Raw genomic sequence first — 57,671 nt, forward strand, 5'->3', positions numbered from 1 at the left:
ATTATAAGTCATTGTTTTAATGGGATTGGCATGACAAATGGATTATTCGATGAAACAAATCTGTAAGTCATACCTTTTTTTTAATATTTTTGATTGATTTGTAATTACTATCCATTCAAAATTACATCTCTATGTACGAATTCATTTCAGGGAAGATTACCAAGGCCACCCCGGCCTACGTTGTCATCGAGAACAACGGAATGGGTTATCTCATTAATATATCTCTTTATACTTATGAGGCTGTAAAAGACAAAAAAGAAACATTGTTGTACATTCATGAAAATATACGTGAAGATGCATATCTATTGTATGGCTTTTCGGATATCCGAGAGCGAGAGATATTTCAAATGTTGATATCAGTATCAGGCATAGGGGCCAATACGGCGCGAATGATGCTTTCATCCATGTCGCCCGAAGAATTACAATTAGCCATTTCGACTGAAAATGTAAATCAAATAAAAAGTATTAAAGGAATTGGACAAAAAACTGCGCAACGAGTTATCGTTGAATTGAAAGATAAAATAGGAAAAGTTGCCGAAGAACAAAAAATAGCACTACTCCGAGACAATACAAATGCAGAAGAAGCGTTATCTGCTTTAGTGATGCTGGGGTTTGCAAAAGCTCCTTCACAAAAGGTGGTGGATAAAATATTAAAGGAAAACCCCGACAGTAAAGTTGAAGATATCATTAAATTAGCGCTCAAGATGCTGTAATTTAAACCATTGAAGCGCAATCTTATTGAATGCATAATACATTTTCCAAATATTTTTTTATCCTATTTTTATTTGTTTCGGTCGGCGCTTCTTTTAATGTGTTCTCGACCGAATCCCTGGCATTTATTGCACTTCCTCAAGCCCCTGACTCTCTGGCACAACCCTCTTTAAGGCCTGTTTTTTATCCTGCTTTGCTTGACTCCCTGGAAGAATCAGAACAAACAATTATTCCTCAACCCGAAAATCTCTATTATCGCGCTGAATATGACCCGACCACAGGGATGGTCATCCTTTATAAAATGGTTGGAAATTTTCCTGTTCGACTTCCCTACACCATGTCTCTCGAAGAATATCGGCAAAAAGAGCTTAGACAATCCATGCTCAATTTCTGGTCGAAACAAAGGCAGGATCTATTAAACGCCGGTGAGGAAAAAAATTCAGGAATCCGAATAGCTGCCGGTCAGGCCATGGAAAACATTTTGGGAAGTGAAATTATCAATATTCGTCCTCAGGGAATTGCCGAACTGCAAGTGGGAGTTAATCATACCAGAATTGAAAATCCCACACTCCAGGAACAGATGCGAAGTACCACCACCTTCGATTTTCAGGAAAAAATACAGATGAACATCACCGGCAACGTGGGTGACAAACTTAAAATGGGTATTAACTATAACACCGATGCCACTTTCGACTTCGAAAATCAGATAAATTTAGAGTATACAGGAGATGAAGATGATATTCTAAAAAAAATTGAAGCCGGAAACGTCTCGTTACCTCTCCCCGGTACATTGATAACAGGAAGTCAAAATCTGTTTGGACTAAAGACCGAAATGCAGTTCGGCCGGTTAACCGTTACCACCATTCTTTCTCAACAAAAAGGAACCACCTCTACTTTAAATATTGAGGGGGGTGCCGAACAACAAGAGTTTGAAGTAAGTGCCACCGAATATGATAAAAACCGTCACTTTTTTCTTTCGCATCAGTTCAGGGAACGATTTAATGATGCAATGAAAAATCTACCCATCATCAATTCTCCTTTTTATATTACCAAAATTGAAGTATGGGTTACCAACAAAACCGGCAATTATGACAATTCGCGCAACATAATAGCTTTTGCCGATTTAGGCGAAAGCACCGAATACATGGCTAATCCTGGCCTTTGGACAGGCCAGTACGGAGCCATAGCCTCCAACGAGGCCAATAACCTGTACGCTCAAATGAATACAACTTATTCGGCCATTCGTGACATAAACCAGGTCACCTCAACATTATCAGGTCTAGAAAGTCAAGGTTTCAGAGGAGCCCGTGAATACGAAAAAGTAGAAAATGCCAGGTTGTTAAATGAATCGGAATATACACTTCACCCCAAGCTGGGCTATATATCACTCAACAGCCCTTTAAATGAAGACGAGGTTTTGGCTGTAGCATATGAATATACCTACAACGGACAAGTTTACAAAGTAGGGGAATTTAGCACCAGTGGGATAGAAGCCCCCCAATCGCTGTTTGTGAAGCTCCTTAAAGGCACACTCCTTTCGCCCAGTGTGAAAACATGGGACTTAATGATGAAAAACATATATGCCATTGGTGCTTATCAAGTTAGTCAGGATGATTTTGTCATGGACGTAGTCTATTTTGACGACTCCCAAGGGTCATATATCAACTATTTTCCGGAAGGCCCCACACCAGAAGAAGGAGGTATCAACGGGGAACTTCTAATCAGTGTGATGGGCCTTGACCGTCTCGACAGTAATCAAGAGCCTAATCCTGACGGAATTTTTGATTTTGTACCGGACTATACCGTTTTAGCCGATCAAGGGCGAATTGTATTTCCGGTTATAGAGCCTTTTGGAAAAAATCTTGAAGAAAAACTGCAAGGAAACAGTGAGCTAATAGAAAAATATGTTTTCAATGCACTTTACGATTCATCACTTACCAGTGCATCTCAAATAGCCGAAAGTAATAAATATTATCTTCGGGGCAGTTACAAATCCTCTGCAAGCAGTGAAATTTCACTAAACGCTTTTAACATTCCCGAAGGTTCTGTTGTAGTTACCGCCGGCGGTATACGCCTGACAGAAAACCAGGATTATATTGTCGACTACACAACGGGGCAGATTCAGATAATCAATGAAGGCCTTCTCGAATCAGGCACCCCCATTCAGGTTTCACTGGAGAGCCAGGATTTATTTAACCTACAAACCAAAACATTACTGGGCACGCACCTTAATTATCAGTTCAACAACGACTTCAACATTGGTGCCACATTAATGCATTTAAGGGAAAGACCCCTTACACAAAAAGTAAATTACGGTGATGAACCCATTGCCAATACCATCTGGGGTTTAAATGCCGCTTATTATACCGAATCAAATACATTAACCTCCTGGATTGATAAGCTCCCTCTGGTTGAAACAACTACACCGTCGTCCATCTCTTTTGAAGGGGAATTTGCACAGCTTTTACCCGGACACCCCGATGTTATTGAAGAAGAGGGAACATCATATATCGATGATTTTGAAGGCAGCGAAACAGCTATCGACATAAAAAACTGGACGGCATGGACATTTGCCAGTACTCCACAGGGACAGCCCGACCTATTCCCGGAAGCTTCTCTAATCAACGACCTGTCTTATGGTTTCAATCGTGCTAAACTGGCCTGGTATGTCATCGACCCGCTCTTTTTGCGAAACAACAGTCTTACCCCTTCGCATCTGAAACAGAATCCCGACCAACAATCCAACCACTTTGTTCGCGAAGTTTATGAACAAGAAATATTCCCCTATCGTGAAAGTGCCTACGGCGAACCCACAAATATTTCGGTGTTAAACTTAGCATATTATCCTGATGAACGTGGCCCCTACAACTTTGACACCAACCTCACGCCTGACGGCAAACTCAATAATCCTGAACAACGTTGGGGAGGTATTATGCGTGAATTACCCACCAATGATTTCGAAGCCTCTAACATCGAATATATCGAATTCTGGGTCATGGATCCCTTTGTCTATGATCAAAGTCCGGACAGAGGTGGCGACCTTTACATAAACCTGGGCAATATTTCGGAAGACATTTTACGAGATTCCCGAAAGTTTTTTGAACAAGGACTGCCCGGTTTAGATGATGCCACTGAAGTAGACAGTACGCAATGGGGATATATTCCGACCATTCAAAGCCTGGTTGACGCCTTCAGCAACGATCCACAAACCCGATACCAGCAAGATGCAGGGCTCGACGGCATGAAGTCGGAACATGAACGCTACTTTTTCCGCAAAAATCCACATCCGTTTCTTAATCTTATTGACAACCTTTACAATTCGGGAGGACTCACGGAAGAAGCTTACCAAAAAATTTTGGAAGATCCGGCGGCCGATGATTATCACTACTATCGTGGCAGTGATTACGACAGAGAGGAAACCGGCATCCTTGACCGATATAAAAATTTCAACAATCCCGAAGGCAATTCAATCCCTTCCGAGTATTCGGAAGAAAGTTATAGCACAGCCGCCACCACCCTCCCCGATGGCGAGGATATCAACGGCGACAACACGCTTAGCGAAACCGAAAGCTATTACCAATACCGTATTAGTCTCCGCCCCGAAGATATGGAAGTAGGAAAAAACTTCATTACCGATGAAATTGAATCAACCGTCGAATTAAAAAATGGACAACAAAGTTCCGTTAAATGGTATCAATTTAAGATACCTGTCAGCAGCCCCGATACAACCATCGGTGAACTTACCGACTTTAGTTCGATCCGGTTCATGCGTCTTTTCCTGAAAAATTTTTCCGATACAGTTATCTTACGCTTTGCAACTTTAGACCTTGTTCGATCCGAATGGCGTAAATATACCGATGAGTTGTATGACGTCGACGATATGGTGAATCCCTTACCCCAAACCCAATTTGAGGTGGCTACCGTTAACATCGAGGAAAATGGAACCAGAGAGCCGGTCAATTACGTGCTGCCACCGGGCATAGACCGGGTAATAGATCCAAGCAACCCCCAAATTCGGCAACTTAACGAACAATCTTTGGTTCTTAAAACCATCGATTTGGGAGGTGGGGATGCCAGAGCCGTCTATAAAACCCTCAATATGGACATTCGCCAATACGGGCGGCTAAAAATGGAAATTCATGCCGAAGAAATTTCCGGATATCCGCTCGAAGATGGAGAATTTGTTGCATTTATTCGTTTAGGTTCCGATTTTAAAAATAATTATTATGAATATGAAGTACCTTTGAAACTTACGCCGCCTGGAACTTATAGCAACAATTCTACCACCGACCGTTATATTGTTTGGCCCGAAGACAACCAAATAAATATCCCTATCGAATTGTTTCAAACCATCAAACTGGAACGCAATGAAGCACTTAACAATGATGATGAAGAAGCCTCGTTGACCGATAAATTTGTAAGAACCGATCCGGATAAAACCACCAATAAAATCAGTATTAAAGGAAATCCCAATTTGGCCAACGTAAAATCATTGATGATTGGCATTCGGAACAATACCATAAACAGTAAAAGCGTAGAAGTATGGTTTAACGAATTACGGTTAACCGATTTCGATGAAGAAGGCGGATGGGCAGCCAATGCCCGCTTAAATGTTAAACTGGCCGATATAGGTAATATTTCTGTGGCAGGCGAGGTAAGTACTTCCGGATTCGGGTCCATAGACCAAAGTGTAACCGAACGAAGCCAGGAGGATTATTACCAATACGATTTTGCCACTTCTTTGGAACTGGGCAAACTGCTCGGACCAGAATCCCGCCTGTCGGCACCCGCCTATTTTAGCTTTAGCAAACAAGTAGCAACCCCTGAATATTATCCGCTCGACCCTGACATTTCCATGGACTTAGCCCTGGCCAATGCCGATTCCGCTGAAGAGCGGGACTCAATTCAACAAATTTCAGAAGATTATACCACACGAAAAAGCTTGAATTTTACTAATGTCCGGCTTAAACCAAAAAATAACGAACCCAAATTATATGATATTTCTAACTTTAGTGTTACCTACGCTTACAATGAAACCCAACATCATGACGTAGACACCGAGTATGAAATCGATAAAAACTACAAAGGTGTTTTAGCCTACAACTATACCGGTCAACCTAAATTAATTGAACCTTTTAAGAAAATTAAGGGAAAATCCCTTCAGCTTTTACGCGATTTTAATTTTTACCTGCTTCCTTCCCAGCTTAGCTATCGATGGGAAATAAATCGCGACTACAATGAATCACAACTACGTAATTTAAATAATCCCGATTACAAGATTCCCGTTTCAGTGAGCAAAAATTTTTGGTGGAACCGTTACTTTGAAATGACTTACAATCTTAGCAAATCGTTAAAATTAAACTTCAACACCTCTACAAATGCACGGATAGATGAACCGGATGGCCCCGTAAATAAAGACCTTTATAAAGATGAATATGAGTTATGGAAAGACTCGGTGATGGATAACATATTGTCGTTTGGACGTACAACCAATTACCAACACAACATCAATGCCAGCTATCAGCTACCCATTAATAAATTTCCCTTACTCGACTGGACCTCGGGCAACATCAATTACGGTGCCCGATTCAACTGGATTCAGGGCCCGGTTACTGACCAATCATTCCAGTGGGGTAATACTATCACAAATTCAAATACTATTCAGGCCAATGGCCAGTTTAACTTTTCTGGTCTCTACAACAAAGTTGGCTACCTAAGAAACCTTTCCCGTTCTAACCAACGTGCTAGTGGAAAACAGCAACTACGTTATACCAGTCATAGTCTTAACATAAAAAAAGACACCCCTTTTCAGATACAACACCGACTAAATACCAGAAATGTTAAAGTACGTATCTTCGACAATAATGGTCGGCCCATCCAAGGTCAAACAAAAATTATTGACGCTAATACCATAACCTTTACTGCCCCCGTCGATGTTCCTAATGCCCGCACTTTAATCACCGGCGAAAAAGAAGTTTCTAACTCTACCGTAAAACTAATTACCGACAACCTGCTAAAAATAGGCACAGGGCTTAAAAATCTTACCATCTCTTATTCTGCCAACAATGGAAGCTCACTACCTGGATTCCTGCCCGAAACAGACTTCCTAGGCACAACCGTTGTTTCAGGCAAAAGAGCTCCGGGCATCCCCTTTATCCTGGGCCTCCAGGACCGCGATTTTGCCATGAAGGCTGTTGAAAACAAGTGGGTCACTACCGACACTACCCTTAACAGTCCTTACGTTATGACCCATTCCAACGGTCTCAATATCCGAGCAACCATTGAACCTTTTGATGGCTTACGAATCGACCTGAGTGCCTCTCGTAATTTTTCAAAAAATTTGAGCGAATACTACCTTTTTAACGGAGATCAATTTAAAGGTGTATACAACACAATGGAATATGGTAGTTTTTCTATGACTTTTAACACATTAGCTACTGCATTTCAAAAAATTAAACGGTCGGGGAACTACGATTCTAAAGCTTACAATGACTTTCTTGAAAATCGGGAAATAATAGCCCGGCGACTTGGTACAGAGAGGCTGGGAACTATATATCCTTCCACCGGTGATTACGAAAACTCACCAATAGCCGGATTGCCCTATAAACCTGAAGGCTATCCCGATTTAGGCTACACAGTAGAATCAGGGGTAGACGGCTATAATCTCACCTCCAGGGAAGTAATGATTCCCGCATTCCTTGCCGCTTATTCCGGGAAAAGTGCCCATAATATCTTTACCGAAACCTTTCCTTCTCTTTCGCATCTAAAACCCAACTGGAAAATTAATTTTTCAGGATTATCCAAAATCAAATTCCTTAAAAAGTATATTAAATCATTTGACATCAGCCATGCCTATACATCTACCTACACCATAGGAAGTTACCAGACAAACCTCGACTGGGAAGATAACGGAGACGGCATCAGTTTTGTGAGAGACGCTCAGGACAATTTTATTGCTCGTTATTTAATAAGTGGAGTAACCATTTCCGAACAATTTTCACCATTTATCCAATTCAATATTACCTGGGGCGGCAATTTTAGTTCTCGGGCTTCATATAACAAAAGCAGAATTTTGAACCTTAGCCTGAACAACAACCAACTTATTGAAAATTACAGCAACGAATGGGTTGTGGGTCTGGGCTATCGTTTCGACAAGATGGATATGATTCTGGGAAATTCCAACAATCAGAAAAAAATATCTTCCGACCTCAACCTCAGTGCAGATATTTCGATAAGAGAAAGTTTCTCTATCATTAGAAAAATACAGGAACTTTCTAATCAAATGACCGCCGGACAAAAAATAACTACCCTGGAAATAACAGCCGATTATGTACTAAGTGATCGTTTTAATATTCAGCTGTTTTACGACCGACAAATCAACAACCCTTATATTTCCTCTTCTTATCCTACCTATAATACAAATGTGGGAGTTAGTTTTAGATTTTCGTTAGCTCAATGATATAATTAATCTATAAACTTTGATTTAAATTATTCCCAAATTTTACCTAATTTTGACTTGAATCCAATTAAAACACAAAACTATGAACATACCGGAAAACCTAAAGTTCACCAAAGATCATGAATGGGTAAAAGTGGATGGAGATGTAGCTATTGTTGGCATTACCGATTTTGCTCAGAACGAATTGGGTGACATCGTATTTGTCGAAATTGAAACCGAAGACGAAGACCTTGAAAAAGAAGATGTTTTTGGAACTATTGAAGCAGTCAAAACCGTATCGGACCTTTACATGCCGGTTTCTGGCAAAATAATCGAGGTCAATGAAGAACTTGAAAGCAAACCCGAGCTTGTAAACAATGATCCTTACAACGAGGGATGGATGATTAAAATCAAAATGTCTAAACCCGAACAACTCAATGATTTGCTAACGGCAGCACAATACCAGGAACTCATTAGTTAATGGTTTGAAAAACATTTTTTTAACACATAAAGGGGATTCATTCCAATAATGGATTCCCCTTTTTTATTTTCAACACTATCATATCCTATGCTCTTTTTCAGCCGCCCATAACATCCCCTCGCCTGCAGCATAATATTTTCAAACATAATCATCCGATCTTTTCCATTTAAAATCTGACAATATTCAGCACTTCAAGTTGAACCTTCTCGCCCGATAAAGTAAGTGCCTGACACCCGGACGGGTGCCTGGCCGACACCCGAATGGGTGCTTGATCGACACCCGGACGGGTGCTTGGCTGACACCCGAACGGGTGTTTGATCGACACCCGGGCGGGTGTATGGCTGACACCCGTTCGGGTGTCAGCCAAATATCTGGTAATAAACAGCATAAAAACATTATAAACTATCAGATATTTATTCTAAGAAAGTAAAAGTCAAAAGTCGGAAGTAGCCTTTTTGCCGTAATGACAAAGAAGTAATATCAAACCGATAACAAGTGAATAAATGGAGGCTCTCATTTCAAACATCATGATCATTGGCAGAGAAGGGAATATCACGGAACACAAAAAACCGTGCTATTGGGAACTTAATTCACCTCCAATAGCACGGTTCGTATTTTATAAATATTTTATTCTATTTATTGGTCGCCACGCAAGGACGAACAGACTTCTGACTCACAAAAGCCTATCACATCACAAAGTTCTGGAAACTTCAACCTCTTCGAAGGCTTCAATTACATCGCCCACTTTGATATCGTTAAAGTTTTTAATATTCAACCCGCATTCGTATCCTGCAGCAACCTCTTTTACATCATCCTTAAATCGTTTCAGGGATCCCAGTTCACCGGTATAAATCACGATACCATCCCGAATAATTCGGACTTTAGAGCTACGTTTAATCTTCCCTTCTTTAACCATACAACCGGCAACAGTACCCACCTTTGATATTTTAAAGGTTTCACGGATCTCAAGGGTAGCAATGATCTGCTCTTTAATTTCGGGTGATAACATACCCTCCATGGCCGACTTAATTTCTTCAATGGCATCATAAATGATAGAGTAGAGCCGGATATCGATCTCTTCTTTTTCGGCTAAACGACGAGCAGCAAGAGATGGCCGTACCTGGAAACCAATTACAATGGCATTGGATGCTGCAGCCAACATAATATCAGACTCGGATATTTGCCCTACGGCCTTGTGGATAACATTAACCTGAATTTCTTCGGTAGAAAGCTTAATTAAAGAGTCGGCCAACGCTTCGATAGAACCATCCACATCACCCTTAACCACCAGATTAAGTTCCTGGAAGTTACCAATGGCGATACGTCGGCCAATTTCATCGAGCGTAATATGTTTTTGAGTTCTGAGCCCTTGTTCTCGTTGTAATTGCGAGCGTTTGGTAGCAAGCTCTTTTGCTTCCCGCTCGTTTTTCATTACATGGAATTTTTCACCGGCTTGTGGTGCACCATTTAATCCCAATACCAACACGGGTTGAGAAGGGCCCGCTTCATTAATGGTTTGGTTCCGCTCGTTGAACATTGCCTTAACGTGACCATAATATTGTCCGGAAAGGATCAGGTCACCGGTTTTGAGCGTTCCCGACTGCACCAGCAATGTGGCCACATATCCACGCCCGCGGTCGAGGCTCGATTCAATAACCGATCCAACAGCCGGTTTATTGGGATTGGCTTTCAGCTCCAACAGATCTGCTTCCAATAGAACTTTTTCCAGAAGCAGGTCAACGTTAAGACCCGTTTTAGCACTAATATCCTGCGATTGATATTTACCACCCCATTCTTCTACCAAATAATTCATCTTGGCCAGTTCCTCCTTCACTCGGTCAGGATTGGCGTTAGGCTTATCAATTTTATTTATGGCAAAAACAATGGGGACACCAGCAGCAGAAGCATGGTTAATGGCTTCCACCGTTTGGGGCATCACATTATCATCGGCCGCTACAATAATAATGGCAATATCTGTCACCTGCGCTCCACGAGCCCGCATAGCGGTAAAGGCTTCGTGACCCGGCGTATCAAGAAATGTAATTTCCCGACCATTATCCAGCTTCACATTATAAGCTCCGATGTGCTGGGTAATACCTCCTGCCTCACCGGCTATTACATTGGTATTTCTAATATGGTCAAGCAAGGATGTTTTACCGTGGTCAACGTGTCCCATTACGGTAATAATGGGTGGACGAGGTTTCAAATCTTCCGGTTTGTCTTCCTCCTCTTCAATGGCCTCTATAGCTTCAACACTGATAAATTCAACTTTATAGCCATATTCTTCAGCCACCAGAGTAATGGTTTCCGCATCCAGGCGTTGGTTAATGGAAACAAACAAACCAAGACTCATACAAGTGGCAATAACCTGGTTGACCTGAACGTCCATCAAATTGGCGAGCTCATTGGCTGTAAGGAATTCGGTAACTTTTAGCACCTTGCTTTCTTGTGACATACGCTCCTGAGCCTCATGCTCTTTCTGGGCAGCGGCATCACGTTTGTCACGACGATGTCGGGCAGCTTTAGATTTCCCTTTAGAGGTAAGGCGTGCCAATGTTTCTTTAATTTGCTTTTGCACATCTTCCTCGCTGACTTCAGGTCTTGCCGGACGTTTTTTGGCCTTAACCTTTTTCCGTTTTTCTTTTTTCTCTTGAGTTTTTCCAGCGGAATGGGGTTGCTGAGCCTGTTGTTTCTCATCTATATTGACCCGTACTTTTTCTTTACGGATGCGCTTGCGTTTTTTCTTTTTCTTTTTGTGATCTTCTTTACTATCACTGCTCCGGGAGTCTACCGGCAATTCGATTTTTCCAACGACAGTAGGTCCGGTAAGTTTTTTTACCTTGGTAGGAACAAAACTCTCGTTTTCTTCCTCCTGACTCTTAGAATCGGTTGAAGTGCTTTCAACTTTCTTGGTATTATCACTATCCGATTGAGCAGTATGTGATATTTCTGCTGTTTCCGGTTTAGTTGGTTTATTTTCCCCTTCTTTAGTTTCAGCAGCAACTACCTCTTGATTTCTTGGTTCTTTTTCTTTCATTGATTGAGCTTCCAGCTTTTCCCCTTCGGTTTTCTCAGACAAATCAGATGGTTGTTCTTTTGGGGGCTGGACAGTTTCAGACTCTCTTGATTCAAGCTCAGTTACAGGAGTCTCTTTTTTATCTTTATCCTGACTTATCTCAGATAAAGACTCTTTCTTTAACTCCTTTCCTTTAGCTTCATTGCTTTCAACTGCTTCATCAGAATGTTGCGCCTCTTCGGATTTCAATTCTGTTTTAGCTTCAACGTTAAGGGAATCCTCTGATTGTTTTTCTTCTTTTACATCAGCCTCTTCTTTAACAACTTCATCAGCCACAACAGCCTCTTGACCAACCGATTTTTCTTCGGTATTACTCATTACGGCCGCTTGAGATGGTGATGCTGTATCATCAGTTTGCGTCTCTTTTTTAACTTCTTTATCTTCAGTTTTTTCTTTTTTATCCAAATTTATTTTGCCTACAACCTTAACACTTAATTTAGGTTTAGGAGAAATTTCGGGGGCAGTTGGTTTTTCCTCTTCTTCGATTGGTTTAACCTTGGGTTTAACTTCTAAATCGTCAACCACATCCTGCTCACTATCATCTTCTTTTTGATGATCTTCTTTCAAATCGTCAATAGAAACTGAAACTTTTTTGCTTTTATGTTTACGCTCAACTAATTTCTGTGATTCAATTTTCACAGAAAGGTCGGAACGATACTCCTTTTTCAGGAGATCGTACATCTCTTCCGACACCTTGGTATTCGGGTTTGATTCAATCTCGAATCCTTTTTTATGCAGGAATTCAACGATGGTGCTAATCCCCACATTACATTCTTTTGCTATTTTACTAAGTCTTTTTCCAACTGCCATATAAAGGACTTTCGGTTTTTTCTGATAAAAAGATAAAAAATCTTTGACCAACAAAGATAAAGGAATTATTCAAATTCAGCCTTCAGAATATTGATTACGTCACGAATGGTTTCCTCTTCCAGGTCGGTCCGTTTGGTAAGGTCTTCAACCGTAAGGTCGAGGACTGATTTAGCCGTGTCACAACCAATAGCCTTCAACTCATCAATAATCCAGCCTTCAATTTCATCAGAAAATTCTTCGAGCGAAACATCTTCTTCATCTTCATCATCGGTTTCGCGATAGACATCAATCTCATACCCTGTCAGCTGGCTCGCCAGACGGATGTTTAGTCCGCCTTTTCCAATTGCCAGAGATACTTCTTCGGGTTTCAGATAGACATCGGCCCGCTTCTCATCTTCAAAAATTTTTATGCTGGAAACTTTGGCAGGATTAAGGGCACGTTGAATAAACAACTGGGTATTGGTAGTATAGTTAATAACATCAATATTTTCATTGTGTAACTCACGTACAATACCATGAATTCGTGATCCTTTCATTCCCACACAGGCACCTACCGGGTCGATGCGGTCGTCGTAAGACTCAACGGCCACCTTGGCACGCTCGCCCGGTGCCCTGACAATTTTCTTGATGGTAATGAGGCCATCGTAAATTTCAGGCACTTCAAATTCAAACAAACGCTCTAAAAATACCGGTGAGGTTCGTGATAAAATAATCAGAGGGTTGTTATTGCGCATCTCCACTTTAATGACGACGGCACGAACCGTTTCTCCTTTATGGAAAAAATCGCCCGGGATTTGTTCGGAGCGTGGCAAAATCAGTTCGTTACCTTCATCGTCGAGTATGAGCATTTCCCGTTTCCAGATTTGATATACTTCACCGGTAACGATTTGCCCGATACGTTCAGAATATTTTTGATATAATTGGTCTTTTTCCAATTCCAAAATTTGTCCGGCCAAATTTTGACGCAACGACAAGATAGCCCTCCTGCCAAATTTATGAAAATCCACCTCATCAACCACTTCCTCTCCCACTTCATAATCGGGATCAAATTTTCTGGCTTCACTTAATGCAATCTGAGTGTTTGGATCTTTTACTTCGCCATCCGGGACCACTTCTCTATTCCTCCAAATCTCGAAGTCTCCTTTATCAACGTTTACGATGACATCAAAATTCTTGTCACTGCCAAAAATTTTGACCAGAACACTTCGGAACGAATCTTCCAGAACACGGACCATGGTTGCCCTGTCAATGTTCTTTAATTCTTTAAATTCCGAAAAAGTGTCTATCAAATTAATATTTTCCATCGCTAAAATTAATATATTTTGTTATGGCCATCGGTTAACCTATAAAGATATTGCTCGAATTTAAAACCGATGCTTAATGAAACAATGTTTATTACACCACTCTAACAAACACTCATTCTTGTTCTCAAGAGGTAATGTCAATTACAATATTACTATATTCTATCTAATTCAGACAACTATAAATTTTTAACTCTTCTGCAAATTCAAATTTATAGTTTTAGCAATTCAATTACACGTTTAACCTGGTCAAAGTTAAACTCATAACTAAATTTTTGTAACTCTTTTTTCTTTTTTCCTTCGATTTTCACCTTTTTTTCTTCTTCAATAACGAAGGTATCCTCCCTAACTTCTTTAAGAAGACCTGTAAACCTTTCTCCTTCAGAGGTTAACACCTCCACCGGACGGTTCACACACTTAATAAATTGCTCTTTTACTTTGAAAGGATGCCCAATACCCGGCGAAGAAACCTCCAGCGCAAAATCCTCTACTTCCCGATCCAGGTTATTTTCTATAAATCGGGAAAGCTCACCACAATAAGAGATGGATACTCCATCGTGGCTGTCGACAAGAACTTCTATTCTATTGTCCGGTTTTACTGTAACATCCACAATAAAAGCTCCGTCTTCTTTTATCTTGGGTCCAATAATATCAATTATTTGTTCTTTGGTTATCATGTACAACCTTTTAATAAAATAGGGGACTTCTGTCCCCTACCTGCTTTCAGCGTAAAAACCGGTACAAAGATAAGGAATGGAAAGGAATTTTGCAAAAACCTTTTGGCCTTAAAATCAAACGATTTTGATAATTTCATCAGGCAGGGTTTGCTTCATTGTCACTGAATCGCTTTCTTTGTAACACTAAATCAACGAGGTGAGGTGAACGATCTACAGCAATACAAGCAACGGAAAATTGTGAATGATCCGGTTCATGGATTCATCAGCATTCCCGACAATATTCTTTTCGCATTAATTGAGCACCCGTATCTGCAACGGTTAAGGCGCATCAAGCAATTAGGTCTGACCTCGCTGGTATATCCCGGTGCGGTTCATACCCGGTTTCAGCACACATTAGGCGCTTTTCACTTGATGGGATTGGCCATCTCCGTATTGAAAAACAAAGGGCATCATATCAGTCCGGAAGAATCTCTGGCCGCTCATGCTGCCATATTAATGCATGATATAGGGCACGGACCCTTTTCGCACGCTTTGGAACAAACCCTTATCGAAAGCCTTACGCATGAAGACCTTTCGCTTCTGTTGATGGATCGCCTGAATCGCCACTTTGATGGCCAATTAACCCATGCTATAGATATCTTTAAAGGCCAAACCGACAAATTGTTTTTACACCAATTGGTTTCCAGTCAGCTCGACATGGACAGACTGGATTACTTAAAACGAGACAGCTTCTTCTCCGGCGTCTCGGAAGGTGTTATTGGGTCGGACCGCATAATAAAGATGCTGGAAATAAAAGATAACGAACTGGTAATCGAAGTTAAAGGGATATACTCAATAGAAAAATTTTTGGTAGCGCGAAGATTGATGTATTGGCAGGTCTACCTTCACAAAACAGCTCTTGTTGCCGAAAAAATGCTTATCAATACCCTAAAAAGGGCAAAATATCTTTCACTTAACAAAATAGACGTGCCGGCACCTCCTTTTTTAAAAACATTTCTTACCCATCGCTTTTGTAGTCACGACTTTCTTTCCAACCCACAAATATTGGATGATTTTACGATGCTTGACGACAACGATATTTGGAGTGCTTTAAAACTTTGGTGCGTGCACAAAGATAAAATTCTTTCCTACTTATCATCTGCCTTGTTAAATCGCCAATTGCTCCGCATAGAACTTTCTGACACTCCATTTGATGAAGAACGAATTCAACAATTAAAAAAGGAAAAAAGATTATTTAATAATATGAGTGATGAAGAGATGAATTATTTCGTCTTCACCGACCATATTTCTAACAGCACTTATAATGTAGGCCATGAAAACATTAAAATATTGTACAAAGACGGAACCACAAAAGATATATCCTACGCATCTGATATGCTAGACCATAGAGCGTTAGCTAAAACAGTCAATAAATATCTGCTTTGTTATCCCAAATGATTGTTTTTTAAATACGCTAAAAAGAGACTCAAATTCACATACACAGTAGGATATATTTATTTTTATTAGTTTTGTCCCAAATTTTTCAACATGGAATTTACCGCAAAACAAATTGCCAGCCTGATACAAGGTGAAGTAGAGGGCAATGAAAACCAAATTATAAGAGATGTTTCAAAGATAGAAGAAGGGAAGCCGGAAACATTAACGTTTCTATCTAACCCCAAATATGAACATCATCTATATACCACCGAAGCATCTGTAGTAATTGTTAATAAGAGCTTTGTCCCCAAAGAGAAGGTGAAAGCCACTTTAATAAAAGTAGAGGATGCCTATCGCGCGTTGGCGACTCTGCTACAATATTATGAAAGCTCGCTGCCGAAAAAGACAGGCATTGAACAACCCAGTTTCATACATGAAACGGCTCAATTAGGCGATTTTGTGTACGTGGGTGCCTTTGCCTATATAAGCGAAAAAGCAAAAATTGGGAAAGGAGCTCAAATATGGCCTGGGGCATTTATTGGAGAAGGTGTCAAGATAGGCGAAGGAACCATCATTTATTCAGGTGTAAAAATTTATAAACAATGTGTTGTCGGTAAAAGTTGTATCATACATGCTGGCGCAGTTGTTGGATCCGATGGTTTTGGGTTTGCGCCGGATCCCGATGGCAATTACCAAAAAATTCCTCAGGTGGGCAATGTGGTAATTGAAGACAATGTGGAGATTGGCGCCAATACAACCATTGACCGAGCCACGATGGGCTCAACCATACTTCACGAGGGTGCCAAAATCGACAACCTTGTACAAATAGCCCATAATGTTGAAATAGGTAGCAATACCGTTATTGCGGCTCAAACGGGAATAGCAGGCAGTACTAAAATCGGGGAAAATTGTATGTTTGGAGGTCAAACCGGCATATCCGGACATATTCGTATTGCCGATGGTACTAAATTGGCCGCACAAACCGGAGTAGCAAGTGCCATTAAACAACCCGGAACAGCATGGATGGGTTCTCCGGCAATAAATTATTTGAATTTTAACAAATCATATGTCATATTCAAAAAATTACCGGAACTGTATAAACAATTGCAAGAGTTACAAAATAAAGTAGATAAAAAGTAGGAACCCAAATCAGAAAAATCATTGTGATTTCAGCTGATTTGGCCTAATATTTAATTGTCATGGTGGAAAAACAAAAAACGATTCGTGAAGCTATTTCGTTACAAGGAACAGGTTTGCATACCGGCGCAAAAGTAACCTTAACAATGAAGCCAGCCCCTGCAAACACGGGCTTTTATTTTAAACGCATCGACCTTGAAGGCCAACCCGAGATAAAAGCATTGGCCGACAATGTTGTATTTACCGAGCGAGGTACTGTATTGGAGGAGAACGATGCCAGTGTAAGCACCGTAGAGCATTGTTTGGCGGCTCTTCGAGGAATGGGTATTGACAATTGTTTGCTTGAAGTTAATGGCCCGGAATTGCCTATATTGGACGGCAGTGCACGTTTTTATGTAGATGCCATTAAAAAGGCCGGTATCGAAGAACAAAATGAAGAGCGGCAATATTTTGTGGTAAAAGAAAAAATGGTAGTGAAAGATCCGGAAACCGGAAGCTCTATAATGGCTATCCCGGAAGATGGTCAATCATATCAAACTCTTATTGCCTTTGATAATTCTGTGGTACTGGCCAATCAATTTGCCCAAATTGAAAGTCTGGATGAATTTGAAAAAGAAATCAGTCACTGCCGTACCTTTGTTTTTCTGCACGAGTTGGAACCATTGCTTAAAAACAATCTTATAAAGGGCGGTGACCTGGACAACGCCATTATTCTTATTGACAAAAAAGTCGAGCAAAAAGAACTGGACCGACTAGCCAAGCTCTTTAATAAACCGTCGGTAGAAGTAAAACCTATTGGTATCCTTAACAATTTGGAACTTCACTTTCCTAACGAACCGGCACGGCATAAACTATTAGACGTTATTGGCGATTTAACTTTGGCAGGAATGCCAATAAAAGGACGCATCATTGCCCATAAACCAGGGCATAAAATAAATGCACAATTTGCCAAAGCCATAAGAAAAGAGATACGTCGCCGACAATTAAAAACCGATGCTCCTTTTTATGATCCCAATGCCGAACCGGTATATGACATCAATGCCATAAAGGGCTTTTTACCACACCGTCCACCATTCCTTTTGGTCGACAAAATTATTGACCTGAAAGAAAAGACCATTGTCGGGGTTAAAAACGTCACCATGAATGAACCCTTCTTTGTGGGTCATTTCCCTGACGAGCCCGTTATGCCCGGGGTTTTACAGGTAGAAGCAATGGCTCAGATTGGGGGGATACTGGTTCTTAGCCAAGTTGACGATCCAAAACTTTACAGCACCTATTTTCTAAAACTTGACAATATCAAATTCCGGAAAAAAGTAACCCCCGGTGATACGGTCATATTTAAACTGGAACTCCTAACAGAAATCAGACGAGGTGTAGCTAACATGAAAGGAACCGCATTTGTTGGAAACACCATTGTCTCCGAAGGGGAGTTCATGGCTCAAATCACCAAAAACAAACAATAATTTTATTTAAAACACTGTTGGTTCTCTCGAAAAATAAATAAGGGGGAACCAACTATTGCATGAAGAAGACTATATGAAACAGCCATTAGCATATATCCATCCTGAAGCGAAAATAGCTCCCAATGTAGTTATTGAACCATTTGTTACCATAGATAAAAACGTAGAAATAGGCGAAGGTACTCGGATAGGGTCAAATGTGACCATTCTGGAGGGTGCGAGAATAGGAAAAAATTGTAACATTTTCCCAGGGGCAGTTATTTCGGCCATACCACAGGACTTGAAATTCAAAGGCGAAGAAACACTAGCCATAATAGGCGATAACACCACAATTCGTGAGTTTGTTACCGTTAATAGAGGAACCAAATCTAAGGGTCAAACCGTTGTTGGCAGTAACTGCTTACTGATGGCTTATGTTCATGTTGCTCACGACTGTATCATAGGCGACCACGTAATATTGGTAAATAACGTTCAGGTAGCAGGAGAAGTAAAGATTGATGATTGGGCAATTGTTGGTGGAATGTCGGCCATTCACCAATTCGTACATATTGGTTGTCATACGATGATTGCCGGCGGAAGTTTAGTTAGTAAAGACGTTCCTCCCTATGTCAAAGCCGGACGAGAACCTATTTCCTATGCAGGCGTCAACTCTATAGGACTGAGGCGCAGAAGCTTCACCAATGAACAAATTAGGGATATTCAGGATATTTACCGCTTTATGTTCCAGAAGGGCCTCAACAACAGCCAGGCCATCGAACGCATTGAAGCAGAACTCCCTGCCTCTAACGAACGTGATGAAATTATTTTATTCGTAAAAAATTCCCAGCGAGGAATAATAAAAGGATATTATAATTCGGAAAATAAAGAATAATAACGGTAAGACTTAAAAGCTGGAAAGGGTGGCTGCGGATTATTCGCCACCTTCCAGTTCGCTTAAATTTACTTTCTTAAGCGGATTGGCAGAAATTTCCCCATGTAACTTTCTTCTTTTAAAGATATCGATAGCCAAATAAACCGCTTGGCGAAATGATTCGGGATCTGCCTTATTTTCTCCAGCAATTTCATAGGCAGTGCCATGATCAGGGGAAGTTCTGACGATAGGCAATCCGGCAGTATAATTAACACCTTCCGAAAAACCAATACTTTTAAAAGGGGCCAATCCTTGATCATGATACATTGCCAGAACAGCATCAAATTTATCCACCTGGCCCGATCCAAACAAACCATCGGCCGGATATGGCCCTAATGCCATGATACCCTCATTTCGGGCCGCTTCAATAGCTGGAATAATAATGTTGTTCTCCTCATCCCCTATCAATCCGTTATCACCGGCATGTGGATTTAATCCTAAAACGGCAATTCGTGGCTTTCGTATGGTAAAATCAATACGCAAGGAATGATCCAAAACCCGGATTTTTTCCAATATCTTCTCAGTGGTTATAGATGCAGCTACCTCTTTTAGGGGGATATGCCCGGTCACCACACCCACTTTTAATTTAGAACTAACCATAAGCATTATATGAGAAGAGGCATTGAACTGTTCGGCAAGGAATTCGGTATGTCCCGGAAAAGCAAATTGTTCCGACTGAATAACATGCTTGTTTATGGGTGCCGTTACCAATACGTCAACTGCACCTCTTTTTAAATCCTCAACAGCCCTTTTTAAAGCATCAAAGGCAGCTTTCCCGCTGGTTTCGGTGGCCTTCCCCAATTCTACACGGACATTATCATCTAAACAGTTAACAATGTTAACCCTTTTGGGAATAGCGTCTTCACCCGAATGGACATTATTTAAACTAAAATTGGAAATATTCAAAGCTTTACGATGATAAGCAGCCACTTTGGAAGACCCGTAAATTACCGGTGTGAAAAGGTCTAATGTCTTAGTATCGGCCAAAGTTTTAAATATCACTTCATACCCTATACCATTAATATCTCCTTGTGTAATGGCTACTTTAACTCTCTTTTCATTACTCATTGTCAAAAAATTTTTCGTCGTCAAACACAACTGTAGTACCTAAAAGATTCATTTTTGGCCTGAATAGTGTCGAAAATATTCCCGCGTCATCACTTTTTTTAATTCGCGATGAAGGATTAATTCCGTCAAAAGGTTATTATAGGGAACTTCAGGCATTTGTTGTTCATACTTATCGATATCATTCATGTTGACATCGATACGATATAATAAATTAAATAACTTTTCCTGATGATTAGCCAGTAGATTTGTGATATGCTCTAACATTTGGGCAAACAAATGATCATAGAAATCATTTACCTCCCCTGAAAAACTGATATTGAGATCAAACTCAGCAAAATCTTTTATTATTTGATCAATAGTTTTCCGAATAAGCTCTTCCCGGCCAGTAGCCTTAACAATATCTTCTTTCGAAAAAGCAGGTAACATTTATTGTTCCTCCTTTTTCGGTTCTTCTTTTTCATCCAGAAAACGGAACGAATAAAGTATGGATTCCAGTTGCCAAACCAGGTTACGTTTTTCTGGTTTTTCCGGGGCATACACATAACCTTCGGTAACCACCACGCGCCCGTTTTCGGGGTCAATATGAGCGAAGCTTACAAACGGCCCACCCATAATATCACCTTCGACACGCCATAATCCGCGAATCTCAACGATTTGATGGTCATTATGTTCAAATCGCTTATAGGTAACCGGAACCCTATCTTCGGTAGTCATATAGGATCCTTCCGAAGGCCCGGGAACATTTACTCGCAGAACAGAGTCCCGCTTATTTAACAAATAAGGTTCGGTGATGCTTTCAAAGCCGGTATATTCAAACGAATAAACAAAGAGTCCCTGACTGGTCAACGGGGTCTCATTAGACATCCACATAAAATTTTTGCCGGGCTTATTCTCATTGAAATTAACCGGTACAATCATAAAGGCATCCCATACATTCTTAAACTTTTCAGTGAGCGTACGATTAATGTATTTTCTGTAATAGTTCTGGTTGCGGTCTCTTTCAGCCTTAACAAAAAAACCGGCAAGTTTAATTTCCTCAGCGTTCACTATAGAATCGAGTTGCCAGCCGTCTTGGGCATATATCTCAGCCATAGCATGCTGCTTCCCCCATCGGTCTTTATAATACTTAATGTCAGGTTTCTGACCATTTTTAATATAAACAAGGATTAAATTTCTGAATGGTTTCAACCGTTCACTGAAGGCCCTGTGGGGAATCACCGAAACATCGAAGAGCGGCTCATGCTGCGGCAGTCCCAACATCGACTGCTGCATCACAGAAATTAGCGTTTTTCCTCCCACACTTTCTTTCACCGAATCATTCATAACAATCAACATCTCACCCTGGCTACCAGAAAGGTTAGGCTTATAAATGCCTCCCTTATCTTTACAAGCAGAAAAAAACAACACCAGAACAGTTATAAGGGCAAAAAATATACGTTTTGAAGCCATATTATGATTACTATTAAATTCAAAATTAGATTGATGTTAATCTTTTAGAAGGGTGAAGTTACAAAAAAAATTAAAGATGGTAGTTGGTTCGACTCCGTTAAGTGTTTATTATACTCATTCCATATTTTAAACACTTATTGCTGCGCCAATTCATGAAAAAAGAATTCTTCCTCCGCTTTATCTTTTGGTTCCCAAACAATTAATTTTTGTCCGGCATAAAGCCGTTTGTCTTTAAGGTCATTCCAGCGCATTAAATCTTCAATTCTACACTCATATGCCATTGCAATGCTATGAAAAAATTCTCCCTTTTGCACAATATGAGTAATCTTTCGCCGACCGGTAGTATCTCCACAGGCTTCCACTTTTTTTGGTGCAGGGGCCTCCTCACTCAAAAACTTTGAGCGCTGTTGATAAAAAATTTCAAGTTGATCTTCGGGCAATACTATTGAAACTGCTTCACCTGTATCCGACACCGGAATATAATCAAGTTTATAAACAGGGTTCAAAAGCCGAAGAACATCAATAGAAATACCTGTTAATCGAGATATTTGCTCAAAAGAAATGCCTCCCTTTACATTGCACGTTGCCAACTCATCATAATGAAACGTTTCGGGCAATGGCTTTATATCATATGAATGATAGTAATTCATCACATAGTTAACAGCCATAAAAGCAGGGACATAACCCCTGGCCTGTACCGGCAAAAATGGTCGCAGTTTCCAATAATCTTTTTCTCCCCCCGCTTGTTTTATGGCTTCTTTGACAGCCCCTATTCCCACGTTATAGGCAGAGATAGCCAACAACCAATCATTGAAATTGCTATATAAATATTTCAGGTAACGGCAGGCGGCGTCAGTAGATTTGACGGGATCGGCTCTTTCGTCAATATAGGAAGTAACTTTTAAATCAAACATTCTGGAAGCCTGATACAAGAACTGCCATAATCCATAAGCACCGGACGATGATTTGGCCTGAGGTTGTAAAGCCGATTCCACAACAGCCAGATATTTCAGTTCTAATGGAAGGCCGTACTTGTCTAGATACTCTTCGAAAAGAGGAAAATAAAGTTTTGAACGTGACAGAATGCCAGCTAAATGCTCAGGACGTTTTACAGTATACACATCAATATATGCCTGCACATACTGGTTATATTCTAACGGAATGGGTGTTTGTAAATTTAGCTTTTCAATTCTTGATTCAATCAAATAAGCCGGTACACTGTTTCGATTAGCATATCCTCCCGAAAGAATAAAAAACAATATAACCAGCAACAAAACGCAACGCTTTATCTGTAAGCATTTGAACATATATCCCGTCAAATTGGTTTTGCCTAAACCATAAATTGTTATTAGACAAAAAATTCCTGAAATCCATTCTTTTAAGACTCGCTTTCACCTTAGAAGTTTTTCCCAGTCAAAAAAGTGCAAGCTCGAACCTAACTGCTAATCCAAATAACTCAGGATTTCTCTTTATCGCTATTTTCCTCTTTTTTGTTTTCTTCCTTTGAGTCATTTAAAGCCTCGTTTCGTGCTTTTTTAAACTCTCTCATTCCCTGCCCCAGGCCTTTCATGAGTTCGGGAATTTTTCGTCCGCCAAACAACAATAAAATGGCCAAAATAATTACTATCCATTCCCAACCTCCCGGAATAGCTAAAAATAACACTGAAAGTTCCATATTTTTCTCCTTTAAATTATCTGAAATCAACAATTAAGGGCACCACCAATCAAGCTAATTTAGTACCCTGTTACAAATGTATTAATTTAATTGTTAAAAACAGGACGATTTCGGGTGATATTCAAATTTAGGCCAATCATTGACTAAGCCACCTAAACAGGTCATTCCCGTTGGCATACAACAACAATGCAATTAAAAAAATCATTCCCGCCAGTTGTGCATACTCCATGAATTTTTCGCTGGGTTTTCGGCCTGTAAAAATCTCAAAGAGCAGAAACAACACATGTCCCCCATCCAAAGCCGGAATAGGCAAAATATTCATAAATGCCAAAATAAGCGAGAGAAAAGCAGTTGTTGTCCAAAAGCTTAACCAATCCCAGCTGGCCGGAAACAGATTACCAATGGTTCCGAACCCACCTACCTGACGCATTCCTTCCTTGGTAAATACCAGCCTAAATTGTTTTACGTAACCGATTAACAAATTGACTCCTTTCTTGATTCCGGCAGGAAAAGCTTCAAAAAAACCAAATTTGCGATCCTTCACCTCCAAATAATTGTTTGGCGAGCGGGCAATTATTCCTATTTTACCTGACTGATTTACACGTACAGGTAAGGTTATGAAATCTGAACCGCGGTAGAAAGAGATGGTAGTGGTGTCACCTTTATATTTATTGAGCTCCTCTACAAACTCATAGAAAAAGGGCACTTCTATTCCTCCAACGGCAACCAAGCTATCACCCTTTTGAATTCCGGCTTCGGCTGCCGGCATTCCCTTCGCCACAGAATCAACCACAAAAGGGATCCGGTATCGGGCAAATTGTTTTACCCTTTCTGACAGCAAACGCTGGCTAAAATCGGCCGGTACCTTTAACTGAAATATGGAATCCCCTCTTTTAACCGTTAAGTATTGCGGATCTTCCAAAAACAGGTGATGCGTTAAATCAGAAATGGTAGTCACTTTAAAACTATCGACAGCCAAAACAAAATCTCCATCCTGAAGGCCTATCTCATGCCCTAAAGCGTGATAGGAATAACCGTATTTTGAACCTTCGAGCGGAATGTAGGATTCGCCCCATTTAAAAAGGATCATCCAAAAGATGAACAGGGCCAGAATAAAATTCACCAGAACTCCGCCTATCATTATAAAAAGGCGTTGCCAGGCTGGCTTGGCTCTAAATTCCCAGGGCTGTGGCGGGCTTTTTAGTTGTTCTTTATCCATCGATTCGTCTATCATCCCGGATATTTTCACATAACCTCCCAACGGAAGCCATCCCATGCCATATTCTGTTTCGCCCTTCTTAAACTTAAACAACGAAAAACCGGGATTAAAAAAAAGATAAAATTTCTCGACACGTGTTTTAAACAGGCGCGCAAAAAGAAAATGGCCAAATTCGTGCAGAATAACTAAGATAGAAAGACTTAAAATCAGTTGTAACGCTTTAATCAAAAACTCCATACTTTTTCAATTGAGGTTTAAAGCTATCCGGCTTTAGAGTGATTTAAAATGAATGCTAACTTAAGACACCTCAGCCAGATAATTTTTATGGATCCAACATAACAATTTATGCAAACATATCTGATAAATTTCTTTTAACAAAGTTTTAAGTTAAAAGACACATCTTTTCAGCAAAAACACGTAATTATAAAGAAATGCAACAAATATATTGATTTTCTTTATTTTCCGACCATTTCGGCCGCTAACACGCGTGCTTCTTTATCCGACTCCAGATAATCCGTAAAATCGGGGTTCTCTACAAAAGAGGCTTTAAACATAGTTTGTTCAATAATATGGGACATTTGGACGAAGCCAATTTTAGATTTCAAAAAAGCATCTACAGCAACTTCATTGGCGGCATTCACAATACAGGGCATATTTCCACCCTTGTGCATTGCTTCAAATGCCAGAGCCAAATTGCGAAACACTTTCACATCAGCTTTTTCAAAAGTTAAAGAGGGATATTCCGAAAAATTAAATCGAGGCCAATTATTTTCCAGCCGTTCGGGATAGCTCAATGCGTATTGGATAGGAAGTCTCATGTCCGGCAACCCCAATTGGGCTTTAATGGATCCGTCACAGAACATCACCAATGAATGGACGATAGATTGAGGATGAACCACAATCTCTATTTGTTCGGGTTGAATATCAAACAACCACTTGGCTTCTATGGCTTCAAAACCCTTATTCATTAACGTAGCGGAATCGATGGTGATTTTATCGCCCATTTTCCAGTTGGGATGATTCAGCGCCTGGCAACGTGTTACCTTCCTGAGAAATTCCACATCTTTTCCCCGGAAAGGCCCACCTGATGCTGTAAGAATCACTTTGTCAACAAATTGAGTTTTTTCACCGGCAAGACATTGGAAAATGGCAGAATGTTCCGAATCGATAGGCAGTACAGATACATTCTTTTTTCGCGCAAGTTCCATAATAAGATCTCCGGCTACCACCAGCGTTTCTTTGTTAGCCAAAGCAATAGTCTTTCCGGCTTCAATAGCTTTCATGGTGGGCAATAACCCAGAAAAGCCTACCAGGGCAACCACTACAACATCTATCTCCTTTATCGTCACAACCTGAGCCAGAGCCTCCTCACCACAACAAACCTGAATATTATATTTTTGCAATTGTTCTTTAACCCATTTGTACTTACTGTGATCACCAATAACAACAACCTGGGGTTTATATTTTCTTGCTTGCTCAACCAACAGGGCTGCATTTTTTCTTGCAGTTAAAACTACTACTTGATAAAGATCTGAATGTTGCTCTATTACCTGGAGTGTTTGTGTCCCTATGGAACCGGTAGAACCAAGAAGAGCTATACGTCGTTTCATCAGTATATATAAATTTTATCTAAGTTATTGGTCGAATGGAACTCACATGATTTAAAGTAATACATGTACTTTTATTGGTCATGCCTGCTCCATCATAATAATATTATTCTATTTGCCTAATTGTTTTCTATGACTGATCTTATTCCACTTTCTCGCCTGAAAGGAAAAACCATTTTTACTGCCATCGAGAAATTCACTTAAATCTCCATCTCCCTTTTGCCGGGGCACTTCAAAACTTGTTCCGGCTGTGCAAATCATTATTGGTCATGGTTGTTGGTTATCACAAAAATAAAAGCAGGAAAGAAATGCATCCGCATCACCTCGGTTACCCATAGTGCTGTAACAAGCATGGCAAACCACTTAAAAAGAGATGTATTCTTTCGGATCCAGAGGGATACCGTTATGCCACAATTCAAAATGGAGATGCGGACCAGTGGTTAACTCACCGGAATTCCCTACATGAGCAATGGCTTCACCGGCCTTTACATGATCACCTGTAGACTTTAGCAATCGCTCATTGTGCTTATACATGGAAATAAAATTATTGGCATGTTGAATTTGGATCACATAGCCTGTCTCTACCGTCCATCCCGAAAAAATGACCACCCCATCCATTACAGCAGAAACTCTTGCCCCTGGACCAGCAACAATATCAACACCAAAATGTCTTTGGGGATTTCCAAATTCATTAACTACCATGCCTTTTAATGGCGGGAAAAAGAAAGTATTCTCCAATAAAGGATTCAAAACCTGTTCGGTACTTTGAGGCGGAGTAAATTTTTCTTCTCGTTCCACTAACGCTCTGAACATTGAGTCCTCCTCCGAGCGCGTGAAATCTATTGATCTCCACCCGGAGGTATCATCAGAAAGATTTTCCCCAATAGCATCAGAATTTTCTGTGGCGACAGTATCTTCCGGGTTTTCGTTTGGCACTTCACCGTTTATGATCATCTTCATATTCTCGATAAACTTATTTCGCTTTTCAATTTCCATAATAAGCGAATCCACTCTTTCTGAATTTCTAACAATTAATAGCCGTTGAGTGGGATCCGGATAACCCGGGATATATTCTTTCAATCCGGTAAAAGCGATAAGAAATATAACCAAAACCACCAATAAAATTACCGAAAACCCTATAATGGTAAAAACATTCAACCGAGACAGCCTTATTACCAAAACCTCTTCATAAGTTTGTTCATTAAATACAGCTAATTTGTATTTACTTCTTAATTTTTGTACAAATGCTTTTCTTTTGTTAACCCCCATAGTTCCCTAAAATAATTTGCGTATGAATAAACCATAATCTATTTTCACCTCCTAATTATTATTAATCAAATTTTCCAGCCGAACCACACATCACTCTTTCACATTCATGTAAAGCAAGAATAGAAATTTTTCACACGCATTTTTGATTTTCTTTGTCATACAAAATTAAGCAATAATATGAATGTACCGAAACAAAAAAACAATCCATTAGGAAATTCAAATGACAGAGTCTTACAACCAATAAAATTTATTATCAATTTTTAACACAAAAACCCCTTGCAATAGGCACAAAACCTATTATATTTGCACTCGCAAACGAGAAAGAGAAACAAGAAGTTCAAAGATATATTGCGGGGTGGAGCAGTTGGTAGCTCGTTGGGCTCATAACCCAAAGGTCGTCAGTTCGAGTCTGGCCCCCGCTACAAAGCCGTAAAATTAAATTTTACGGCTTTTTTGTTTTTTATGGTTATGCCCATTTCATCCGCATAAAATTTACTTACTTCACTGATATATTGATTCTTAAAAGTAGTCAATAGTGGTTAGTCGTTAGTCACTAATCCATTAACACTAATGACTACTGACTTCTTCTGCCTTCTGCCTGTGCACTTCTGCCTTTGTCTTTTATACATGTTCTGGTTGTGGCAAGCCCTATTAACCAAACCGGTTTGGATTGAGTCCCAATCTATCAATAAACAGATAGTCAATATTAAACAGCTATTCGTCAAAAGATTTTGGAATAAAAGAGTTAAAAGATTTTATTTGGATATAAGTTTATAAACCAATGAATTTATCCAAATTATTTTGTACATCATCAATAAGGTATAAGCCCAAATGCATAAAAGATCCTTCGATTTTTTTTGGAAGCAACTATGCCTCTGAATTCATTCAATCGCTTCAGGCAGCAATCCCCCTTAATAGTTTCATTAAACCCATAGAAACCCTTGCTCTTAAAATTTCAAGAATTTGCCATGCCGATTACGTTCTGATTACACAATACACCAACGATAATAAATTTAAAGTAGCAGCCTGTACCCAATTTAATCAGGTTATTAACAAAAAGGAGGTTACACCTTTCACCATTCCATTTTTACCCAAATTAATTGAAAACCCCATAACCTTTAGTCAAAACAGCAATGAGTTACTATCTTTAATAGAAATTACAGACCACCATGACCATATGGTTACCGGAATGCTAATTAAAGACACACCCAGTACCATTCTGGGTGCCATATTTATCCTCTCAAAGAAAAATCAATCGAAACTACTAATAACCAACACCTTAAAATACTTCTCTTTTTACGTAACATCTGAATTGCGACACTTAATAAGTAAAGAAAACCTTGAGGAAAAAAACAGAGAACTTTTAAAAACAGAAGAAGAACTTAAACAAAAGAACAGATTATTGGATAACCTCAATAAGAATCTATCCAAAGCCAAACAAATTGTTGACGAAAGTAGTCGTTTGAAATCTGCCTTTTTAGCTAATTTAAGTCACGAAATACGGACCCCCATGAATGTTATTATGGGATTTACGGAATTGCTAAATGCCGAGGATATGTCGGCCAACCAACGCCGCCAATATATTGACATTATTCAGCAAAACGGAACACGACTTTTGCAGATTATGGATTCACTTATCGACATATCCCGTTTTCAGGCAAAAAAAATCGGAAAAGAACTACAGGCATTTTCCCTTAATCAGATGATGAAATTGCTGCATAAAAGCTATCTTTCAGAAATCAACATTTCGGGCAAGCCTTTAAACCTGGAACTTTCTTTACCTGCACCCGACGGAGAAGATTTTGTTTATCTTGACAAGGAAGCCACATTTAAAATACTGAACCATTTATTGGACAATGCTGTAAAGTTTACCGCATCAGGCTTTGTAAAATTTGGATATGAAATAGGTGAAAAGCAGATCACCTTTTTTGTAGAGGATAGTGGTATTGGCATTCCGGAGGGTAAAGAAAAAGAAATTTTTGATCTATTTAGACAGGGTGATTTACGGTTAAGTCGTCAATATGGCGGTACAGGACTGGGCTTAGCTATTGCTAAACGATATGTCAATGCCATGGGAGGACAAATTTGGTGTAGTAATCGTAACGATGGTAATCAGGGAGCTGTTTTCAAGTTTACACTACCTTCCAAATCCCTTCCTACTTATGAATTTTTATCGAATACTACTTCCGACAAAAACACAGGAGATTTAAAGCAAACATTGATCTCAAACACCTGGAAACCAAAAAATCGTTAGTAATTGTATCACTCATTTGGCTTTATGGCCAACACATCCAAAACCTAAAAAGCAGCCATTAGCAAACCAATATCCTTTGAAGGCAGGTTAAAGCGTTCTCCCAAGGTATGATTGGTTAAAATGCCTTTATAAAGATAGAGTCCATGGCTAACCCCTAAATCCTGTTTAATAAGCTGACTAACACCACCTGACATAGCCAGCCGCAAAAGAACCGGCGCAAAGATATTGCTTAAAGCGATGGATGCGGTACGTGCTACGCGCGATGCTATGTTATGCACCCGGTAATGAATCACTCCATGCTGAATAGTAACGGCCGACCCATGAGACTTGGAACTACACCCGGCATCGAAACAGCCCCCATTCCCCATACTCAAATCAACGATTATCGAACCCGGCTTCATACCGGCAATTTGTTCTTCAGAAATAAAAAATCGGCTCTGAGGATCAAAATATCTTAAACTACTAATAACCGCATCGGCAGACTTGAGTGCCTTACTAAGCACTTGGGGATGTAACACCGAAGTAAAAAGTCTCTGACCCACATTTCTTTCCAATTCACGCAAATTGCGATATGAATTATCAAAAACCTTTACCTGACATCCCAATCCCAATGCAGCTCTTACTGCAAACTCGCCGGCAGTTCCGGCACCAATAACCACAACTTCGGCAGGTGAAATGCCGGTGATTCCGCCTAACAAAACCCCTTTGCCATTTTTCTCTTTACTCAAATATTCGGAGGCTATCATTATGGCAGTATATCCTTCAATTTCACTCATACTACGGATAACAGGATAACAGTTGGATTCATCTTTAAGAAATTCATAGGCCAAAGCATTTATTTTTTTATGCATCAGCTGCTGAATGGATTCTCTATCTTGCTTAAATATATGCAACAAAGAAATAAGTAACTGTCCTGGCGAAAAAAGTTGCCGCTCTTCTTCGTTCGGAGGTGCTACTTTTAATACCACATCACATCGAAACGGCTCTTCATGGTTATCTACAATCTTTGCACCGGCTTCCGAAAAATCATGGTCAAAATAATTAGCCCCATTTCCGGCGCCGCTTTCAATAACTATCTCATGACCATTGGCAGTCAGTAATTCAACGCCCTGGGGAGTAAGAGGAATTCTATTTTCTCCTTTCTCATGTTCCCGAGGGATACCAAATGACATTGATTTCTGCCCCTTTCCTATTTCCAATAATTCCTCTTTGGGCATTAACCCTGTTTGGTTAATAGCAAAATACTGCGATGCGCTTTTCCCAATATCGCCCATATCTTTATCTATATAATTTAACAAACCCCTGGGGTATCCCACATAAATCACCCTTCGAAAACACTAACCACATTGGGATATCCTTATTCAACTTGATTAGATTTCTTGAACAATGAAAAAATTTCTTCAAGGAAGCAACCCAACCCTGATTTTAAAAGATTTTATCCATAAAAATTCCAGGACAATTATCTCTTCTTATTTGTTACCTTTTATAACGCCGATTAATTACCAATATTTGACAAATATATAATTTGTTTAAAACCCATTAAGGCCAGCGCACACTCTTTAATTCTTTAAAAGCCAGGCATGCATCCAGGCGAATGGAAAAAACTGTTCCCCGCAAACCCTAGAATTGATAAATATTCCTACTATATTCTGTCTGTCCACTTACTTTAAGCCTTTGTTGGTCAAGTTGGTTTCAGTTCAGCTTTTTCGGCACATAATATACAAAAATTTTAAGTCTTCCGAAATTAATATTATCTATTTCGTTTTCAACCCGAAACCAAAGCTCAATCAGTTTAAAAAAACTATCATTGTCTTCATTGGGCCCACGTTATCAATATACATCCTGAATTAATTTTTTCTACTGTAAATAAGGATACTGGTGATGTTCGTTTTTCCCGACAGTATGAAATTAAACCGAAAACTTTATCGACCTGGAACCATCTGCATTTTCAGTCATCCAAACATCAAGACGGTCGTCGGGCAAAACTTCGGCTATCTTCTCCGGCCATTCAATCAAACAAATATCGTCTCCAAAGAAGTAATCTTCATAACCGATATCAAATACCTCGCTAACATTTTTTAGGCGGTAAAAATCGAAGTGATATACTGTTTGATTGTCGGAAGTAACGTATTTATTAACAATGGCAAAACTAGGACTCGTAACCGGGTCAACCACCCCTAAGGCACGGCATAAGCCCTTAATAAAAGTAGTTTTACCTACGCCCATATTGCCGTGAAAAGCTATTATACGTTTCTCCTTAACCACAGGTAAAAATTCCCGGGCAATTGCATCGATATCCCCTTCCGAATGAATAATGAGTGTTTTTTCCATATTTTTTGAAACTTAAGAAACATCAAAGCGGAACCAGTTCAACAAGGGGTATTAACATCTCTTCCAGAGAGATACCTCCATGCTGAAAAGAATCCTTGTAATAATTAACATAGTAATTATAATTATTGGGATAGGCAAAGAAATCATCCTCTTTTGCAAAAATATAAGAAGTTGAAACATTAATACGCGGTAAAAAGATGCTTTCAGGTCTTTTTACCTCATACACTTCTTTAGCGTTATAGTCCAGATTTTTCCCTTGTTTAAATCGCAAATTAGTATTGGTATTTCTGTCGCCTATAACTTTTAACGGATGTTGAACGCGAATAGAACCATGGTCAGATGTTAAAACTATTCGGTTTTTTGCCTCCGAAAGTTTTTTAAATAATTCATATAAGGAAGAATGGACGAACCAGGAACGGGTTAATGAACGATAAGCCGACTCATCGGAAGCCAGTTCCCGAATCATCTTCAACTCCGTCCGGGCATGTGACAACATATCAATAAAATTGAAAACTATCACATTCAAATCATAAGAATTTAGTTGCCGGAAATTATCAACCAATTTTTTCCCGGCATCACTATCACTAATCTTATGATAGGAATATGTAAAGGAACGCCTCATCCGCTTCATAAAGGTTCCTATCAACTCCTCTTCATACTGATTACGACCACCTTCCTCATCCTCGTCCGTCCACAGGTTGGGATAAAGCTCCTGTATTTGTAACGGCAACAATCCAGAGAACAAGGCGTTACGGGCGTATTGGGTCGCCGTAGGCAGGATGCTGCAATAAAGATTGTCATCAGCAATATCAAAAAAAGGGGTAAGCTCATTTCTTATGGTTTCCCACTGGTCAAGTCTAAAATTATCGATAACAATTAAGACCACCTTTTGGCCTTTATCAAGAAGTGGAAGAATATAATTTTTTAAAACACGGTGCGACATTAACGGCCCATCACCATCCAAAAGCCAATTTTCATAATTATTTTTTACGGTTCGTGCAAATAATTGATTGGCTTCCCGTTTTTGCATTTTTAGAACCTCATCCAAGGGGCTATCGGCATTTTGCAGTTCCAATTCCCAATAGACCAATTTTCGATAAACCTCTTGCCACTCTTCCATTGAAAGATTATCACTCAACCGAAAGCCAATATCTGAAAACTGAGCCTGATAATCACTGGTGGCCTTTTGAGATACTAATCTGTCGCGATGTACATGTCGTTTAATAGATGATAATATCTGTGTGGGTTTCACCGGTTTAATCAAATAATCGGTAATTTTGCTGCCAATAGCCTGGTCCATAATATCCTCTTCTTCATTTTTGGTTATCATGATAACCGGCAAACCCGGGCGAATCTCTTTTATTCTGATTAATGTTTCCAGGCCGCTCAGCCCCGGCATATTTTCATCAAGAAATACCAAATCAAAGTGGTTTTCTTTAAGGACATTTAAGGCATCATTGCCATTAGATGCAGTATCAACCAAAAAACCTTTTTGTTGAAGAAAAATAACATGCGCTTTTAAATGCTCTATCTCATCATCAATCCATAATATTCTAATTTTTTTTATCTCTTCCATAGCCATTTTTCTTAAACAATTATTTTCCCGTCAGTCATTTCTTGCCCTTTCGGTATAAGTGTAATCCGGTATTTCACTTTCGTTAATTACAATGGTCGAAGGATTACTTTCCGATAAATATTTTTCCAGGAAGAAAGCTCTATATTTTTCCATATCGCTGACATCATGAATTTTTTGCCAATTAACATCATTAATAATCATCACAAAAGGCTCGCCAATTTGGGCAACATTGAATACCGAAGGCTGATTAATTAATGAGAAGAAATAGTCTAAACCACTTCGTTTATTATCCAACGGCCCGCTCATCAAAACAGTTTTGTCTGGCGATACCTGTAAAACCTTTAGTTGAAGGGTACGGGTGGTAAAATGGTCAAAGTTAAAATTGGCCAATTGGAACATTAGTTCGTTTACATCGGCCTGCCTGTCTGCCACTATAATCAAATGATGAATAGTGTCGGGTGCCAAAATAAATTCATCGGCATCCTTTTCTTCATTAACAAGAGAAGCCCCATGCTCTGTCATCAAGTTATCAGAAGGTTCAAAGAATGCAGAAAAATCAATTACACCGTTTTTTTGACCATTATTAAGTTGTTGAAGCCAATAATCGGCAACCACAGCTTGCTGTGACTGTGGAAAATCCTCCACAATCTGTTGCAGTTGTTCCCTAAACAAAGTATCCTGATTAAGCTGACTATAGGCCAAAGCATTTATCAGTAACGACTGAGGCAATAGTGGCTCGTAACGCTGATGGATTATCGAAGATGTTACCTCAACAACACCCTTCCAGTCATTTTGTTGCAACTTTTGGTATGCCTTGGCATAGGTTTCTTCCATTTTGGTACTTAGGGCTTCAAGATTTTCATAGTAATCAGGATTACTGATAAATTGCGCAATAGTGCTGTTGGGATAGTTCCGGACAATCATATTTCCGTAATAGTCGAGACATGAACTGTTGTGCATTTCCCGGCAAGCCAGGTAAATCCCCGTAATGGCCTCTTCAGTATAAGTTGATTGTGGATATCGGACTAACAGTTCTTCGAAAAGGGCAACAGCTTCTGAATATTTACTAAAATTATTGGCAAGAATATTAGCGGCAGAAATTAAAGCTTCTTCAATTTTTCTGTGAGCCTCAGCCTTTTCTTCTGAAGTTAACGGTAATCCGGCCAAAAGGGTTTCCTGACTAATTTCTCCATTAGAATTTTTCTCATTGACAGGTTTGTTAGATTGGTCAGGGGGTAAATTTTGAGCAAAAGGGTCATCAGGCTGTGACTGATTATTAGCGTCGGATTGTAATACCTGACTTTTTTTGTCGGACCTTCTCCAGTCATCCTCCAGATTACGTCGTCCCCATCGTTTTTCAAACTCCATTTGTCCGAGGCTAACTAATGGCGGATTATAAAAATACCAACTATCGGATTCATCATTTGCGCTATTATTTCCATAGGCAAAGTTGCGGTAAAAAAATGCATCATCTACATTATCAACAAAATCATTTGCATCTTCAAGCTCTTGTTTTTGTTGGATTAATTGCTCAATAAATCGGTTTCTTTCATCTTCAGGCATAGCTGCAATTCGTAACACACTATCCTGGTGTTCAATAATTCTCAGATTTTCGGCCAATGGTGCCAATTTATTTTTAATATGCTCAATTTCAGGGATACTATGATAATCTTCCGGAAGTATTACCAGTGCAGAATCGTAATAAGCATCCGCCAAAATATAATTCCCGTTCTGAAAACTAATATCTGCCATTTGCTTAAAAATTTTACCGGAAATAACAGGGTTATCGTGTGCATATCCGGCTGCCAATTGTAAATTAGCCAAGGCCATAATGGTATCACCCTCATTGAACCAGGTTTCTGCTATACCCCGGTATATTTGTCCCCGATAATTTTGATTTTTATACTCTTTAGCATATTTCTTCAAAATATTTCTGGCAATGTCCGGTTGGTCGGGTAAGCCTGCAAGAAGAGCCTGCTGAATTCTGGCATGGATAGTTGTCTCATAGTCGGGTTTTAACCTGCAAACCTTGTTAAAGGCATCATAAGCAGTATCATAATCCCCTACTTTTTGAGCCAATTGTCCCAGTATAAAATACCATCTAATTTTTTCCCACTTATCGTTGGTATTCGATGCGGCATTTTGACAATATTTGAGTGCTTCATTATAATTCTTCTGTCTCATCCAAAGCCAGGCTAATGTGGATTGCTCCAGCACAAGATAAGGATTTCTTTCCCCGGCTTCGGCTCTATATTGTTGTAATAACTGTAAAGCCCTGTCAAAATCTTCCATTTCAATGTAAGCGCGAGCCATCCAAAGCATGGCCTCCAGATGCGTTTTATGGTCAGGAAAAATTTGTAATACCATATCAAAAGCACTGACTGCTTCATACCAATTTTGGGAATAGATATGGGCTTTACCTATCAAAATCCAGGCATCATCGACCCATCTGTTAAACTCACGTTGATTGTAAAAATCCTGGTATTCAGGATTATTAGAGGATGGCTTCCTTTGGGGTTTAACGGTGATAGAATGTTTATCAATTAACTTCAGGCCTTTACGGATAGCTCTTTTCATTTGGGCCGTCGGAACCTGCCCATCGGCCTGAACGCAATAGGCAAACATGGGAAGTATTTCAGAAAAATCATCCGCCAGTGATTCACGCATTTGTTCACGCCCTTCCTCGAAACTTTGAATACCATTAAATAAAACATTATATCTGGCGGTAAGATTATGATAACTTCTGGAAAGCCAGGTATTTTTCCCGGTAGAACAATTGGCAAACACCACCAACGAAAAAAAATATATCAGCCATTTACTCTTCATTCGTTTATAAGTAATTGGTAGAATGAATTCCGCATGGCTTGAATAAGAGCTTTTATTATAGTGTTAAATCCATCAGCCATGCCCTTCATCTTCTAAACCATTTTTATCAGTACAGACATCCCTTAGTTTATTGTCTAAATGAGTCTTAAAATCATTTATTCAGCAGAAAGTCAGCAGCCATTGGTGCAACCACTACTAACCACTGTTCATTAAGCACTAAAACCTTTTTCTGCCTTCAGCCGTGCACCCCGGACTTTGTCTTGTTATTCTTTTGTGACAAACCTTCAAGGCCATGCCCGTTTCATCACAAATAATAAACTAAAAGGCAAAAAAAATATTACACAAAATGTACAAGAAAATTTTTCCTGCTTTCAACAACAAATATAATCATACTAACTGAAGAATAGTTAAGAAGATACCAATTAGAGCAAACATGTTGAACCAATTTATTCCTCATATAGAATAAGTTTATTAAAGGGGACAAGAATCCAGCATAATGGTAATATTAAATTCACTAAATTTCATTCGTATAAATTTTATCTAAGTTATTGGTCGAATGGAACTCGCATGACCTAAAGTTTATACATGCTCTTATTGTGACAAGTTTTCTTGGTCATGCTAGTTTCATTCGTATAAAATTTACTTATATAATTAGTTTAAAGTCCATTATGGCCATCCCTCACCCCTTAATCCCCTAAAGGGGAAATTTCCCAACCCGCAATCATAAAATCGATAAATCTCACTTCTGCCTTCTGCCTGTGCACTTCTGCCTATATCATTTTATACATGCTCTTTTGTGGCAAAAGTCGCCATGCTCGGTTCCTTCAAGAATCCGCATATAACACAACTCAAATGCAAAAAAATAATTATTTTTGTAAAGCTATATATACAAAAGCCGGCAATATTTAAGAACCAAAGGCCAACTAAAAATATTCTTACAGGCGAAGCAGTCAGGCCAATAGTATCAGCAATTAGCTAAATATTTTACAGATATTCAAAATTAACGTTACTAATAAAAGAGTACTGAAAGCCACTTAACAAAATTTCTAACCAAATTTTGGAAAGATATGCCTGTTAAGTACGGATTAATCCCCCATAAGATTGGGGCAAACGACAAGGAAGAGTATACTTGTTTGATAACCAACAGTGACGTGGTAACCGACGAGGACATTTTAGAAGATATCATTTCGAGAGGTTCAACCATCAAAAGGTCGGATGCCATTGCCGTAATTCAGGGGTATCATGAATCGGTTCAACGTTTTACCAGACAAGGGAAGCGCATCAACTCCCGACTTTTTAAGTCCCATTTTTCAATATCGGGAAAATTTAAAAGTTCAGACGAACCTATTGATGCGTCACGTCATCAGCTAAAGCTATCGCTGACGCCTGGTCCGTTGCTTCAGGAAGTTCTCCCGTCGATTGAAATTGTCCGGGTAAAAATTAAGCCTCCGAAGCCCACCATAAAAAGCATAACAGACCTAAAGACCAATATAATAAATGCCGGATTTACTCCCGGGCAAGCCATTTCAATCAAAGGTTTTAACCTTAAAATCAACCAACAGGACCCACGCCAGGGGGTGTTTTTTATTGACCGGGATGGTAATACTACAAGGGCAGAAAATATTGCAAAAAATAAACCTTCTGAACTAATTGTCTTTACTCCCGGTGAATTATCCGGAACTTATTTTATTGAAGTCAGAGCAGTACTGCATAGACGCAAATCGTTACGAACCGACCGTTTTATAAAAGGGCTCAAAACCTTATAAAACCTTTAAAATAGTATTCATCCGACAATTTATATACAACTCCCTTCAGACATCAACCTTTTAAAGAAATCTTTATTAACCCTTTAGAAGATATAAATCATCCCAAGGGTATAGTATTGAATTAACAATATCAATATTTTTAAATCCTTCAGAGGATACAATTTGAGTATACCTGGTTGTATATTTCATGTCCTTCAGAGGATACGATTTGAGTATACCTGGTTGTATAGGTCATATCCTTCAGAGGATACGATTTGAGTATACCTGGTTGTATAGGTCATATCCTTCAGAGGATACGATTTGGATATACCTGGTTGGATATTTCATATCCTTTAGAGGACACGATTTGGGTATACCTGGTTGTATAGGTCATATCCTTTAGAGGACATGTTTTAGGTATAGTGGGATAAAGGACCTAAATCCTCTAAAGGATATGATTTTATTAACAGATATAAGTCAAACCATCAAAAACGTTGAAAGATTAGGTTCTAAGAGATTACAACAAAGATTGAAGCAGAGCATGTTAAACAGCAATCACCTCAACAATTTCAGGAACCCTTTGTTTTACCACCATTTCCACACCGCTCCGAAGGGTTTGAATACTCATGGGGCATCCATCACATGCACCGGTAAGTTTCACTTTTACGCGTAAATCATCAGTAAGCTCAACAAAAGAGATGTCACCTCCGTCCGATTTCAGATAAGGGCGAACCACTTCCAGAGCTTCCAAAACTTTTTGCGTAATATTTTGTCGTTCAATATCCATAACTTGATTATTTTCTGGTAATTTCCACAACCTTTGTCGGGGGCAATTTCTCATTACGTTCCTTCACCGCTGCGACGACTGTTTGGGCAAGTTCGGTAAAAGCTTTCCCTGTGATAGTGTCGGGATTAAGGGCTGAGGGTTCACCCTTATCGCCTCCTTCACGAATACTCTGAACGATAGGTATTTGCCCCAAAAGTTTTGTCTTCAACTCATCGGCAAGTCTTCGGCACCCGCCTTCGCCAAAAATGTAATACTTGTTATCCGGCAGCTCAGCAGGCGTAAACCACGACATATTTTCAACCAAACCAAGTACCGGAACATTAATTTTGTCGCTGGTAAACATGCTTATACCTTTTCGGGCATCAGCCAATGCCACATCCTGAGGCGTGCTAACAATCACGGCACCGGTGATAGATATGGTCTGAACAGCTGTCAAATGAATATCACTTGTACCGGGCGGAAGGTCAATTAACAAATAATCGAGCTCACCCCAGTCGCCGTCGGCAATCAACTGTCTCAAGGCATTTGTTGCCATAGCACCACGCCATACCAGGGCATCCTCGGGATTAACAAAATAACCGATACTTAAAATCTTTACGCCATATTTCTCAACGGGGATAATTTTGTCTTTCCCATCAACTTTCCGCAGTAAAGGTCGTGCATCTTCAGTTTGAAACATTTTAGGGATAGAGGGGCCGTAGATATCAGCATCCAATAAACCGGTATTATATCCCATTCTGGCCAGGGCTACCGCAAGGTTGGCAGCGATAGTGGATTTTCCCACCCCTCCTTTTCCTGAAGCCACGGCAACAATATTTTTAACCTGTGGCAAAAGTTTAGGGGCTGGTTTAGGAATTCTTGGTTTAACCTTAATAAAAATATTCCCCTCAATTTCAGCATCTTCAGAAACATATTTTTTTATGGCCTGAACAGACGCTTTTTTTATGGATGATATAAACGGGTCATTGGCCCGCTCGAATTTTAAACTGAAGCTTATCCGCTTACCGTCTATGCGGATATCATCTTCAACCATGCCTAATGAAACTATATCTTTTTCTTTTTCAGGATGTATTACATGTTTTAAGGCATCTAATACCAGTTTGGGATAAAAACTCATATCTAAATTTATTTAAACTTCTTAAATATAGGACAAAGGTAATAAAAATGACAAAGTGAGCAATAGTTTATTTGAAGCAGTTACCAACAGCTTTTAGGTTCCCAAAAAACTTCCTCAAAATTAGTCACTTTATCGTTTACGACAGTAATACCTTCCATCTCGAGCAATTCCTGCATTGTGTTTGCATTTGGAAAGGCATGTTTCCCTGTAAGCATTCCATTACGATTAACAACCCTATGAGCAGGGACATACTCGTGATAGGAAAAAGCTTTGTTCATGGCCCAGCCAACCATTCTGGAAGCTCGCGGCGAGCCAATAGCCCGGGCAATAGCACCGTAGGTAGTAACCCTGCCCGAAGGTATTTTTTTTACAACTTCATAAACCCGAGTAAAGAAATTTTCATCAACCGACATAATCAACCATCATAGAATTTATGTTTTTTGCACATTTCTGGTTTTAACACCTCTGCCGGCACTCCGGTAAGGGTCGGGTTCTATCTCAACATCCGGTTCCTTCAATTGTGAGACATCATGAAGTTCGAACTTCAGGTATTTAATAGGGATACCGTAATCCAGCCATTTGGTTTCATAATAAGTTTTAATACCCAATATATCATCTTCATACCCGTTTCCGTACAAGTCAGCTTCATCGACCAGCGGAACAATATTGTTTACCTCCAACAAAGCTTTAGTGTATGCATAAAGAAAATTGCTATCGGTTTTCAGATGAATCACTCCCCCCGGTTTCAGAAAGTTGCGGTATCGTTTTAAGAAAAATGAGCTGGTCAGCCGCTTTCTCACTTTTTTCATTTGCGGGTCGGGAAAAGTTAACCAAATTTCATCCACTTCAGCAGGCGCAAAAAACGAATCAATAACTTCAATTCGGGTGCGCAGGAAGCCTGCATTTTTCAATCCCCGGTTTAAGGCATCGGTAGCACCGCGATGCATTCTGCTGCCTTTTATGTCGACACCGATAAAGTTTTTATCGGGGTATAATTTGGCCAGTCCTACAGTATATTCCCCTTTACCACATCCAAGTTCTAAAATAACCGGATGCTCATTGTTGAAAAATTCTTGCTTCCATTTCCCTTTCAGGGGATGGTCCCGATTTAAAACATCTTTAAGATTGGCCTGAACCACATGTGGGTACGAGGCCATTTCTGCAAATTTTTTCAGTTTGTTTTTACCCACTACAACAGTATTGATTTAGGTTAATCAGAATTGGTTTCCCGTGTTAATGCTTTTTCAATCCACAAGTAAAAAGACCGGACACCGGGCAGAGCATCGCGCCGCATCCCTTGAGTAACAGAGAAAGTAAATTTTCCCGGTGCATTCAGTTTAACATCATTTTTATAAAGCCAATACACAGTTTTTTTATTGTCACTCCCTTTCCCAATCCATTCACCGGTTGGTTCAGCCACAAAAAACTCCATGGTATCGGTTTGCATATGTCCATCGGGACTTAATACATTGATAAAAAGCCAAAGATTGCTATATGGATAGTCATTGTTATGCACAAAAGAAAACCCGATGTTAACCACCTGTGAAGTATCCCGTATTTCGGGATAAAAAAACAACGTTGAATCTTTATCCCAAACCTGACCGGCCAATTCCTGCCCTTTTTCATAAATAGTAATTTCTTCACAGGCAAAGGTTCCAAAAACAAAAACCAATAGTGCAAACAACCACTTAGCCTTTACCGTTTCCCGATGACTTTGAGGATTTATTTCTAAATCTTCTGTTCTGGTTTCCTCCATTTCCGGATTTATTTGAACTTTTTCTACGTTTACTTTTTTTCTTTTTAGATGATTTCTTATTCTGATTATCAAAACGTGTGATGCTGTCTTCGCCAACCACATTGGTATAATCAATCTCAGTATTAATTTCGGTAAAGACTTCAGAGGTTAGCTTTTCTACTTTTTGCCCTTTTTTATTCAATTCAATAATTTCTTTGACTTTATCTACCGAAAGCATTACCATATTGGTAGAATTATCCTCACCCGAAGCATACCACATTAACCGCTTAAAAATATCGGTTTTAACATGATGATAGGTTTCGGTTTCGGTTTCGAGGGGGATATCGGTAGGTGGGAAGTCTTTCTGAGCATCGATATAGGTATCCAGCTCGTAATTCAGGCAACATTTAAGTTTACCGCATTGTCCGGCGAGTTTTTGAGGGTTCAGAGATATTTCCTGATATCGAGCTGCATTTGTGGTCACCGATTCAAAGTTGGTAATCCACGTTGAGCAACAAAGCTCTCTGCCACACGGTCCGATACCACCAATACGACCGGCTTCCTGTCGGGCACCGATTTGTCGCATTTCAATCCGAACTTTAAAACGGTCGGCCAATACTTTAATCAATTCCCGGAAGTCGACACGCTCATCAGCAATATAGTAAAAAATGGCCTTGGTACGGTCGCCCTGATATTCCACATCCCCGATTTTCATATTTAGGTTTAATTGTTCGGCGATACGACGCGACTCTAACATGGTATCATGTTCCAGAGCTTTGGCTTCTTCCCATTTTTCGATATCCACCGGTTTGGCTTTCCGATAAATACGTTTGAACTCATAATTGGCAGGGTCCAGATTGTTTTTCTTCATCTGCAGAAGCACCAATTCGCCAGTAAGGGTCACAATCCCGATATCATGACCGGGGGATGCTTCCACAGCAACAATATCTCCCTTTGTGATTTTCAGCTGATTACTGTTCCGATAAAACCCTTTTCTGGTATTTTTAAACTGAACTTCGACAATATCGGTGCTTTTGGTTCCGTCCGGAAGGTCGGATAACCAATCGAACACTTCCAGTTTTCCACACCGACTGCTACATGTATTACATTTGCTACTATGTGCAATGGTACCTGTTTCCATAAAAACGCATTTTTTTAAGAGAGCATTACGACCGGCCTGGCAAAAGCTATATCTTTAACCATTAATTCATCATCCAAACCATCCAATTCCGATTGTAAGTTTATAACTCAATCAGAAATCCTACAGGTTTACAACCACATAATATTCCGGTCATCATGCTCAGGATATATATATAATTTTAATTAATAAAGCCGAATCAGACCAAATTGTTCGTAACCCGAAACAATCCGCTAACCTGCATCGACATATCGAAAAGCACAAGTTTAACATTACCATTACGTTCGATATGAGCATGGGCCAACTCAAACTCTTTAACCATTTGCTGCACATTGCGGTCATTGACAAAAGCCTTAAATTTTTCAATAAAACTATTTTCTTCGGATGTGGCATATACCAGCTTAGGAATATTGAAATTGGCAATATAACTTTCCCGTAAAAAGTCGATGCAATATTGCAACAAGTTCTTCACTCTTTCTTTTGGCATGGCAGCCACATCATCTACCCACTGGTTAATGGCATCTAAATTGCCTGAATAAGCATTACGCATGGCCGAGACAAATAAGCTATGTAGCAACTTCTTTTCTTCACTATTACTTAAGATTTGTCGTGCAACGACGAAGCTGCCTCTGGCAATACGCGCCACATTACGGGCCTCCTCTTCCGCCACACCATAAATATTTCGGATTGCCTCAACCATGGAATCTTTATCAATTCCCGGGATTTTCAGTTGTTGCGTTCTGGATAAAATGGTGGGTAAAATCTCGGTCGGATAATCGGATACCAAAATAAACAATGTTCGGGCAGGTGGTTCTTCCAAAATTTTAAGCAACCGGTTAGCAGCCTCTCCCCCCATTTTTTCGGGCTGCCATATAATCATTATCTTATATTTGCCCTCAAAAGCTTTGAAACTTAACTTGCGAATAATTTCATTCCCTTCTCTGGAAAAAATCCTCAACTGACCTTTTTCTGCATTCAGAACCCCCGACCATTCATTTTTAGAGATATATGGGCTTTGAGTAACAAAGTGTGTCCATAATTCCATGAAATCACTACAAACATTTGGTTTTCCACTGGATTTATTCACGATAGGAAAAACAAAATGTAGGTCGGGATGTGCCAGCTTAGACATTTTTTTACACTCGGGACAAACCCCGCATGCATCGTCGGGTCCGGGATTAAGGCAATTTACATATTGCGCAAAAGCCAAAGCCAGGGGCATCAAACCCGAGCCCTCAGCACCGGTAAATAGTTGAGCATGACTGATTCGATTTTCACGCACCATGGCTATCAGGTGCTCTTTTATCGCTTTTTGCCCTATAACATCCTTAAACAACATAATTAACGCACAGTTTTAACAGGAATGACCATCCCAAACCAAATAAAAACCACTATCTCTTCCACCAGCCACAGATTGAAATCTTTCCCGTCTATAATCTCCATTATTATTACAAGGGATGGAATACTCCTAGTTAGTGCTCAAAGATAAGAAAAACATTCGGACACTCTTTGTATAAATTATTATCCTACTTTTGTATAGAAATAGCCCGAATATTCTCAAAATCATTAATAAATGATACCAACAGCGCCACTTCCGGCTGAAACCCGCAAAGTTATATTGATTTGTCCGTTAGACTGGGGTTTGGGCCATATGACCCGCGATTTACCCCTGATTAAAGCCTTCAGGAATGACGGTCACCGGGTTATTGTGGCGGCATCAGCCCGTCTTATTCAATGGCTGAAAAAAGAATATCCCGAAGTTGAAACCACCGTATTTCCCGGCCCTGAAATTAAGTATGGCTCCAAAGCATTTCTGGTGGTAAAACTGATATTTCAGCTTCCCCGCCTATGGTTATGGTATAAAAAGGAAAAAAGAATTACGGCAGGGTTGGTAAAAAAATATCGTCCACAACTAATCGTCTCCGATAACAGATATGGGGTGAGACATCCTTCGGTCCTTTCCGTTATTATCACACATCAGTTGATGGTCAAATTACCAAAACCAATAAAATGGATGGAATATCCTGTACATTTGGTCATAAAAAAATTGCTGCAGAAATTTAATCAATGCTGGGTCCCCGACTTTAAAAAAGAAAATTCGCTGGCAGGTGATTTGGTGCATAAATATCCTTATCCGAAAAATGTAACGTTTATTGGTCCTTTATCCCGTTTCGACGACCCTGATTTAACAATTAATGAAAGCATTAAAACAGATAAAGGAAATATATTGGCCATCATCTCGGGTCCTGAACCTCACAGAACACATTTAGAGCATAAACTTAACTTTCTGTTTCGCCATTTCGCGGGGAAAGTATGCCTTATCCGGGGAACCAACTTTAATAACGATTTTTTAGTAAAAAAAACTCCCAACATAGAAATATACAACTATTTACCTACCTCCGAGTTATTTCAAAAAATAATGGCGTATGAAACAATATTGTGCCGTTCGGGCTATTCGACCATTATGGACATGTATGTTTTAAACAAAAACATGGTGATGGTTCCAACCCCCGGGCAAACGGAACAGGAATATCTGGCAAAATATCATGACAAAAGAAATCATCTCCGGTTAATTTTAAATCGAAAAAATTTATCAAACCCTTTTGATACGCTTTCAATTCTCAATCCGGCCAACCATAAACCGAAAAGAAAATCGGCTTCGACCATTCCTGCCCCACCGGAAATATCCGATAAACATACCAAAACATATAATTGTAACAGCCCGGAAAAGAATGGCATCAGCCAACCCAGACCCAACTTTAGAGAAATTCTAAAAAATATTTTTTAGTAAAAAACCTACGTAATACTCTTAAAACTTTTTGTTTTTTCTCCTTAGGCTCACCGAGCGGTCTTCTTGGTTCTTCATCGATATGACTCCACAATTGACTTTTTTAACAGAACTTTTTCTCTTAGTCAAAATTCAATTCGTCAACAAAAAACCACCATTCATCATTTAAAGGAAACCTTTAAAAGGGAAAAAAGTAAACAATAAGAAGGAATATCAGGAAACAGGAAACCTTTCTGAATATTCTCCGTAACAATTCGCAAAACAATTCAAGTAAACGCAAAATGAACTTCTTACTAATCGCAGTGGTGGCAGGTATATCTGCATTGTTTTCGTACTTTGCGATTCGTAAAATATATCCGGAAATCGTAAAAAAGAAAGCTTCGCGACAGCTTGAAGAAATTCTTTTTCCGAAAGGCGAACATCAAAAACATGAGATGCTTCAAACTTTCAGGCTAATAACCAATGACCGTTTCAGCGATACAGAAATGTTAGATTACTTTTTAAAGATTAAAGGCTTACAAAGCATAGATATAAACTCAGAAACCAACTTTTGGATAAAAAAATATCTTTTTCACCCCACTGCGATTAAACTTAATTATTTTGAGCAAGTCAATTTCTATAAAACTTTTCTGAATTATCCCGCGGATGAAGAGAAAAGTTTTACGGAAAAAAGTAAACCGGTAAATCGTTTAAAGAAAGCAGAAAAAGGACAAAGGCATCAAGAAAAATTGGTAAAGACGATAAAAAACACACAAGAATAAATTAATTTTACGGACAAACGAACACCCGGTATCTGCCTCACGTTTTCTTCATGGCCCTTGATTGTGAAGCAACATAACCGGGTGTTCTCTTTATAATGTTTTTCCTGGCATTTTATTATATACAGATACAATTTTTTTCAACAGTTGACACCATTCTTTCACTACCCATTGCCATATCATTGAAAAAAACATCTTCTCTATTACCAGATTAAACTATTGAGCAAAAATTTACCGGGAAAAGAAATAATTAAAAGGGAACTCTTAAGCCAAAAATCTGAAATTTAACAGCCCATAAAGAAGCACTAAAAACATGTCGTTAAGGCATCACTTCGGCGGTCATGGGATTTTTCAATCCTATAGCATCAATAAAAACAGCCTTAACAGAGCCTACCAATATTTTGGCTTCAACAATTATGGGGATTCTACTCAAATCATCTGTTACCCAAACAGTCATATCCTCACCCTCTTCAAAAATAGTTCCTTCGACCAACAAAGGCGAAAACTTCAGGCACCTGAATTTACGGTTATCCCTATTTTCTATCACCTCTTTTCCCAGGTACCTAATGTACAAATTATGGACTTCACCGTCAACAATTAAATTAATCGGAATTTTTTCATTGACCTCATATTTGGAAAAATCAATTTTTCTGGCCTGATACACCATGGACAATAGGTCAAAAGAACACTCGGGCCAGTTAAAAACGGTGTCTTTAACCGGTCGATCCGGTTTTCGGATGTTAGCTTTCACCACTCTATTTTCGGCATCAAACAAATAATGGTGTTGAGCCTTATAGGAACCTTCATTGGTTTTTCGATAAAATTCCAGTGGCTGCAAAGAATGCGGGTCAACCCAAACATCAAAACTGTCACGAACTTTAAATAATAAATCATAGGCTTTATAGGTGTTTCCATATGCCTTAAAATGCCAGGCGGGCTGCCCCTGCCAAGATGATTCATCAACGGCAAAAGTTACCTCCCCTGCATTTATCCAAATAAAACCCCAATTGTAATAAGCATGATAGGTAACCTTTTCGCCGGGTTTAAAAATATCCAGATTGGAATAGCATTGACCTTCTCCATTTGTCGGAATCCCAAAGCAGACAACCAACAACCAAAGGATTAATTTAAAACTGAGTGCCAATCCCTTATAATTTGAATATGAAAAATATCTGACTTGTTTCATAAAAAATGAGCAAATAGCAATCTTAACCACAAAGAATCATAATTAAATTATAAAAGCCATGATTCAAAGTGGCAAGTTAGTCAAATAAATAATAACCGAACAAATAATAAGGTAACTGAGAGAAAATCCACAAAACTTTCCTCTCTTACTAAAGATTAACCTTACCTATTTTATTTTCAATAGAACTAATTTTGGAATCCATTCTTCCAATCGGTCCTTTTCTGGCATCGATATTAATGGTTGCATAAATTCTATCGGCCAATGGTTCAAGTATCAGATAAGCCTTGTTGACCACCTCAAGGGCTTCTTGCATTGTTTCGGTTTCAATAGTTGTTCCCATTGGGTTAAGCCGATAAGAAACACCGCTATCACGAATAAAATCCAGCACTTTGCTAACATATTGGCTAACACTTGCCCCTTTATCGGTGGGGAATATGGCAAAATTCAACAATACCGACATAATTTACCTCCTCTCAGATGATGTTGATGTGTTTTTATCAGTTTTAATTCGGTTTCGGTTGACAAAATCAAGAACCGAAAATTGATGAATATTCCAGGCGACCAATTGGTCCCAATTGGCACGGATGGTTATTTTATCAGGATAATAATAAACCCTTTCAGGTTGTCGACCTTCACTAAAATCACCGGTATCCCACTGTCCGTTATCATTTTCATCTATCACAATTCTTAAATAATAGTCGCCCGGTCTCAAAAACCTGAAAGCCTGCTTGCCATTTGACGGAACATTACTGCTTCTTACCGGGTTTCCCTTACTGTTTAAAACCTGTATCAGAGCCTTTTCTTCTGCATTGGTTACATTAACATAAAGGGTCCCATAATTATCTTCAGGTTTAATTTTAAAAGATGCCTCCAATGGTTTGTTGACCCTTCCGTAAATTCCTTCAAACGCTGCCGAGTCAATTTCTAAACGGTATTCAGCACCCGGCATCCAGTCATGGTCCAACGTATAATAACGAATCCGTAAAGAGTCTTGCAAAACATTAAATGAAACAGATTGAAAAACAGTATCATTCAACTGATAAAGCGAAACAGAATCGACTATCATATTTTTCAACGGAACAGGAAATGTCATTCCCACATCAGCTCCTATTTCAAGAGTACCACCTGGCAATCGAACACTAAGGGGTTCAATAGTTTTTTCCTCTACATCATCCTTGTCGCGTCGTCGCCGACTACTCTCTATTTCTTTATCCCGGAAGAACATCTTAAGAGTATCAATTCGGTCGACATATTGATTTAACGAATCCCGAACCTGGTAAGTCACTTCAACAATTAAAGAATCTTTGGAAATAAAAGAACTATCCGACATCCATATCATCACGGTATCGTGCTTTACCGACCGTTCATAAACAAACCAATCTGCAACGTCAGAGTCAGTACCAACAGGCTTAATTTTTAAAGAATCTTTTAAGGGACGATTAAAGATAAAATCAAGCCGATGACGTTCTTCACGCTCCCTGGTATCGAGATATTGTTGCTCATAATCTTCCTGGAAAAGGAATAACTGAAGACTATCGGGGATATATACCAACTCTTTTCTATAGAGTACCGTATCGAGCGTCACAGAATCTTTAAAAAGCGAATCGACCCGGGTTCGCCACTCAAATGATGGTTCAATTATGTCGGGATGCCAGGCAATACGTTCCCCGGGCTGATCAAAGCGATAATTGCGATTTAAATCTTCTAATGCAAAAATTCGATATTTTCCGGGTGCCAAATTTTTAATAACAAATTCTCCCTTATCGTTGGTTTTGGCAAGCCTACTAGGAACCATATTGGTAAAAGCCGAATCAGCAAGGTTATTATGAGCCAAGACTAAGGCCCCCGATACAGGATTATGTGTATCGGCCTCTAACACATACCCGGCAATTTGCAATGAGTCTTGGGTCTCACCGGTAGAAAATGAAAAGGTAAAACCGACAAGCGGATTTCCCTCATTGTTGTCCTGAATAGCATCAGCAAAATCGATTGTATAGGTAGTAGCGGGTTGAAGTTCCTCCTCAAAAACTACGGTCACTTTGTTTCCCAAACCTCTGATGGTTGGTAAATTGTTTAGAGGTGGCGAAATCACCACTTTTTGAAGTGCATCTTTAAGGACAATCAGTTCATCAAAAACAATTTCAATTTTATTATCGTTAAAATTAGTGGCATTGAGAGGTGGGTCTGAATCAATCATCCGAGGCGGTGTCTCGTCTTTGGGTCCTCCCTCCGGATAACCTTGATTGGCACAACCCCAACTGAAAATAAGGCCCACAGAAAGTATAAGCGCAAAAATATTTTTAATCATCAAACGTTTATTTTAGGTAAACACCTTCGCAAAGTTAGAGTAAAATGCTGAAACTTTTTAAATTTGCTCCGCAATCCTCAAACAAAAATCATGCAAACAGAAAATAACACCAACCATAACTCTCAGAAAAAGTTATACATTATACTGGGTGTTCTGACCTTACTTTTGCTCATTATTGCTGTCTTATACATCAGTCAGCATCGTGAGATGAAAGAGGTGGTAGAAGAGATGACCAAAGAAAAACAAATCCTTACTGAAGAATACCAGGAATTGGCTCTGGGGTATGACTCTTTGCAATCGACCAATGACACCATTAATTTAATGTTGGAAAAGGAAAGAGAAAAGGTTGAGCACCTCATCGAAGAAATAAAGACCATAAAAGCCACCAATGCTTCCAGAATAAGGGAATTGCGAAACGAACTTACCACCCTTCGAGGGGTTTTAAGAAGTTATATTGTACAAATAGACAGTCTTAACCGCCTTAATGAAGAATTGAAAAAGGAAAATAAAGAATACCAACAACGATATTCCAAAATAAGGGATTCCTATAAACAACTGGAAGTTGTAAAATCAGAGCTTGAGAACAAGGTGGAAATTGCCAGCCGCCTGGAAACCACCAACATGCGTGCCACAGGATTAAATACGCGAGGTCAGAAGACACGACGCGTGAACCGCATCGACAAAATAGAAGTTTGTTTTACAGTAAAAAAGAATATCACCGCTCCGGTAGGCATAAAGCCGTTTTATCTTCGATTGGAACGCCCTGACGGACAGTTATTGCTGCACAGTCGGGATGACCTTTTCCCCTTTGAAGGTGAAGAGATTCATTATTCTGCCATGCGCAACATTGAATATGGCGGTGAAGAGATTGATGTTTGCATTTATTATGATGCCGATATGGGTGAATTAATTCCCGGGGAATATATCGCCGATATATTTGCCGATGGTGCCAATATAGGACGATTTACTTTCGAGCTCAGGTAATTATTGGAATCACTTTGAAAGTAAGCCAAATTGGCCACGTAATATTTAGCTCCAATCATACGGGGTAGATTGATAGACATAATAATTAAGCCAGTTGGAGTATAACAGTTGAGCGTGGCTTCTCCATCGTACTACGGCCTCCTTACTGGGATCATCGTTTAGGTAATAGTTTTTTGGAATAGCAGTTGACAAACCTTTTTTCTGGTCGCGTTGATATTCCTCACCCAGGGTGAGCTTATCGTATTCAGGATGACCAGTAATAAACACCTGACTTCGGTCTTTAGAGAGGATAATGTAAGGCCCGGCCTCCTCTGAATCGGCAAGTAAGATCAGGTTATCCACTTTTTCAATATCCTCTTTTCTCACTTCGGTATATCTGGAATGAGGTGCCCAAAACAGGTCGTCAAATCCACGCACTAAAGGTTCAGTAGGGTCATAGACGAAATGCTCGAAGACTCCAAAGAGTTTGGCCGGGAGCTCATGTTTGGGGATACCATAATGATGATACAATCCTGCCTGTGCGCCCCAGCAAATATGTAAAGTTGAAGTCACATGGGTTTTACTCCAGTCCATTATCTTCTGAAGTTCGTTCCAATAGGTAACCTTTTCAAAATCCAGTAATTCCACCGGTGCCCCGGTAATGATAAAACCATCGTAGTTTTTTCCCTTGATTTCATCAAAGGTTTTATAAAAACTAATCAAATGTTGTGAAGGGGTATTCTTAGGGGTATGAGTCGAGGTGATGAGCAACTCCACCTCGACTTGCAGAGGTGTATTAGATAAAACCCGCAAAAGATGGGTTTCGGTCTTGATCTTAAGGGGCATAAGATTTAGAATGAGAATGCGTAACGGCCGTATATCCTGAGTGACCGCCCTGCTTTCTCCCATTACAAAAACGTTTTCCGCCTCCAGTAAACTCTTGGCAGGTAATAAATCAGGAATATTTACAGGCATGACATATCTGATGTTACAAAAAGAGCTTACAAAGATAAGCCATTGACCGGAATAATCAACAATGGATTAAACCGTCTCTCTCATTCGTATAAAACCTTAATTAAGATGTGAATTCCCAACCGGGCACAAGACTATAACTTTCAACCCCATATCAACGCTTTAATATACCGTAAAATAATATATTCAGAATATTATCCAGTTGTAACCTAAAATCATCAAAATTATCGATTCCTCTTAATAAAGGCAGCTCTAAGCCCCTAAGAGCAGTACTAATACCAATAGCAGCCAAACGAAGATTTTTAATATCAAATTGCCCGGCGGAGACACCCTCTTCAAGAATGGTTTTTAACATTTGTTTTTCGGAAACTTCCGACTTTTCCCGAATTTCATCTAAAAACAGGTAACTGCGATAACTCTCATCACGCATTGCCCTCTGAAAATTTTTCAATTCCCGAAGCGTTTCCATTCGGATAATGACATAATCATTAAATTTCTGTTTTGGAGGATATTCACTCTTTACCACTTCCCAGAGCCGGTTTTCCAAAATTTCTGATTCAAGTTCAATGACCGCCTGAAAAATTTCCTCTTTATTTTTAAAATAGTAATAAAGAGAACTTTTCCCTTTTCTTAAGGCAACGGCAATGTCTTCCATGGTTGTTTTGCGGTACCCGTATTGCGCAAAAAGATCCCGGGCCGACCTTAAAATTAAATTCCGGACAGTATCTTGTCCTGAAATAAACGAATTAAAGATACTACTCATAACATACAAATTAAGGTTACAGGATAATCACTATTTAAGATAATATCGAAAGAGGTCATTTCTGCTTTTTCACCTATTTTCAAATAACACGAAGAATCCATTAAAAATCTATACATTCGAATTAACAAAGAGCTAAGCCCTTTAGGTGGCCAGTGCAAAATCCAATTGTCGTCGTTCTAAGTTCGCCCGTGCAACCTGAACCCTAACCACATCGCCCAATTGATATTTGCGATTTTTATAACGCCCTACCAGGCAATAATTTTCTTCATCGAACTGATAAAAATCATCATCCAGGTCACGAATAGGCACCATTCCTTCGCACTTATTTTCAATCAATTCAACATAAATACCCCACTCCGTAACTCCTGAAATCACCCCGTCAAACACCTCACCAATTTTATCCTGAAGAAATTCTACCTGTTTATATTTAATGGAAGCCCGTTCAGCATCGGCAGCTCTAATTTCCATTTTGGAACTATGGTCACATAATTCTTCATATTTCTGCGCTGAGACGGATCTCCCGCCTTCCAAATAGCGTTGCAGCAGTCGATGTACCATCATATCCGGATAACGCCGTATGGGTGAGGTAAAATGGGTATAATATTTAAACCCAAGGCCATAATGACCAATATTATGAGTAGAGTAGACTGCCTTAGACATAGTGCGAATGGCTAATGTTTCCACAATATTTTGATGTTTTTGTCCTTGCACTTTATCTAACAAACGGTTCAACGAATGACTGATAGTTTCCTGTCCTTTAGGTTTAGCTTCGAGGCCAAACTTTCGAACGAACCGACTGAAGGTTTCAAATTTTTCAGGATCAGGTTCATCATGTATTCGATAAACAAAAGTTTTAGCTGTTTTGTTGTGATGCGAAGGCGCTTTGTCCAATTCATTCTTCCCGATAATCTCAGCTACTCTTTTATTCGCAAGCAACATAAACTCCTCAATAAGTTTATTGGCGTCTTTGGGTTCCTTAAAAGTAACGCTCAAAGGTTTACCGTCATCATCAAGCTCAAATTTTACTTCTACACGTTCAAAGTCGACAGAACCTTTACTGAAACGTTCTGCCCTGAGCTTTTTGGCAAGATCGTTCAATACCTCCAGTTCCATTTTACAATCACCCAAACCGGTTTCAATGACCTGCTGGGCCTCCTCATAAGTAAATCTCCTGATACTTCGAATAATGGTTCGCCCAACCCAAGAATCAATAATTTTGGCATTGTCATCGATCTGAAAAACGACGGAAAAACATAACTTGTCTTCATCAGGGCGTAAAGAACATAGCTCGTTACTCAAACGTTCTGGAAGCATAGGCACCACTCTGTCAACCAAATAAACAGAGGTAGCGCGCTTTGCAGCTTCCTTTTCGATAATGGAATTGGGGTTTACATAATAAGTAACATCGGCGATATGGACGCCTACTTCCCATAATCCATTGTCCAACTTTCTAACCGAGAGCGCATCATCAAAATCTTTAGCATCTACCGGGTCAATGGTAAATGTGGTAACACCCCGAAAATCCCTCCTTTTCTTAATTTCTGAATTAGGGATAGACGCTTTGATTTTATTGGCAGCAGCCACCACATTTTCCGGATATTTATAGGGCAAATTAAACTCGGCAAGAATTGCGTGCATTTCCGCATTATTTTCACCGGGCTCACCTAAAACATCCACCACTTTTCCAATTGGATTTTTGGCTTTGTCAGGCCACTCGGTAATTTGCACCACCGCTTTTTGTCCGTTTTTCCCTCCATTAAGCTGGTCAAGAGGAATAAAAATATCGTGGTGCATAACCCGCGAATCTGCCACTAAGAATGCAAAACCTTTTGAAACTTGCAGGATACCCACAAAATGGTCCCTATTACGTTCAATAACTTCCACTACTTCTCCTTCGGCTTGTCGTCCAGGTTTTCGGGCATACCTTAGAACTTTCACTCTATCACCATTTAAAGCATGACCTAAATTACTTTGGGCAACAAAAATATCCTCATCCCCTTCGTCGGGAACAATATAAGCGGCTCCACGTTGTGTCATCTCTACAACGCCTTCTACACAGGTTCCGGGGACAGTTAGTAACTTAAATCGGCCTGTAGAGACTTCTTTTAAATAATTTTTTTTGGCAAGCTCCAACAAAAACACCTCTACTTGCAATCGGTTCTTTTTTCTGGTTATACCTAATGCAGAGGAAACTTGTTTATAATTATAGGTTTTATTGGGATTATTTTCGAAATGCCTTTTTATTGCCGTTAGCAAATCATTCTTTATAAACCCTTTATTATTTTTCTTCTTCTTTTTTGACATAAAATTTAATCTTTATTCTTTTCTATTTATTTCGTATAACATCAATCTAATTTATAACGTCTTGCAACAACAATTGGCATATAGCTTTGCTTCCTAAATATCAACCACGAATCTATTACTTGAAATTATTAGCATACAATACTATTGCTATAAAAATTTATCTAATTCAAAGATAAGAATTACGAAAACAATTGTAAATATGTCGATAAATTTGTTCTAATATTGGCAAATTCAATATTAAATGTATAAAAACCTGGGAACAGTAATCAAAATGAGGAATATCAAAGAAGCTTCTTTACCACAAGTAACTTACATTATTATGGTAGGGATAATCATCAGTTTATTAATCTGACCTGAATTATCATGTAATGCCGAGCTTAGCCGTCACAAAAAATTACAGTCAAATCTGAAAATCAAACGGCAAAACTATTGATAAACATAACAGTTAAAAACTAAAATGGTTCGCCCCAAATGACAAATATTTAAACATTAACGTCAATCAAACAAGGACATTATAATAAATAAAATTTAGATTATCGACCACTCAGGAAGTCCTAAAGAAAAATAAACACTATAAAAATCGGATAGTCAATCTAATACATAAAACCCCATTTTCTTTGGGTGATCCAATACCCTTCTATGTCCCGGGATTTTCTTTAACATTTTTAAAGCGACCAAATCTCCACCCGCAGCTATAATATAAAAATAACCATAAAGCCACCATCCCAGAGAACCTATAAACAAGGATGCAATATAAGGAATAACACCTAAAACTAAAAACGGAAGCAAAGCACCTAAACGATAGTACTGAACACGAATCGGACTAGAACAATGACAATAAGGAGTAAAAGTTTTGCTTTCAATGCCCAGCTTCACGGATTTGAAACCACCTCTTGCAAAAATCCCAAAAACCAATGCATGAAGCAATTCATGAACCGGAATACCGGCAATTAAAATAAATAAAAAAAATAGTACTTCTTTAAAATTCCAATCAAGGAAAGGTTCACTCCCATGCAAAACAAAAAAAGGTATCCCCGTAACGAATAAAGTAGGTATTATCAACCCCATGGCCTTTTTAGCAGCCTCCTCTATGGTAATGGTTATTTCTGTCATGCAATGGGCCCCTTCTTCTACAAAATGGTTGGCTTAGGAAACATGCAAATTTAGTTTCTTTATTCTTTTATCAAAGCATAAGAAACCCAACTTAGAATCTTTATAATGTATATTTCCAACAAACCTATCCCCTTGCAAGAAAATTAATTTCCCCAAATTTAAAAAAGAGCAAAATAACAATAGCCTCAACAAGTTAAAAAAGCCTCACAGCACAATCAAACAAATTAAATCATCAATCAACAGTGATAAAATCAGAGAGCCTCATGCGAGACAATTACCCCGTCCCTCCGTTAGGGTAAGACTTTGCTTAATAAAAAAATCCTTAAACCCTCAGTTTTTTGCTCCACTATCGGACATATTCAACAGCGAGCGCCTTAGCTAAAGACTCATCAAATTTAACAGGAACAAACAACTTAAACTCGGAACCTTCGCCGGGTTTAGATTTTACTTTAATATATCCGCCGATCATTTCTGCCAGGTTTTTACATAGAGGCAATCCAAGCCCATTTCCTCCAAACATTCTGGTATAACCCTCGTCTCCTTGCCGAAAACGCTTGAATATTACATTTTGCATATTCTTGGGGATACCAATTCCTGTGTCTTTCACAGAAAAAATAACCCATTTGTTTTTGTCATAATAAACTTGCAGAACAATTTCGCCCACTTCAGTAAATTTAACAGCATTGGAAAGTAAGTTTTGTAAGACTTGTCTTATGCGTACCTCATCATTAATAAATTCTATATCTTCTGTAAGATAATTCTCGAATATTAACTTAAGGCGAGTTTTATTGTGTTTTTCCATTAATTGCCTGGTCTCCTGATTTAAAAATTTAAGCAAGTGTTTCACATTCACAGGGTGAGGATTCACATGCACCAGGCCAGAGTCTATAAATGAGAATTCAATAATATTATCAATAACTTGAAGAAGATGGGCACTACTTTCATTGATCATATCAATATACATTAGCATCTCTTCCCTTGTCAACTCTTCATCCTTCAACAAATTTGAAAATCCAAGCACCACATTTAATGGTGTACGAATTTCATGACTGATATTAGCGAGGAAGGCCGATTTAAGGCGATCACTTTCTTCTGCTTTCTCTCTGGCTTTAACCACCTTGGTAACATCCCTTAAGATAGTCATTTTAGCATGAAGGCTCGATTTAAATTGAATAGGGACTGTGGTTATTTGATATATCCTTTTATTAATGGTTTTTTCTTGTCGTTTCCGAATCTTGGTCATTTCGCGAATCGAAGAAATACACCATGAGCACGGGGCGTTTTCACCAAATACCCTTTTATA

At 39.2% G+C, this 57,671-nt stretch carries 42 protein-coding genes and 1 tRNA gene (1 of these 43 cut by a window edge); 13 read left to right on the forward strand and 30 right to left on the reverse strand.

The features are described from left to right. Positions 1-131 precede the first annotated feature (131 nt). From ruvA to gcvH, 3 genes are all read left to right on the forward strand, one after another. Positions 132-713 (forward strand): Holliday junction branch migration protein RuvA, encoded by a 582-nt coding sequence (gene ruvA, locus BM130_RS05640; RefSeq protein WP_010526207.1) that lies wholly within the window; start codon positions 132-134, stop codon positions 711-713. 29 nt (positions 714-742) lie between these two features. Then, entirely contained in the window at positions 743-8,170 is a 7,428-nt protein-coding gene (sov, locus tag BM130_RS05645; protein WP_010526206.1) for a T9SS outer membrane translocon Sov/SprA, read from the forward strand. Positions 8,171-8,252: 82 nt separating this feature from the next. Further along, positions 8,253-8,630: a glycine cleavage system protein GcvH gene (gcvH, locus tag BM130_RS05650; RefSeq protein ID WP_010526205.1), complete on the forward strand. Its 378-nt coding sequence runs from the start codon at positions 8,253-8,255 to the stop codon at positions 8,628-8,630. 691 nt (positions 8,631-9,321) lie between these two features. Here the strand turns inward: gcvH and infB are convergent. The 3 genes from infB to rimP all read right to left on the reverse strand — a co-directional run bounded on the left by infB (position 9,322) and on the right by rimP (position 14,494). Further along, the gene (infB, locus tag BM130_RS05660; RefSeq protein WP_010526203.1) at positions 9,322-12,516 is read right to left on the reverse strand and encodes a translation initiation factor IF-2; all 3,195 of its coding nucleotides are present in this window, start codon (positions 12,514-12,516) and stop codon (positions 9,322-9,324) included. Between the two features lie 65 nt (positions 12,517-12,581). Beyond that, positions 12,582-13,820: a transcription termination factor NusA gene (gene nusA, locus BM130_RS05665; protein WP_010526202.1), complete on the reverse strand. Its 1,239-nt coding sequence runs from the start codon at positions 13,818-13,820 to the stop codon at positions 12,582-12,584. A gap of 209 nt (positions 13,821-14,029) precedes the next feature. Next, positions 14,030-14,494: a ribosome assembly cofactor RimP gene (rimP, locus tag BM130_RS05670; RefSeq protein ID WP_010526201.1), complete on the reverse strand. Its 465-nt coding sequence runs from the start codon at positions 14,492-14,494 to the stop codon at positions 14,030-14,032. A gap of 201 nt (positions 14,495-14,695) precedes the next feature. Here rimP and BM130_RS05675 point away from each other — a divergent pair, with 201 nt between their 5' ends. The 4 genes from BM130_RS05675 (at position 14,696) to lpxA (ending at position 19,378) form a co-directional block, all read left to right on the forward strand. Continuing rightward, on the forward strand, positions 14,696-15,931 hold the full coding sequence (locus BM130_RS05675) for an HD domain-containing protein (protein WP_044138314.1): 1,236 nt from the start codon (positions 14,696-14,698) through the stop codon (positions 15,929-15,931). 90 nt (positions 15,932-16,021) lie between these two features. Further along, the gene (lpxD, locus tag BM130_RS05680) at positions 16,022-17,050 is read left to right on the forward strand and encodes a UDP-3-O-(3-hydroxymyristoyl)glucosamine N-acyltransferase (RefSeq protein ID WP_010526199.1); all 1,029 of its coding nucleotides are present in this window, start codon (positions 16,022-16,024) and stop codon (positions 17,048-17,050) included. A gap of 59 nt (positions 17,051-17,109) precedes the next feature. Then, positions 17,110-18,510 (forward strand): bifunctional UDP-3-O-[3-hydroxymyristoyl] N-acetylglucosamine deacetylase/3-hydroxyacyl-ACP dehydratase, encoded by a 1,401-nt coding sequence (locus BM130_RS05685; RefSeq protein WP_010526198.1) that lies wholly within the window; start codon positions 17,110-17,112, stop codon positions 18,508-18,510. A gap of 73 nt (positions 18,511-18,583) precedes the next feature. After that, complete coding sequence (gene lpxA, locus BM130_RS05690; protein ID WP_010526197.1) at positions 18,584-19,378, forward strand: acyl-ACP--UDP-N-acetylglucosamine O-acyltransferase; 795 nt, start codon at positions 18,584-18,586, stop codon at positions 19,376-19,378. Between the two features lie 39 nt (positions 19,379-19,417). Here lpxA and pdxA read toward each other — a convergent pair whose 3' ends face one another. The 8 genes from pdxA to BM130_RS05730 all read right to left on the reverse strand — a co-directional run bounded on the left by pdxA (position 19,418) and on the right by BM130_RS05730 (position 27,704). Next, positions 19,418-20,485: a 4-hydroxythreonine-4-phosphate dehydrogenase PdxA gene (gene pdxA, locus BM130_RS05695; RefSeq protein ID WP_010526196.1), complete on the reverse strand. Its 1,068-nt coding sequence runs from the start codon at positions 20,483-20,485 to the stop codon at positions 19,418-19,420. A 48-nt stretch (positions 20,486-20,533) separates the two neighbouring features. Beyond that, positions 20,534-20,911 (reverse strand): hypothetical protein, encoded by a 378-nt coding sequence (locus BM130_RS05700; RefSeq protein ID WP_010526195.1) that lies wholly within the window; start codon positions 20,909-20,911, stop codon positions 20,534-20,536. Beyond that, positions 20,912-21,934 carry a DUF4837 family protein gene (locus BM130_RS05705; RefSeq protein WP_010526194.1) on the reverse strand — a complete coding sequence of 341 codons (1,023 nt, stop codon included), beginning with the start codon at positions 21,932-21,934 and terminating at the stop codon, positions 20,912-20,914. Positions 21,935-22,068: 134 nt separating this feature from the next. Beyond that, positions 22,069-23,241, reverse strand: coding sequence for a lytic transglycosylase domain-containing protein (locus BM130_RS05710; RefSeq protein WP_010526193.1), 1,173 nt, complete (start codon positions 23,239-23,241; stop codon positions 22,069-22,071). A gap of 149 nt (positions 23,242-23,390) precedes the next feature. Further along, entirely contained in the window at positions 23,391-23,609 is a 219-nt protein-coding gene (locus BM130_RS05715) for a Sec-independent protein translocase subunit TatA/TatB (protein WP_010526192.1), read from the reverse strand. A 136-nt stretch (positions 23,610-23,745) separates the two neighbouring features. Beyond that, complete coding sequence (gene rseP, locus BM130_RS05720; protein ID WP_010526191.1) at positions 23,746-25,065, reverse strand: RIP metalloprotease RseP; 1,320 nt, start codon at positions 25,063-25,065, stop codon at positions 23,746-23,748. Positions 25,066-25,283: 218 nt separating this feature from the next. Continuing rightward, positions 25,284-26,438 carry a 1-deoxy-D-xylulose-5-phosphate reductoisomerase gene (locus BM130_RS05725; RefSeq protein ID WP_010526190.1) on the reverse strand — a complete coding sequence of 385 codons (1,155 nt, stop codon included), beginning with the start codon at positions 26,436-26,438 and terminating at the stop codon, positions 25,284-25,286. Positions 26,439-26,798: 360 nt separating this feature from the next. Continuing rightward, complete coding sequence (locus tag BM130_RS05730) at positions 26,799-27,704, reverse strand: M23 family metallopeptidase (RefSeq protein ID WP_010526189.1); 906 nt, start codon at positions 27,702-27,704, stop codon at positions 26,799-26,801. A gap of 349 nt (positions 27,705-28,053) precedes the next feature. On the opposite strand from BM130_RS05730, the gene BM130_RS05735 reads away from it, so the two are divergent. Then, positions 28,054-28,126: transfer RNA gene (locus BM130_RS05735), tRNA-Met, on the forward strand. A 359-nt stretch (positions 28,127-28,485) separates the two neighbouring features. Then, positions 28,486-29,958 (forward strand): sensor histidine kinase, encoded by a 1,473-nt coding sequence (locus tag BM130_RS05740; protein WP_010526188.1) that lies wholly within the window; start codon positions 28,486-28,488, stop codon positions 29,956-29,958. 44 nt (positions 29,959-30,002) lie between these two features. On the opposite strand, the gene BM130_RS05745 is transcribed toward BM130_RS05740, so the two are convergent. The 4 genes from BM130_RS05745 to porW all read right to left on the reverse strand — a co-directional run bounded on the left by BM130_RS05745 (position 30,003) and on the right by porW (position 36,691). Beyond that, on the reverse strand, positions 30,003-31,232 hold the full coding sequence (locus BM130_RS05745; RefSeq protein ID WP_010526187.1) for an alanine dehydrogenase: 1,230 nt from the start codon (positions 31,230-31,232) through the stop codon (positions 30,003-30,005). 634 nt (positions 31,233-31,866) lie between these two features. Continuing rightward, entirely contained in the window at positions 31,867-32,289 is a 423-nt protein-coding gene (gene tsaE / locus BM130_RS05750) for a tRNA (adenosine(37)-N6)-threonylcarbamoyltransferase complex ATPase subunit type 1 TsaE (protein ID WP_010526186.1), read from the reverse strand. 22 nt (positions 32,290-32,311) lie between these two features. Beyond that, positions 32,312-33,865, reverse strand: coding sequence for a T9SS response regulator signal transducer PorX (gene porX, locus BM130_RS05755; RefSeq protein ID WP_044138323.1), 1,554 nt, complete (start codon positions 33,863-33,865; stop codon positions 32,312-32,314). Positions 33,866-33,895: 30 nt separating this feature from the next. Further along, complete coding sequence (gene porW, locus BM130_RS05760) at positions 33,896-36,691, reverse strand: type IX secretion system periplasmic lipoprotein PorW/SprE (RefSeq protein WP_010526184.1); 2,796 nt, start codon at positions 36,689-36,691, stop codon at positions 33,896-33,898. Between the two features lie 1,067 nt (positions 36,692-37,758). Here porW and BM130_RS05765 point away from each other — a divergent pair. Further along, positions 37,759-38,457, forward strand: coding sequence for a DNA-binding domain-containing protein (locus BM130_RS05765; protein WP_010526182.1), 699 nt, complete (start codon positions 37,759-37,761; stop codon positions 38,455-38,457). Positions 38,458-38,980: 523 nt separating this feature from the next. On the opposite strand, the gene BM130_RS05770 is transcribed toward BM130_RS05765, so the two are convergent. The 7 genes from BM130_RS05770 to BM130_RS05800 form a co-directional block, all read right to left on the reverse strand. Then, positions 38,981-39,223: a NifU family protein gene (locus tag BM130_RS05770; RefSeq protein WP_010526181.1), complete on the reverse strand. Its 243-nt coding sequence runs from the start codon at positions 39,221-39,223 to the stop codon at positions 38,981-38,983. A 7-nt stretch (positions 39,224-39,230) separates the two neighbouring features. Further along, a complete protein-coding gene (locus BM130_RS05775; protein ID WP_010526180.1) occupies positions 39,231-40,340 on the reverse strand; it encodes an Mrp/NBP35 family ATP-binding protein in 1,110 nt (369 codons plus the stop codon). Between the two features lie 80 nt (positions 40,341-40,420). Further along, positions 40,421-40,753 (reverse strand): MGMT family protein, encoded by a 333-nt coding sequence (locus BM130_RS05780; protein WP_010526179.1) that lies wholly within the window; start codon positions 40,751-40,753, stop codon positions 40,421-40,423. 18 nt (positions 40,754-40,771) lie between these two features. Then, entirely contained in the window at positions 40,772-41,530 is a 759-nt protein-coding gene (gene trmB / locus BM130_RS05785; RefSeq protein ID WP_029626442.1) for a tRNA (guanosine(46)-N7)-methyltransferase TrmB, read from the reverse strand. A gap of 20 nt (positions 41,531-41,550) precedes the next feature. Further along, entirely contained in the window at positions 41,551-42,096 is a 546-nt protein-coding gene (locus tag BM130_RS05790) for a gliding motility lipoprotein GldH (protein ID WP_010526177.1), read from the reverse strand. Then, positions 42,029-43,216 carry a PSP1 domain-containing protein gene (locus BM130_RS05795; protein WP_010526176.1) on the reverse strand — a complete coding sequence of 396 codons (1,188 nt, stop codon included), beginning with the start codon at positions 43,214-43,216 and terminating at the stop codon, positions 42,029-42,031. The genes BM130_RS05790 and BM130_RS05795 overlap by 68 nt, the downstream gene beginning before the upstream one ends. A gap of 196 nt (positions 43,217-43,412) precedes the next feature. Then, complete coding sequence (locus BM130_RS05800; RefSeq protein WP_010526175.1) at positions 43,413-44,552, reverse strand: DNA polymerase III subunit; 1,140 nt, start codon at positions 44,550-44,552, stop codon at positions 43,413-43,415. A 234-nt stretch (positions 44,553-44,786) separates the two neighbouring features. Here BM130_RS05800 and BM130_RS05805 point away from each other — a divergent pair, with 234 nt between their 5' ends. Beyond that, positions 44,787-46,001: a glycosyltransferase gene (locus BM130_RS05805; RefSeq protein WP_010526174.1), complete on the forward strand. Its 1,215-nt coding sequence runs from the start codon at positions 44,787-44,789 to the stop codon at positions 45,999-46,001. A 281-nt stretch (positions 46,002-46,282) separates the two neighbouring features. Beyond that, positions 46,283-46,762, forward strand: coding sequence for a hypothetical protein (locus tag BM130_RS05810; RefSeq protein ID WP_010526173.1), 480 nt, complete (start codon positions 46,283-46,285; stop codon positions 46,760-46,762). A gap of 316 nt (positions 46,763-47,078) precedes the next feature. Here the strand turns inward: BM130_RS05810 and BM130_RS05815 are convergent, their stop codons facing one another. From BM130_RS05815 to BM130_RS05825, 3 genes are all read right to left on the reverse strand, one after another. Beyond that, positions 47,079-47,903 (reverse strand): DUF3108 domain-containing protein, encoded by an 825-nt coding sequence (locus tag BM130_RS05815; protein WP_237706072.1) that lies wholly within the window; start codon positions 47,901-47,903, stop codon positions 47,079-47,081. Between the two features lie 190 nt (positions 47,904-48,093). After that, the gene (locus BM130_RS05820) at positions 48,094-48,405 is read right to left on the reverse strand and encodes an MTH1187 family thiamine-binding protein (protein WP_010526171.1); all 312 of its coding nucleotides are present in this window, start codon (positions 48,403-48,405) and stop codon (positions 48,094-48,096) included. 3 nt (positions 48,406-48,408) lie between these two features. Continuing rightward, positions 48,409-50,253, reverse strand: a complete 1,845-nt coding sequence (locus tag BM130_RS05825; protein ID WP_010526170.1) for an Ig-like domain-containing protein — start codon at positions 50,251-50,253, stop codon at positions 48,409-48,411. 90 nt (positions 50,254-50,343) lie between these two features. On the opposite strand from BM130_RS05825, the gene BM130_RS05830 reads away from it, so the two are divergent. Then, a complete protein-coding gene (locus BM130_RS05830) occupies positions 50,344-51,237 on the forward strand; it encodes a DUF8429 coiled-coil domain-containing protein (RefSeq protein ID WP_010526169.1) in 894 nt (297 codons plus the stop codon). Between the two features lie 45 nt (positions 51,238-51,282). Here BM130_RS05830 and metA read toward each other — a convergent pair whose 3' ends face one another. The 5 genes from metA to BM130_RS05855 form a co-directional block, all read right to left on the reverse strand. Next, entirely contained in the window at positions 51,283-52,191 is a 909-nt protein-coding gene (metA, locus tag BM130_RS05835) for a homoserine O-acetyltransferase MetA (RefSeq protein ID WP_010526168.1), read from the reverse strand. Between the two features lie 151 nt (positions 52,192-52,342). Further along, on the reverse strand, positions 52,343-52,951 hold the full coding sequence (locus tag BM130_RS05840) for a TetR/AcrR family transcriptional regulator (RefSeq protein ID WP_010526167.1): 609 nt from the start codon (positions 52,949-52,951) through the stop codon (positions 52,343-52,345). A 141-nt stretch (positions 52,952-53,092) separates the two neighbouring features. Continuing rightward, entirely contained in the window at positions 53,093-55,255 is a 2,163-nt protein-coding gene (gene rnr / locus BM130_RS05845; RefSeq protein ID WP_010526166.1) for a ribonuclease R, read from the reverse strand. Positions 55,256-55,843: 588 nt separating this feature from the next. Next, positions 55,844-56,368: a DUF3267 domain-containing protein gene (locus tag BM130_RS05850; RefSeq protein ID WP_010526165.1), complete on the reverse strand. Its 525-nt coding sequence runs from the start codon at positions 56,366-56,368 to the stop codon at positions 55,844-55,846. A 346-nt stretch (positions 56,369-56,714) separates the two neighbouring features. Then, positions 56,715-57,671 carry the final stretch of a PAS domain S-box protein gene (locus BM130_RS05855; RefSeq protein WP_254771978.1) on the reverse strand. The gene runs 1,305 nt beyond the window's last position, so 957 of the gene's 2,262 nt are visible here — the last part of the coding sequence; its start codon lies off the right edge, out of view — the gene reads right to left on this strand; its stop codon occupies positions 56,715-56,717.

The sequence above is a fragment of the Thermophagus xiamenensis genome (genome assembly GCF_900112795.1).
Lineage (GTDB): Bacteria > Bacteroidota > Bacteroidia > Bacteroidales > Marinilabiliaceae > Thermophagus > Thermophagus xiamenensis.

Bases quoted from the DNA above. Each gene is read 5' to 3' on its own strand.
- BM130_RS05850 (WP_010526165.1), bottom strand. From the start codon at position 56,368: ATGACAGAAATAACCATTACCATAGAGGAGGCTGCTAAAAAGGCCATG.
- tsaE (WP_010526186.1), bottom strand. From the start codon at position 32,289: ATGGAAAAAACACTCATTATTCATTCGGAAGGGGATATCGATGCAATT.
- lpxD (WP_010526199.1), top strand. From the start codon at position 16,022: ATGGAATTTACCGCAAAACAAATTGCCAGCCTGATACAAGGTGAAGTA.
- BM130_RS05825 (WP_010526170.1), bottom strand. From the start codon at position 50,253: ATGATTAAAAATATTTTTGCGCTTATACTTTCTGTGGGCCTTATTTTC.
- BM130_RS05685 (WP_010526198.1), top strand. From the start codon at position 17,110: ATGGTGGAAAAACAAAAAACGATTCGTGAAGCTATTTCGTTACAAGGA.
- porX (WP_044138323.1), bottom strand. From the start codon at position 33,865: ATGGAAGAGATAAAAAAAATTAGAATATTATGGATTGATGATGAGATA.
- BM130_RS05700 (WP_010526195.1), bottom strand. From the start codon at position 20,911: ATGTTACCTGCTTTTTCGAAAGAAGATATTGTTAAGGCTACTGGCCGG.
- ruvA (WP_010526207.1), top strand. From the start codon at position 132: ATGTACGAATTCATTTCAGGGAAGATTACCAAGGCCACCCCGGCCTAC.
- sov (WP_010526206.1), top strand. From the start codon at position 743: ATGCATAATACATTTTCCAAATATTTTTTTATCCTATTTTTATTTGTT.
- infB (WP_010526203.1), bottom strand. From the start codon at position 12,516: ATGGCAGTTGGAAAAAGACTTAGTAAAATAGCAAAAGAATGTAATGTG.
- metA (WP_010526168.1), bottom strand. From the start codon at position 52,191: ATGCCTGTAAATATTCCTGATTTATTACCTGCCAAGAGTTTACTGGAG.
- nusA (WP_010526202.1), bottom strand. From the start codon at position 13,820: ATGGAAAATATTAATTTGATAGACACTTTTTCGGAATTTAAAGAATTA.
- BM130_RS05775 (WP_010526180.1), bottom strand. From the start codon at position 40,340: ATGAGTTTTTATCCCAAACTGGTATTAGATGCCTTAAAACATGTAATA.
- BM130_RS05800 (WP_010526175.1), bottom strand. From the start codon at position 44,552: ATGTTGTTTAAGGATGTTATAGGGCAAAAAGCGATAAAAGAGCACCTG.
- lpxA (WP_010526197.1), top strand. From the start codon at position 18,584: ATGAAACAGCCATTAGCATATATCCATCCTGAAGCGAAAATAGCTCCC.
- rnr (WP_010526166.1), bottom strand. From the start codon at position 55,255: ATGTCAAAAAAGAAGAAGAAAAATAATAAAGGGTTTATAAAGAATGAT.
- BM130_RS05840 (WP_010526167.1), bottom strand. From the start codon at position 52,951: ATGAGTAGTATCTTTAATTCGTTTATTTCAGGACAAGATACTGTCCGG.
- BM130_RS05780 (WP_010526179.1), bottom strand. From the start codon at position 40,753: ATGTCGGTTGATGAAAATTTCTTTACTCGGGTTTATGAAGTTGTAAAA.
- BM130_RS05715 (WP_010526192.1), bottom strand. From the start codon at position 23,609: ATGGAACTTTCAGTGTTATTTTTAGCTATTCCGGGAGGTTGGGAATGG.
- gcvH (WP_010526205.1), top strand. From the start codon at position 8,253: ATGAACATACCGGAAAACCTAAAGTTCACCAAAGATCATGAATGGGTA.
- rseP (WP_010526191.1), bottom strand. From the start codon at position 25,065: ATGGAGTTTTTGATTAAAGCGTTACAACTGATTTTAAGTCTTTCTATC.
- BM130_RS05740 (WP_010526188.1), top strand. From the start codon at position 28,486: ATGAATTTATCCAAATTATTTTGTACATCATCAATAAGGTATAAGCCC.
- BM130_RS05790 (WP_010526177.1), bottom strand. From the start codon at position 42,096: ATGGAGGAAACCAGAACAGAAGATTTAGAAATAAATCCTCAAAGTCAT.
- BM130_RS05710 (WP_010526193.1), bottom strand. From the start codon at position 23,241: ATGTTCAAATGCTTACAGATAAAGCGTTGCGTTTTGTTGCTGGTTATA.
- BM130_RS05745 (WP_010526187.1), bottom strand. From the start codon at position 31,232: ATGGGCGATATTGGGAAAAGCGCATCGCAGTATTTTGCTATTAACCAA.
- BM130_RS05730 (WP_010526189.1), bottom strand. From the start codon at position 27,704: ATGGGGGTTAACAAAAGAAAAGCATTTGTACAAAAATTAAGAAGTAAA.
- BM130_RS05830 (WP_010526169.1), top strand. From the start codon at position 50,344: ATGCAAACAGAAAATAACACCAACCATAACTCTCAGAAAAAGTTATAC.
- BM130_RS05805 (WP_010526174.1), top strand. From the start codon at position 44,787: ATGATACCAACAGCGCCACTTCCGGCTGAAACCCGCAAAGTTATATTG.
- pdxA (WP_010526196.1), bottom strand. From the start codon at position 20,485: ATGAGTAATGAAAAGAGAGTTAAAGTAGCCATTACACAAGGAGATATT.
- BM130_RS05765 (WP_010526182.1), top strand. From the start codon at position 37,759: ATGCCTGTTAAGTACGGATTAATCCCCCATAAGATTGGGGCAAACGAC.
- BM130_RS05705 (WP_010526194.1), bottom strand. From the start codon at position 21,934: ATGGCTTCAAAACGTATATTTTTTGCCCTTATAACTGTTCTGGTGTTG.
- BM130_RS05795 (WP_010526176.1), bottom strand. From the start codon at position 43,216: ATGGAAACAGGTACCATTGCACATAGTAGCAAATGTAATACATGTAGC.
- BM130_RS05725 (WP_010526190.1), bottom strand. From the start codon at position 26,438: ATGAAACGACGTATAGCTCTTCTTGGTTCTACCGGTTCCATAGGGACA.
- rimP (WP_010526201.1), bottom strand. From the start codon at position 14,494: ATGATAACCAAAGAACAAATAATTGATATTATTGGACCCAAGATAAAA.
- BM130_RS05810 (WP_010526173.1), top strand. From the start codon at position 46,283: ATGAACTTCTTACTAATCGCAGTGGTGGCAGGTATATCTGCATTGTTT.
- BM130_RS05820 (WP_010526171.1), bottom strand. From the start codon at position 48,405: ATGTCGGTATTGTTGAATTTTGCCATATTCCCCACCGATAAAGGGGCA.
- BM130_RS05770 (WP_010526181.1), bottom strand. From the start codon at position 39,223: ATGGATATTGAACGACAAAATATTACGCAAAAAGTTTTGGAAGCTCTG.
- porW (WP_010526184.1), bottom strand. From the start codon at position 36,691: ATGAAGAGTAAATGGCTGATATATTTTTTTTCGTTGGTGGTGTTTGCC.